The 44,306-nt window shown below is 34.9% G+C and carries 44 protein-coding genes and 1 tRNA gene; 4 read left to right on the top strand and 41 right to left on the bottom strand.

Annotated features, from left to right (window positions below):
• The 7 genes from V4762_RS07105 to V4762_RS07135 form a co-directional block, all read right to left on the bottom strand.
• Window positions 1-950: MCP four helix bundle domain-containing protein (locus V4762_RS07105; protein ID WP_347315091.1), on the bottom strand; the 950-nt coding region annotated here is incomplete at its 3' end.
• 22 nt (window positions 951-972) lie between these two features.
• Window positions 973-1,566 carry an MBL fold metallo-hydrolase gene (locus tag V4762_RS07110; RefSeq protein WP_347315092.1) on the bottom strand — a complete coding sequence of 198 codons (594 nt, stop codon included), beginning with the start codon at window positions 1,564-1,566 and terminating at the stop codon, window positions 973-975.
• Window positions 1,563-2,186 carry a CheR family methyltransferase gene (locus V4762_RS07115; RefSeq protein WP_347315093.1) on the bottom strand — a complete coding sequence of 208 codons (624 nt, stop codon included), beginning with the start codon at window positions 2,184-2,186 and terminating at the stop codon, window positions 1,563-1,565. Before V4762_RS07115 ends, V4762_RS07110 begins: the two co-directional genes overlap by 4 nt.
• Window positions 2,186-2,683, bottom strand: coding sequence for a chemotaxis protein CheW (locus V4762_RS07120; RefSeq protein WP_347315094.1), 498 nt, complete (start codon window positions 2,681-2,683; stop codon window positions 2,186-2,188). The genes V4762_RS07115 and V4762_RS07120 overlap by 1 nt, the downstream gene beginning before the upstream one ends.
• Before the next feature lie 20 nt (window positions 2,684-2,703).
• Complete coding sequence (locus tag V4762_RS07125; RefSeq protein WP_347315095.1) at window positions 2,704-4,770, bottom strand: chemotaxis protein CheA; 2,067 nt, start codon at window positions 4,768-4,770, stop codon at window positions 2,704-2,706.
• A gap of 37 nt (window positions 4,771-4,807) precedes the next feature.
• Window positions 4,808-5,170 (bottom strand): response regulator, encoded by a 363-nt coding sequence (locus V4762_RS07130; protein ID WP_347315134.1) that lies wholly within the window; start codon window positions 5,168-5,170, stop codon window positions 4,808-4,810.
• Window positions 5,171-5,200: 30 nt separating this feature from the next.
• Window positions 5,201-5,782 (bottom strand): TetR/AcrR family transcriptional regulator, encoded by a 582-nt coding sequence (locus V4762_RS07135; RefSeq protein ID WP_347315096.1) that lies wholly within the window; start codon window positions 5,780-5,782, stop codon window positions 5,201-5,203.
• Between the two features lie 262 nt (window positions 5,783-6,044).
• On the opposite strand from V4762_RS07135, the gene V4762_RS07140 reads away from it, so the two are divergent.
• Entirely contained in the window at window positions 6,045-6,956 is a 912-nt protein-coding gene (locus V4762_RS07140) for an ATP-binding protein (RefSeq protein ID WP_347315097.1), read from the top strand.
• Window positions 6,946-7,713 carry a tRNA (adenine-N1)-methyltransferase gene (locus V4762_RS07145; protein ID WP_347315098.1) on the top strand — a complete coding sequence of 256 codons (768 nt, stop codon included), beginning with the start codon at window positions 6,946-6,948 and terminating at the stop codon, window positions 7,711-7,713. Before V4762_RS07140 ends, V4762_RS07145 begins: the two co-directional genes overlap by 11 nt.
• A gap of 2 nt (window positions 7,714-7,715) precedes the next feature.
• On the opposite strand, the gene V4762_RS07150 is transcribed toward V4762_RS07145, so the two are convergent.
• From V4762_RS07150 to V4762_RS07165, 4 genes are read right to left on the bottom strand one after another with little or no spacing between them, the layout of a single operon-like run.
• Window positions 7,716-8,339 (bottom strand): coenzyme F420-0:L-glutamate ligase, encoded by a 624-nt coding sequence (locus tag V4762_RS07150; RefSeq protein WP_347315099.1) that lies wholly within the window; start codon window positions 8,337-8,339, stop codon window positions 7,716-7,718.
• Window positions 8,317-8,799 (bottom strand): hypothetical protein, encoded by a 483-nt coding sequence (locus V4762_RS07155; RefSeq protein WP_347315100.1) that lies wholly within the window; start codon window positions 8,797-8,799, stop codon window positions 8,317-8,319. The genes V4762_RS07150 and V4762_RS07155 overlap by 23 nt, the downstream gene beginning before the upstream one ends.
• Complete coding sequence (gene ispD / locus V4762_RS07160) at window positions 8,799-10,007, bottom strand: 2-C-methyl-D-erythritol 4-phosphate cytidylyltransferase (protein ID WP_347315101.1); 1,209 nt, start codon at window positions 10,005-10,007, stop codon at window positions 8,799-8,801. The genes V4762_RS07155 and ispD overlap by 1 nt, the downstream gene beginning before the upstream one ends.
• The gene (locus V4762_RS07165; protein WP_347315102.1) at window positions 10,004-11,125 is read right to left on the bottom strand and encodes a PIN/TRAM domain-containing protein; all 1,122 of its coding nucleotides are present in this window, start codon (window positions 11,123-11,125) and stop codon (window positions 10,004-10,006) included. The genes ispD and V4762_RS07165 overlap by 4 nt, the downstream gene beginning before the upstream one ends.
• Between V4762_RS07165 and lnt the strand changes: the two genes are divergently transcribed.
• The gene (gene lnt, locus V4762_RS07170) at window positions 11,085-12,584 is read left to right on the top strand and encodes an apolipoprotein N-acyltransferase (RefSeq protein WP_347315103.1); all 1,500 of its coding nucleotides are present in this window, start codon (window positions 11,085-11,087) and stop codon (window positions 12,582-12,584) included. The two genes, V4762_RS07165 and lnt, sit on opposite strands and share 41 nt — an antisense overlap.
• On the opposite strand, the gene V4762_RS07175 is transcribed toward lnt, so the two are convergent.
• From V4762_RS07175 to prmC, 9 genes are all read right to left on the bottom strand, one after another.
• Window positions 12,549-13,196, bottom strand: a complete 648-nt coding sequence (locus V4762_RS07175) for a phosphoribosyltransferase (protein WP_347315104.1) — start codon at window positions 13,194-13,196, stop codon at window positions 12,549-12,551. The genes lnt and V4762_RS07175 overlap by 36 nt on opposite strands.
• Complete coding sequence (amrS, locus tag V4762_RS07180; RefSeq protein WP_347315105.1) at window positions 13,189-14,205, bottom strand: AmmeMemoRadiSam system radical SAM enzyme; 1,017 nt, start codon at window positions 14,203-14,205, stop codon at window positions 13,189-13,191. The genes V4762_RS07175 and amrS overlap by 8 nt, the downstream gene beginning before the upstream one ends.
• 20 nt (window positions 14,206-14,225) lie before the next feature.
• A complete protein-coding gene (locus tag V4762_RS07185; RefSeq protein ID WP_347315106.1) occupies window positions 14,226-14,603 on the bottom strand; it encodes a hypothetical protein in 378 nt (125 codons plus the stop codon).
• Between the two features lie 108 nt (window positions 14,604-14,711).
• Complete coding sequence (locus V4762_RS07190; protein ID WP_347315107.1) at window positions 14,712-15,707, bottom strand: virulence protein RhuM/Fic/DOC family protein; 996 nt, start codon at window positions 15,705-15,707, stop codon at window positions 14,712-14,714.
• A gap of 81 nt (window positions 15,708-15,788) precedes the next feature.
• On the bottom strand, window positions 15,789-17,468 hold the full coding sequence (locus V4762_RS07195) for a DUF262 domain-containing protein (RefSeq protein ID WP_347315108.1): 1,680 nt from the start codon (window positions 17,466-17,468) through the stop codon (window positions 15,789-15,791).
• A 257-nt stretch (window positions 17,469-17,725) separates the two neighbouring features.
• A tRNA-Pro gene (locus tag V4762_RS07200) sits at window positions 17,726-17,800 on the bottom strand.
• A gap of 73 nt (window positions 17,801-17,873) precedes the next feature.
• Window positions 17,874-18,824, bottom strand: coding sequence for a Tim44 domain-containing protein (locus V4762_RS07205; protein ID WP_347315109.1), 951 nt, complete (start codon window positions 18,822-18,824; stop codon window positions 17,874-17,876).
• A gap of 248 nt (window positions 18,825-19,072) precedes the next feature.
• Entirely contained in the window at window positions 19,073-22,735 is a 3,663-nt protein-coding gene (purL, locus tag V4762_RS07210) for a phosphoribosylformylglycinamidine synthase subunit PurL (protein WP_347315110.1), read from the bottom strand.
• A 65-nt stretch (window positions 22,736-22,800) separates the two neighbouring features.
• Window positions 22,801-23,676, bottom strand: a complete 876-nt coding sequence (gene prmC / locus V4762_RS07215) for a peptide chain release factor N(5)-glutamine methyltransferase (protein WP_347315111.1) — start codon at window positions 23,674-23,676, stop codon at window positions 22,801-22,803.
• Window positions 23,677-23,726: 50 nt separating this feature from the next.
• Here prmC and V4762_RS07220 point away from each other — a divergent pair, with 50 nt between their 5' ends.
• Window positions 23,727-24,395 carry a GntR family transcriptional regulator gene (locus V4762_RS07220; RefSeq protein WP_347315112.1) on the top strand — a complete coding sequence of 223 codons (669 nt, stop codon included), beginning with the start codon at window positions 23,727-23,729 and terminating at the stop codon, window positions 24,393-24,395.
• Here the strand turns inward: V4762_RS07220 and V4762_RS07225 are convergent.
• The 21 genes from V4762_RS07225 to acs form a co-directional block, all read right to left on the bottom strand.
• Complete coding sequence (locus V4762_RS07225; protein ID WP_347315113.1) at window positions 24,392-24,814, bottom strand: NUDIX hydrolase; 423 nt, start codon at window positions 24,812-24,814, stop codon at window positions 24,392-24,394. The genes V4762_RS07220 and V4762_RS07225 overlap by 4 nt on opposite strands.
• Window positions 24,815-24,816: 2 nt before the next feature.
• Window positions 24,817-25,524 (bottom strand): twin-arginine translocase subunit TatC, encoded by a 708-nt coding sequence (gene tatC / locus V4762_RS07230; protein WP_347315114.1) that lies wholly within the window; start codon window positions 25,522-25,524, stop codon window positions 24,817-24,819.
• Window positions 25,521-26,066, bottom strand: coding sequence for an RNA 2',3'-cyclic phosphodiesterase (thpR, locus tag V4762_RS07235; protein ID WP_347315115.1), 546 nt, complete (start codon window positions 26,064-26,066; stop codon window positions 25,521-25,523). Before thpR ends, tatC begins: the two co-directional genes overlap by 4 nt.
• Window positions 26,063-27,196 (bottom strand): nicotinamide-nucleotide amidohydrolase family protein, encoded by a 1,134-nt coding sequence (locus V4762_RS07240; protein WP_347315116.1) that lies wholly within the window; start codon window positions 27,194-27,196, stop codon window positions 26,063-26,065. The genes thpR and V4762_RS07240 overlap by 4 nt, the downstream gene beginning before the upstream one ends.
• Window positions 27,193-28,506 (bottom strand): 30S ribosomal protein S12 methylthiotransferase RimO, encoded by a 1,314-nt coding sequence (gene rimO / locus V4762_RS07245; RefSeq protein ID WP_347315117.1) that lies wholly within the window; start codon window positions 28,504-28,506, stop codon window positions 27,193-27,195. Before rimO ends, V4762_RS07240 begins: the two co-directional genes overlap by 4 nt.
• Window positions 28,503-29,219, bottom strand: coding sequence for a helix-turn-helix domain-containing protein (locus tag V4762_RS07250; RefSeq protein WP_347315118.1), 717 nt, complete (start codon window positions 29,217-29,219; stop codon window positions 28,503-28,505). Before V4762_RS07250 ends, rimO begins: the two co-directional genes overlap by 4 nt.
• Before the next feature lie 2 nt (window positions 29,220-29,221).
• Window positions 29,222-29,725, bottom strand: coding sequence for an SMC-Scp complex subunit ScpB (gene scpB / locus V4762_RS07255; protein ID WP_347315119.1), 504 nt, complete (start codon window positions 29,723-29,725; stop codon window positions 29,222-29,224).
• On the bottom strand, window positions 29,712-30,272 hold the full coding sequence (locus V4762_RS07260) for a hypothetical protein (protein WP_347315120.1): 561 nt from the start codon (window positions 30,270-30,272) through the stop codon (window positions 29,712-29,714). Before V4762_RS07260 ends, scpB begins: the two co-directional genes overlap by 14 nt.
• 3 nt (window positions 30,273-30,275) lie before the next feature.
• The gene (trpS, locus tag V4762_RS07265; RefSeq protein ID WP_347315121.1) at window positions 30,276-31,265 is read right to left on the bottom strand and encodes a tryptophan--tRNA ligase; all 990 of its coding nucleotides are present in this window, start codon (window positions 31,263-31,265) and stop codon (window positions 30,276-30,278) included.
• Between the two features lie 16 nt (window positions 31,266-31,281).
• Complete coding sequence (locus V4762_RS07270; RefSeq protein WP_347315122.1) at window positions 31,282-31,641, bottom strand: HDIG domain-containing metalloprotein; 360 nt, start codon at window positions 31,639-31,641, stop codon at window positions 31,282-31,284.
• A 92-nt stretch (window positions 31,642-31,733) separates the two neighbouring features.
• Window positions 31,734-32,333, bottom strand: a complete 600-nt coding sequence (locus V4762_RS07275; protein WP_347315123.1) for a site-2 protease family protein — start codon at window positions 32,331-32,333, stop codon at window positions 31,734-31,736.
• Between the two features lie 8 nt (window positions 32,334-32,341).
• Window positions 32,342-34,945 (bottom strand): CBS domain-containing protein, encoded by a 2,604-nt coding sequence (locus tag V4762_RS07280; protein WP_347315124.1) that lies wholly within the window; start codon window positions 34,943-34,945, stop codon window positions 32,342-32,344.
• On the bottom strand, window positions 34,942-36,222 hold the full coding sequence (locus V4762_RS07285) for a thymidine phosphorylase (RefSeq protein ID WP_347315125.1): 1,281 nt from the start codon (window positions 36,220-36,222) through the stop codon (window positions 34,942-34,944). Before V4762_RS07285 ends, V4762_RS07280 begins: the two co-directional genes overlap by 4 nt.
• A complete protein-coding gene (locus V4762_RS07290) occupies window positions 36,209-37,189 on the bottom strand; it encodes a hypothetical protein (protein ID WP_347315126.1) in 981 nt (326 codons plus the stop codon). The genes V4762_RS07285 and V4762_RS07290 overlap by 14 nt, the downstream gene beginning before the upstream one ends.
• Window positions 37,134-37,943 carry a GTP-sensing pleiotropic transcriptional regulator CodY gene (gene codY / locus V4762_RS07295; protein ID WP_347315127.1) on the bottom strand — a complete coding sequence of 270 codons (810 nt, stop codon included), beginning with the start codon at window positions 37,941-37,943 and terminating at the stop codon, window positions 37,134-37,136. The genes V4762_RS07290 and codY overlap by 56 nt, the downstream gene beginning before the upstream one ends.
• Before the next feature lie 89 nt (window positions 37,944-38,032).
• Entirely contained in the window at window positions 38,033-38,827 is a 795-nt protein-coding gene (gene surE, locus V4762_RS07300) for a 5'/3'-nucleotidase SurE (RefSeq protein ID WP_347315128.1), read from the bottom strand.
• On the bottom strand, window positions 38,782-39,645 hold the full coding sequence (gene era / locus V4762_RS07305) for a GTPase Era (RefSeq protein ID WP_347315129.1): 864 nt from the start codon (window positions 39,643-39,645) through the stop codon (window positions 38,782-38,784). The genes surE and era overlap by 46 nt, the downstream gene beginning before the upstream one ends.
• Window positions 39,646-41,010: a PFL family protein gene (locus V4762_RS07310; protein ID WP_347315130.1), complete on the bottom strand. Its 1,365-nt coding sequence runs from the start codon at window positions 41,008-41,010 to the stop codon at window positions 39,646-39,648.
• Window positions 41,011-41,013: 3 nt separating this feature from the next.
• Entirely contained in the window at window positions 41,014-41,292 is a 279-nt protein-coding gene (locus V4762_RS07315) for an ACT domain-containing protein (protein WP_347315131.1), read from the bottom strand.
• Window positions 41,292-42,230: a spermine/spermidine synthase domain-containing protein gene (locus V4762_RS07320; RefSeq protein WP_347315132.1), complete on the bottom strand. Its 939-nt coding sequence runs from the start codon at window positions 42,228-42,230 to the stop codon at window positions 41,292-41,294. Before V4762_RS07320 ends, V4762_RS07315 begins: the two co-directional genes overlap by 1 nt.
• Window positions 42,231-42,336: 106 nt before the next feature.
• Window positions 42,337-44,223: an acetate--CoA ligase gene (gene acs, locus V4762_RS07325; RefSeq protein WP_347315133.1), complete on the bottom strand. Its 1,887-nt coding sequence runs from the start codon at window positions 44,221-44,223 to the stop codon at window positions 42,337-42,339.
• Window positions 44,224-44,306: the final 83 nt, after the last annotated feature.

Consider the following 44,306-nt stretch of genomic DNA (forward strand, 5'->3'; position numbering starts at 1 on the left):
TTTGTTGCCTGTATAAGATTGTTGGTTTCTAAGAGAAGTGCATTAATATTTTCAACTGTCTTTTTTATAGCAGGAGTAATCTCATCTTTATCATCTTTTTGTAAAATTTGTAAGCTTAAATCGCCCTCAGCAATCTTATTTAGAGCGCCTATAAAAACTTTTTGCATTTCATCAGAAAAAGCGTCCAAAGCCCTTGCCATCTGACCAATTTCATCGTTGGCAGTAAGCCTCAGCCTATTGCTAAAATGTCCCTTTGACATTTCATTTATAAGCTCTTGAGTTTTTTTCAAAGGATTGCTGATAATCTTTGAAATAACAATACCCAATAAAATTGCTAGGAATAAAGTTATAAGCATAAGAATTACCATTAAGATGCTGCTATTGTTAGCAGTAGCATTATTAATATCTGCCATATCTTTTGCATGAGTCAGCTTCATATCTTTCATTTTAGTAAGAAGATTGTCAGTTGACACGCCGGCCTTGCCCAAATCTCCGTTTTGACTCAGCAAAGCTGTAGCCTCAGCGTTTCTGTTCGCCTGGACTAGGGCTATTTCTTTATCTAACTGATTTTTATAATTAGACCAGGAAGCCTGAAATTCTTGAAAAAGATTTCTCATTTGATCTGAATTGGTCATAGTAGAAAATTCTTTGCTAAGTGAGTCTATATTAGCGCTGTCTTGTTTAATTTTCGCAATACGATCCTGAATTTCGTTAGGGCTCTGTGCATTAACCATTTCAGAAGAATTCAACTTAACTCTGTCAAATGCAACCGAAATTCTTAATAGCCTCTCCAAGGGTACTGTCATATTCCCGTACATATTATTGCTATTTTGAGAAACGTTCTTCAAAGCAATGACGCCAAAAATTCCCATTATGCCTGAAATAATTGCAATCAATATAAAGCTTAACAACAATTTTTTTCCAATCTTCAAATTGCTAAACCATTCCATTGTCTTCCTCCTTTTTAGTATCTTATTTTTTTAGCATTGAAAGGGATTTCTTTAAAACAGCCTCCACACCCCTATCCAGAGGACCTCCATGCCCAAAATATATAATTCTTATTTTCAGAGAACAAACCCTCTCAAAAACTCTTATAAACTCATCTTCATATGAGTTTCCAGTAGATTTAATAATTAGAGGACTGTCTCCAGCAAATAAAATTTGGTTTTTCTTGTCGTAGAGCAAGATAGAATCATTGCTATGACCAGGCATGTAAATAACTTCAAGGCTTGCATCTCCAGCTTTTATAACCTCCCCATCCCTCAATATCACATCTATACCATCGATTAAATTTGAAAATGCCATTACTATAGGATTAAACTCTTTTTTTATCTCGCCAAGCATGCCCACATGGTCATAATGACTATGTGTCAAGATAAGTTGCTCAACTCTTTTTTTACCCACTCCTGTAGAGGCATTTTTAATCTTGCTAATTATGCTTGGGTCTCTGCCAGCATCTATAAGGGTATTTACATCTGGTATGCTATTAAAATCTCCAGTAATAAGATATACGTTAGATGTATAGACATGAGATTTATACCCTTCGACCAAATTTAAGACCTTCATCTTTTAGCAGCCTGTGTTTCAGATTTTTTAAATAGCTGGGCATTTGATACTATTGGCACAAAAAGATTTTCTATCTCGTTAGGAATCTTTTGAGTCTGTTCCACTGCCAAAAAACCGCCAACGTTAAGTGAATTATAAAACATAGTTAATACTTTTATCCTTTCTTCATAGCTGAAATGAAGCAGTACATTTTTACACAAAATCAGATCAAAGTTTTCCTCAATTGGCTTTAATGTTAAAAGGTCATGACGTCTAAAACTAACAGATTTTCTTATTTCCTCTATAATCTGAAAATATTTTCCACCATCTACATCAACAAAATACTTAGAGAGTATCTCTTTCGGAATCCTTTCTACCTGCTCTCGTGGATAAATACCATCCAAGATAATCTTGTCAAACTGTTGACTCTGATCTATGTCGGTAGCTATTATCTTGATATTTCGAAAATACATATACCCTACATTTTCTCTAAATATGATAGAGAGAGAATATGGCTCTGGGCCCATAGCACACCCTGCATCCCAAATCTTGATTCTCTGTCTTGATGCTAAAGATTTTAGACAGTTATCCCTGATAAGCTCCAGAGTTTGCATATCTCGAAAAAAGTATGTAAATGCCATCAGATTGCACTCTCGATGGCTTCGAAGTCATCTTCGGTCAGCAATTTATCACAATCAAGCAAGAGCTTTACTTCATCCCCCACTTTTCCAATACCTTTCACAAATCGACTCCCCTCTTTTTTAAGCTTCGGTGGCTCGACAATATTTTCATCTAATATCGATATTACTTCTGAAACGACGTCCACTATAAGACCAATAGACACATCGTTAACTTCTATTACAATTATGCAAGTTCTATCGTTGTACTCTATAAATTCCTTACCGAATCGAAGTCTCACATCCATAACAGGAATTATTTTCCCTCTCAGATTTATAATACCCTTCACATAATTCGGTAGATCGGGCACCTTAGTAATAGGTTGATATCCTATAATCTCAACAACATATCTTATTTCTATGCCATAGAATTCATTTCCCAAAGAAAAAGTCAGAAATTTCCCCTTCTGTGTGTCCTCATCATCATTAACATCAAGTTCTTGATTCGTATCTTGACTCATATTAAACACCTCCTTGCTTTTTAACTTGCCACTAACCCGTTCACATCCAATATAAGGCTTATGCTCCCGTCACCAAGTAATGTGCACCCAGCCAACTCGGAAATGTGCTTTAAATTTTTTATATACTTTGGAAGACTTTTTACGACAACCTGTTGCTGTCCAATAAGCTCATCAGCAAACAAACATATACTCTTTCCATCCTGTTCGAGCATAACAATTATCCCCTCAGATAAGCTGGTAATATCAGTTTCAATTTTGAAATGTGAATGCATTCTCAATATGGGATAACACTGACCCCTAACCATCAACATCTCTACGTTGTTTGGATCTTTAATCAGATCAGAGTCTTTTGGCCTGAACGATTCTTTTATAGTGTTAATGGGCAGAGTAAACCTTGTATCGCCTACTTTTAAGTTCATTCCATCTATAATCGCAAGAGTAAGAGGTATTTTTAAAACTATAGTAGTGCCAGAACCCGCAAGGCTGTCTACTTCAATGGTTCCTCCAACCTTATCTATATTGTTTCTAACCACATCCATGCCCACGCCTCTTCCTGAAAATTCAGTAATCTCCTCATTTGTAGAAAATCCTGGCAACATTATTAAGTTATATATTTCTCTTTCAGTTAAGGACTCTGGGTTTTTGTTTAAAATCCCATTTTTTTGCGCCTTTGCTAAAATTTTTTCTCTGTCTAAGCCGTTTCCGTCATCACTAATTATTATCAGCACATCACTACCCGAATTTTTTGCTTCAAGGGTTACCGTGCCAGCACGTGGTTTTCCAACTGATTCTCTATAACCAGGCATCTCAATGCCATGATCTATTGAATTTCTAATCAAGTGCATAAGCGGATCTGAAATGTGCTCTATAATATTTTTATCAACTTCAGTCTCTTCACCAACCAATTTCAGCTTCACTTCTTTTCCCAGCTTTTTACACATATCCCTTACCGTTCTATTCATCTTCTGGAAAGTTCCTGTTAAAGGCACCATTCTAACAGCCATTACTATGTCTTGTAATTCAGTAGTAATCTTGTTTAGCTGCCTTGCTGATTTATAGAAATTCTGTAAATCAAGATCTTTCAAGTCAGGATTCTGGACAACCATAGCCTCAGCTATTACCATCTCTCCTACCAAATCCATAAGCTTATCAAGCTTGGAGACGCTAACATTGATAATATTTTGATGTTCTAAGCTGACATGTTCTTTCTCAGCTTTTTCAACATCCACCTGACAAGATGGTGAAGGAATTTTTACAGGATTATTTTCAGGAATATTAATCGTTTCAACATTCTTTTTATCTTCATACTCTTCATTTTGTATCTCAGAAAGATCGATTTTTTCTACAAAAATTGCATTGTTTAGGATATTTTGTACCTCATCAAAATTCTTACTCGTATTGATATAAATCTTAAAACCATCAGTTTTAATAATTTCTACGCTTCTATCGTCATCAATATTCTTAGGCTCATAAAGATAGTCATCGCCTACTTCATCAAGCAACTTCAATACAGAAAATGCCCTCAAATTTTCCATACCACAATCTTTTTCAAAATAGATTTTAGCTAAAAAAGTTTTTTTAACGTCCTCGCTTTGAGGTCTTGCACTGCTAATATAATATTGTTGAACGACTTCTTGGACATCATTTTTATCTGCAATAACTTTATCCACGGATTCTTGTCCACTAATGCTCGATAAAAGAATTTTCAAATCCCCAATCAGCTTAGATGGATCGCCATCTACCTCATCACCATTTTTTATTTTGACTAGCTCAACCTTTATGAAGTCAAGACAAGAAAAGACCATATCGTTTACCTTTGAAAAGTCCAATCCTTGAGGTTTTTGATCTCGGATAAAGAAGAACAGGTCTTCTACAGAGTGTGCAAGCTCTGCAACTTTGTCAAAGAGCATCATAGCTGAAGAGCCCTTGATCGTATGCATTATACGAAATATCTCATTAATTACATCTGTAGAATACCCTCCCTCATCCTCAGAGGTAATCAATAATTGTTCTAACTGCTCTATCATCTGAGAAGTCTCAAAGATATATACCTCTAACATAGGATCGTTTTTATAATCATCTGTCAAATTTATCACCTCCTTCTTCTAAAAAATTAGTAATAAATTAAGAACCTAATAGCTTGTTTAGAGTCTGGATAATGCGCTCTTCCTGAAAAGGTTTTACAATAAATGTTTTTGCGCCTAAAATAATAGCTTCTTTAACCATGGTTTCTTGACCCAATGCAGAAATCATCACTACTTTTGCTTTCGGATCAAAGCTGATTATATTTTTCAACGCATCAATACCGCTCATCTCAGGCATTGTAATATCCATTGTTACAATATCAGGCTTAAGTTTTTTGTATAGTTCTACTGCTTCAAGACCATTTTTAGCCTCTCCAACAATGTTAAAATCATATTTTTCAAGCATTTTTCTAATAGACAACCTCATAAACATAGTGTCATCTACTATCATCACATTTTTCAGACAAACCACCTCCTTATAATATTAGAGCCATTAAAAAGCTTTTAAAATAAATTTCAATATTGCCATAAAGTAGCTTCTAAGCGAAAACTGGTAATCAAGTAGTCTCCATTTGTAAATAACCCCCCTTAAGGTTCCATATATGATATCTGTAAGTTGCTCACTCTCAATATCCAAAGAAATTCTATTTTTCTTTATTGCATCCTTTATCAAGCTATTTAGAAAGTTGTTTCTCTCAAAAAAGATCTCTTTTATTTTTTGTTTGAAATCATCATTTGAAACCAGGCTTTCATAAGAGTTAAATATTACAGTTATCTCTGGATAATTTTCATAATAAGAGATAAAAGAATCAATAAACATGTAGATTGAGTCCACAGGATCTAACTTATTATTTTCAATCGATCTCATAATTGCTTTATCATATTGAGAAAAATAATCTAAAATAGCCATTATAAGGTCATTTTTCGATTTAAAGTGCTTAAATATTGCAGATTCAGACACGCCCTCTCTTTTTGCAAGCTCTCTGGTAGAGAGTCCACCAAATTCCTTTTCATTGATAATTTCTATTGCAGTCAATATCAATGTTTCTCTACGATGTAGCAAACTTGATAACATTTTATGCCCCCAATCCCTATCATTATTAGTAAGTAATCACTTACTTACCTTACAAATATAATACGAAAATTTTTTTTGTCAATAGGGAAATTTTATGTCTATAAAAATAAATATTTTAATTAATTCCTTATAAAAAGTTTTCAAATTAAGCTCGGTTCATAACCCTCACCCATCCTACTAAAATGCCCTAAATTGCTGTTAAAATGATGTATTATTAATAAAGCTTACATAGGGAGGCAATATTATAAAAGAACAAAATCATATGAAGTGCACGGTCTGCAAAGAGGATGCGGTAGTAAAGATACCAAGGCACAACCTTAAGCTCTGCGAAGAGCACTTTAAAGAACACATTGTCTATCAGACACAAAGGGTCATAAAGCATTTTGGTATGCTCGCTAAAGATGACAATATACTTCTTGCTGTTTCAGGAGGCAAGGACAGTCTGGGGCTCTGGCTTATCTTAAAAGAACTTGGATTCAATGTGAAGGCTCTTCACATAATAATGCCTTTTGGTGAATATTCAGAAAAGTCTTTAGAAATGGTCAAAAGTTGTGCGAAGAAATTAGACGAAAACCCAATATATATTGAAGCAAACAATTATTTAGGCATAGATTTTTTCAAAGCCTTAAAAATATATAAAAAGCCGATTTGTTCCTTTTGCGGCAAGATAAAGAGATATATACTTTCAACCTATGCGACTAAAAATTCTTACTCCACGATAGCTACCGGTCACAACCTGGATGATGAGACGGCATTCTTACTTGGCAATGTATTGCACTGGCATGTTGAATATTTAAATAAACAGGGCCCCGTGTTAGAAAGCAATCAATTTATGCCAAAAAAGGTTAAACCCTTAGTTCGAATAACAGATGAAGAAATGAGTTTTTTTGCAAAAATCTCAAAAATTGAATATATTGAAGAAAAATGCCCTTACTCAAGAGACGCGAAATCAATATTTTTTAAAAATATACTAAATGAAATTGACGAAAAGATGCCAGGAACAAAGTCTTTCTTTTATCTACAATATATCAAAAATATAAAAAGGACATTCTTTAAAGAATCAGACGAAAAATTAAAAGGGTGCAAAATCTGTCATTATCAGACTTATAATGACGATACTTGCTTTTTGTGCAATATAAAATCAAAGATGAAAAGGACAGAAAATGGACATTAATGACAACGAATTAATTGAAGCAATAAATCAAAAGGGTTGGAAAAAGATATTTCAATTTGATAGCAAACAGAAAATACAGCTGCAAGGCGGATATATCAGTCCTGAAGATATATTAAATTCAACTGAAGGAGAGGTTCTTACTGCATCAGACGGCTTGAAATATCATATCTTCAAACCCAGCATACACGACTATATAATGTATGGAATAAAAAGACATACCCAAATAGTATATCCAAAAGAATCTGGATACATTGTCCTAAAACTCGATATTAGAAGCGGCAAGGTTGTAGGCGAGGCAGGTACAGGTTCGGGTTCCCTAACACTGATCCTCTCTGAGTTGGTTTCAGAAAAAGGAAAGGTAGTCACATTTGAAATAAGCAAAGATTTTATGAACAATGCCAAAAGAAATATAGAAAGGTTTAGCAAACTTCAAAATATAACCTTTATAAATGATGATTTTGGCAACTCAGATTATACAGATTTTTTTGATTCGTTTTTTATGGATCTAAAAGAGCCCTGGTTTTACTTCGAAAAGGTAAACAGGGCACTGAAAAGCGGAGGAAATTTCGCCTTAATAGTCCCAACTACAAACCAGATAACTCAATCAATAAATGAGCTTGAATCGGGCAACTTTTTAGTGGATGAAATAATAGAAATATCTCACAGAAAGTATAAGATAAATCCAAACAGACTAAGGCCAGAAGATATTATGACAGGTCACACAGGATATCTAATCTTCGCAAGGAAGATAAGGTAATCCTACTTTATCAACACTATTGGGGTTTGTTCATCAGCATTGCCTGCAGGATTATCTTTCATTGTGCTCTCGATTTCCTTAGGATCAATGCCTTTTGAACACCCTACAGCCCATGCTACCCCAAGATCGTTTGCGTCCACTATAGCCACTCCAACTCCGCCAAGCGCTTGGCTTATTTCTTCGGCAGTATTATCAGGATCCTTTGGACCCATTACGATTACCTTGTCGTATGGCTGAATAGTGCCAGCCGTATCATCTATTAGAGCAGACTGTTTGCCGCACAATTTATAAAACACGCCCTTTTGGCCAAATACCTTAAGCGCCGAACCTATCACGAAAGATGCTAAAACTCTGAAAAGGCCTACTTCATTTATTAGAAGCTGCATTGCAAAAGGAGACGCCAGGCTGCCTATCTGTGGGAAAAATAGGCACAGTCTCTTGGCAAAATAGCCTATATTAATATAATCGGGATAATAAAATCGGCCTTGAGTAATAGCCAGAGGGCTTTCTGCAATTACTACGATTGTATTTTTATCTATCTTATCCTTAGCATACTTTTTTATTACATCTACAATGTCGTCCTCAGGCCCAAGAATATGAGTTTTAATTGGTATACGGTTTTTCATAAACGACTGCTCCTTTTAAAACGTTATCAGAAAAGCTGTAATGAAATTTTGATAATTGCATAGACATATCTCTTCTACCAGAATATTTTATTTGAAACTGCAATTTTCCCTTTTCAAAATATTTTTTTGGAAGCAAAACCAATATAGGTATACCGTTTTTTGGATGAGCCAAAGAGGTCTTAAAATAATTCTCTTGAGGGTAGCCAACCGAAACGATATCCAATATCCTTGTACCTGGCTCCACCAAAACACAGCTTACATCGTGAACAATGGCTACGATATCAGACACATTATCAATCGAAAAAGGTAGGTAATAATACAAATCATCGCTAAATATATCTTTTTTAGTCGGATCATAGTTCAACTTAATAGATGTTTCAGGAAGTTTTCTATATTTAACCTCCAAAACCGCAAAAAAACAGCAAACCAAGATTACCAATAAATAGACAATTATTATCATCAGTCATTCTCCTCTTTTATCAAAAGAACTACAGCCTTAGCCCAAATGCCTTCTTCTCTCCCGACAAATCCCAAACCCTCAGAAGTCTTTCCCTTAAGGTTTACTATTCTTTTGTCGACATTTAAAGTGTTTGAAATAGTAGAAATTATCTCATCTTTATAAGGCCTAATTTTTGGACTCTCAGCAAAAATTATCATATCAATATTTTGTATTTTGAACCCTTTGTTTAGAATAAGGGCAGACACGTTGTGCAACAATGTCAAGCTTGAAATGCCCTGATATTTAGGATCTGTGTCTGGAAACAGAGTGCCAATGTCATCCATACCAGATGCCCCTAAAAGAGCATCTATTAAGGCATGAAGCAATACGTCAGCATCAGAATGTCCCCTCAACCCTTTATCAAATGGTATAAGAACTCCCCCTAAATACAGCGGCCTTTCCTTATCAAATGAATGAATATCTTCTCCTATCCCTACAAAATAATTTAGTTCTTTTTTAAATATTTTTTCCTCAATTGCATCTTCTTGATCGCATAAGGGTTCAAAATTATCTACAGCCTTTTCCGCCAAAAGAAGGTCTTCTGGGTAAGTTACCTTTATATTTGACGTATCTCCCAATATCATAAAAGGATTTGTGCCCTGAAATTCCATTAATGAAGATTCATCTGTAAAAATATGCCTCTTTGCCACAGCGTTCTCAAAAGCATCCAAAAGGTCTTTTCTCTTAAAAATCTGAGGGGTTTGGGCTAAAAATATAGACTTTCTATCCAGTGTCTCTTTTATGAAACCATTTTCCACCCTCTTTACGGTGTCATTCACACCAATACATACCACACAAGAGCCCTTCTCAAGCGCTGCGTCTATAGATCTGACTATTATATCGCTGCTCACAAAAGGTCTTGCAGCGTCATGAACCATTATAAACTCTACCTCTTCAGGAACTTTTAATATGCCCTTTCTCACGCTATCCTGTCTCAGTGTGCCGCCAGGAACTACATATTTTACCAGATCGTATTTTTTTAACAATTCCCTAACAGTTTGGATATAATTAGATAGACAGACAACTACTATTCCCTCAATTTTATTATTCTTTGAAATAGTCTCGACAGAATATTCGAGCATATATTTGTCTTCAATTTTTAACAAGGGCTTATAAGAGCCAAACCTCTCACCCTTTCCAGCAGCTACTATTACCGACCAGACACTCAAGACAATATTCTCCCAAAGACAATTCTTCCAGATGACGTTTGCAAAACGCTTGTAATAGCGATATTTACTTGCGAACTTATATGATTTTTGCCATCTTCAATTACCACCATTGTGCCGTCTTCAAGATACCCCACTCCTTGGCCTGGAGTCTTGCCCTCTCTAACTATCTGGATAGAGATTTCCTCTCCAGGAAGGACTACCGCCTTCACAGCGTTAGCCAGATCGTTTATGTTTAAAACTCTTACGTTCAATAACGATGCAACTTGATTTAAATTATAATCATTTGTAATAATGCTTGAATTAGGGATACCCTGAGCATATTTTATCAGTTTCTCATCAACCCCATTTAAGCCCTTATAGTCAATCTCGTCTATTACAATAGATTCCTTCGCCTCTTCTTTAAATGAATTAAGAATCTCCAGACCCCTCTTGCCTCTTGCTCTCTTCATAGGATCGGTAGAATCAGAAAGCTGCTGCACTTCTTTTATTACAAAAGACGGTATAAAAATCTTTCCATCCAGGAAACCAGTTCTCCATATATCTTGAATTCTGCCATCTATTATTACGCTTGTGTCGATAATCTTTGAATAATTATTCACCTGCACAATATTTTTTACGTGTTGTCTGTCGCTAATACTAAGAATCAAGGAGGATGCTTTCTGATAGAATTTCGAAAATAATTTGAAAGCGCTTTCAATATCTCTTTTTTTCTTTAGAGCCAGATAAACTCCCAAGAATCCAAGAACAAGATTAAACAAAAGCGGTATTAGCTTTAGCATTCCCATCAGAGGCAGAAATGAAAGAGGCCAGGTTATTAGCAAAGAGATGATCAGCCCTAAAAATAAGCCTAATAATGGCAGAAAAATATCAAAAAGCGAAAAGGAAGTAATTTTGTTTAAAAAAAACTTCAAGCTATTGTATAGCCATCTCCACGAGAAAAAAGCAATTAAAAAACTAATTACAGCAAAAGAAATAGGAATAAGGTAAAAAGACAAAGTTCCTATAGATTTTTCTTGCCATGGAAAAAGAAAATCGAAAAGTGACATTTTCACAATAGAATATCCTATAATAAAAAATATGAGAGAACAAAAAGCTGACCAAAGTAACCTTAAATTCATAAGGCTCACCTCCTCTTTAATTGATGTGACAAAAAAAAATAACTACTTATGGGTTTTATCTTTCTTCACAATAACTTTTACTGTACTTAGCCAAAAATATCTTGGAAGCAACATTTCAATTTTCTTTTTTTTATCACCTCTTTTTTATATCATAAAAAATTTAAAACCAAATAAGAAAAATTTATTTCTTTTATATTTTAATATCTTTTTGTATTTTTTCATAAATATTATTTGGTTATCAATATTTGGATTGCATATTGTTATTCTAATGTCTGTATATCTATCTCTTTTTTGGTTCCTACCAATTGTAATCTGGCAAAAAATTGAAAAAAATATACCTAAGAAATTATACACTATTTCATTGCCTCTTTTTTTGACACTTTCAGAAATATTAAGAAATTCTGGAACTTATGCCTTTGGACTGGAAAGCCCTGGGTATTCCCTTATAGACACACCTTTTATGTATATAGCCAGCCTCATTGGCGTTATAGGGTTGACTTTTTTAGTGTTTTACATAAACATGCTTTTTTCAGATAAAAAAAATATTCTAAAAGCGCTTTACTTTCTATGCTTTCTCGTCTTGATGGGTACGCTTATAAATTCTATACCTGTAAATGAAAACAATGGCTACAGACAAAAATTTACTGTTTTGCAAGGAAATTTCAGGCCGATTTTCTTATACGATGAAAATTACGAGAGCCTTATAGATAAACAATATTTAGACTTATTTGATTTAGGGAAAAAACATCCAGATAGCCTGATAGTAACTCCAGAGGTTATATTTAGAACGTGCCTAAACGAAAATAAGGTGATAACTCCAGATCAACCCTCCTTTGTAGGCTCGATTTACTGTAAAAATAATCTATATTACAATTCCATATACTATCTAAATGGCAAAGAAAGCAAAGTGATATACAGAAAAGAACACCTTGTTCCATTTGGGGAGTTTAACCCAATACCGAAAAATCTTAGTTTTCTAAATAAATTTTTGCCACAGTTGGGAGATTTTGAAGGAGGCAAAGGTTCAAAACCGTTCCAATACAAAAACCTTCACATAGGATTTCTAATTTGCTTCGAGGACACTCTGCCAATGCTGATATACAGAAAATTAATGGATAACCATATAAATCTCTTAATAGTAGCATCCAATGATGGCTGGTTTGAAAATACCTATGAACCCATAGAGCATCTAAACGTATCCAGATTTAGAGCTATTGAGTTTGGAGTGCCAATAATCAGGGCAGGAAACACTGGCCCATCTGCCTTTATTAGTTCAAATGGGGATATTATGAAAATACTTCCAGCAGACAGAACAGGAGTTTTATTTGATAACTTTTATATTAAAAATTACGAAACTCTTTATTCAAAAATTGCATCAAAAGAAGACGAATTTATAATAATACTCTCATTAATTATCCTGGCGTTAACTATCTTTAATATCTTTAGAAAATTCCTTTAGAATTCTTATTACCTCATCGTCCTTCACTTCTCCAAAATCTGCATAAAACTGCCCTACAGCCCAAAATTCTTTCGGAGCCGCCAGATAGATAAGAACATCAGCTTCTTTTTTAATCAAGTCTATAGTTTCAAAAGGCAATACGGGCACAGCCACCACAATTGATTTTGGTTCAAAAGTTCTTAGCCCTCTTATGCTTGCGATAACAGTAGATCCTGTAGCTATTCCATCGTCAACTATAATAAGATTCTTGCCTTTATAATCAAATCTCTTTGTCCTATAAAGGCTATTTCTTCTTTCAATTTCTTTTTTCTCTCTTTCAATAACCTTATCAAGATAATCCTTGTCAATCCCCAAAAGCTTATATGCTCTGTCGTTTATCACCAGACCGCCGTGTTCTCCAATAGCTCCCACAGCAAGCTCGGGATTTCCAGGTGCACCAAGTTTTCTGGGTATAGTAATATCCAGATCCCATCCAAAAAACCTGGCAACTTCAGCACCGACGATGATGCCACCCCTTGGTATAGCCAAGACTATAGCATCGTTTATATTTCTCAAATTTTCTTTTATCTTCTCAGAGAGCAGCTTTGCAGCCTCAAGTCTATCTTTAAACATAATTTATACCTTTTATATTAATATTTTTTCCACATTTAGGGCATTTATCGCTTTTTAGTTGATTTCTCAAAATTTCATATCCATTCCTTTCTATTAGGAGTTCAGCGCAAAAAGGGCAATAAGTATTTTCTTCTCCATCAGTTAGATTGCCCATGTAAACATAATTGAGACCAATCCCTTTTGCAATTTTATACGCCTCTTTTAATTTTTCTACAGAAGTCGGCATTAAGTCTGAAAGTTCATATTGGGGGAAAAATCTTGTAATATGCCAGGGCGTATCTTCGCCCAATTCATTTTTGATCCAGCTAGCAGTTTCAGATATTTCATCTGAAGAGTCGTTGTATCCTGGAACTACATTTGTGACAATCTCTATATGACAATTATATTTATCCTTAGCAGTTTTTATGGCCAACAAAATAGGCTTGATATCTTCTACGCTTGCAGCTTCACGATAATATTTGCCCCTTATGCCTTTTAGATCTACTCTGTAAGCATCAATATACGGTGCAATAACGTCAAGAGCCTTTAAAGTGATGTATCCATTCGTAACCATCACAGTATATAAGCCACTTTTTTTGATTATCTTTGCAGAGTCCAATACGTACTCTATCCAGATAGTTGGCTCATTGTATGTCCAGGCTACCCCTCTGCACGAATATCTCTTAGCCAACTCTAAAAGATAGTCTGGAGATATATCCTCGCCTGCGGTAGGCTGAGAGCAAGCTATCTGCCAATTTTGGCACCCTAAACACCTGAAGTTACACCCGAATGACCCTACTGAAAAAACTCTGCTCCCTGGGAAGAAGTGAAAAAGTGGCTTTTTTTCTATTGGATCTACAGCAGCAGATGAAACCAAAGAATAGATTAGAGTTTTTAGCTCTCCAGAGATATTTTTTCTTACACCGCAATAACCCGTTTCTCCCTCAGACAGAGTGCACAACCTCGGGCAAACAAGGCACCTGACTTTATTTTCTATATGGGTATATAAAATAGCGTCATGTATGTTCATTTTACAAAATAAATATAAACTTATTCATTATTTTCTTTTCCATTTGCTTTAAGCTCATTAGTATATTCTTTGTTTATATCCTTTTTCTCTTGCTTTAATTGATCGATCTGATTTTGTTCATTTGTAGTCTCTTCTTCTGAGCCGCCATTATTCTTAATTTCGTTTTTCTCTTGGATTTCGTTTTTAAATTCGTTCTGTATCTCTTGTTTTTCTTGATTTTTTTGAATATTTATGTCTTTAATTTGTTGGCCGTGATTGTTGTCATTTACAAAGTCTCCAAAGTTTTCAGCTTTATTTTGATTTGAAATAGCTCCAGGTCCCTTTGAATAAGAAACTCCAGAAAAAACTAAAGCACTCATCATCAAAAAAACTATAAAAGATAAACATATGTTTTTCACAACAACCCCACCTTTCTAATTTCAATATATTAATTTATTTTAACACAAAGCAATATAGCTCTAATATTTTTTATATTCTACATCAAAAATTTCGTCAACTAAGAGCGTCTATAAATTCAACAAATTTGTAGTGATTTTTATTAATTTATCTTTTTCATCTGGATTGCTGATTGCTATTAAAAGTGTCAGTGCTGTCATGGCATTGTCGTTAATTTTCTTTTCGCCTGTTTTGCGATAGAGAAAATCATTGCGCTCTAAGAAATAAATAAATAAAAACGAGCCAATTCTCTTATTCCCATCTACAAAGGGGTGATCTTTAATGACAAAATACAAAAGATGGGCTGCCTTTTCTTCAAGAGAAGGATACAGCTCTTTTTTATCAAAGGTTTGATAAATATTACCTAAAATACCTTTAAACTTTTCCCCGTTCTCCTGTCCGAATAAATCACTTGCTTCCTTTTTGGCAGCAAGATCTTTCTTTATTTTGCTGATAACATTTATAGTATCTTCATATTTCAGGATAAACTTACTCTTGGTTTTTTTAATCAGTGGAAGTTCTTCTTTGTCGTATTGTTCAAGGAGTGAGAGTGTTTTTGAATAATTGACAAGTAGATTAAAAATTTCTTGTTCTTGTCCAGAAAGCAATTTGTGCTTCGATTTTTCTTGCAAAAACGAAATTGTATCTTGCAATTCTTTCAATTGAGAGCGTACTTGTAAGAGTCGCTTTTCGTTTATGGTATAGCCTTTTACCAGATGCTCTTTGAGAATTTTGGTTGCCCAGATACGAAATTGGGTCGCTTTTTTTGAATTAACACGATAACCAACTGAAATTATCATATCAAGATTATAAAAATTCATTTTTCTGACTTTACCATCGGCTGCAACCTGTTCCAAAATGGAACAGGTTGAGCTTTTATCCAACTCACCTGTCTTATATATATTATTTACATGCTTAACAATTGCAGGACGATTGACATTAAAAAGCCGCGCTATAAAATGAGCGTCTAGCCAAACAGTATCTTGCTCTAATTTAACTTCAATCTCAGGTCCTTCTTTGGACTTATAGATTGCTATTTCACCTTTTTTAATTTCATCTTGATTCATAAATTTGTTTGTCATCCCAACCTAAAAGTCTTTATTAGTTTATAATTTCAATCTTTGATAACTTATCAATTATTTTATCTCTTAATAGGTAAATCTCCAAATAGAGGTGGCTGTTTTTGCCAGATTTATTTGTCTATTTCTAATTTCGTCCACACCCCATTCGGCACTTTCTAAGATTTCTTTGGTAATTTCATATTGTGATTTTTTATAAATTTCTATCTTTTCTTTAAATGGTTTATTGCCACATTCTCTATTTAAACTTGCTTCAAGTAATGTTAGATTACCCAATCTATAAATCAACAAATCGTCTATATTTTCTTCTGCATCCATATGGTTTTCTGGGAATATATGTTCGATAGTTACATTAGTATCAAATAGATGATAGTCTTTATTAAATTTTTGATTTTCAACTGCCAATAAAATATAGCGAATTAATTTTTTATCTTTTGTATTCCTGGTATCAAAGGTCCTTATGCTAAAAAAATTTTTAAATGATTCGTCATCAACATATACACTTTTTAATTCTTTCTGAACAGCTTGCGGAGTGGAAATCTCTCCTTTATAAACTTGAATGGCGACACTATTATATGCTCTTTCTAATTCGTTTGGGTTTAGTTTCCCTATTACGTTATATCTAAAAGTCAATGCCCTAATAATTCTCAAGACATCTTCAAAATATTGATTCATTTTAAAATATACTGAAAGGAGCAAAGATTTATGCTGTTGAACATTAAAAAGAATTAGTTCGTTTATCATTTTTCTAATATTAACGTTATTCTGCCATAGTTCATTATCAGGCTCATCTAAAGCCACGTAAATATCGGCATACTGTTCTAATTCATCTATTAATTTAATAACATTATCCTTACTTGATATTTTACTTTTGACTGCCTTGAATAATCTTTCAGACCTTACAATTTGTTGTTGAGAGTTAATAAAATATCTTAGGAAAACTGGAAATTTTCTATAAGAAACAATATTAACAATTTTATCCCATCTTGGTTGTAAGTTGTTAATGTCTATCTTAATATCCAGCAATGAGAATAGATAATTTTTCAGTAGATCAGTAGTTGTTAGCTCAACACCTCTTGCATTAAGAGTTTCGAAAACCGTGTATGCTGATAAAGCATCGTCAACCACTACTTCTATGAAAAAAAGTTTACTTGAAACTACTGACTCAATAAAATCCACAATTGCATCACTATTATCTTTTAATTCAATACTCTTTAAACTGTCGATAAAGTAATTGAAAGCTTTAACCATCAATTGATTAGAATTTGGAAGCCTGGACAGATTTGATGGAGTTTTCAATTGAACTAAATAAGAACTATATAAATCTTTATCTATATCATTTAGTGTGAGTTTTGATTGATATGTGAGCGCTTTAGGATCTTTAAATCCTATATATTGATTGATAAATATTTCTTTTCTCTCTTTGTTTTTTTCGGGTTCTATACCATTGTTGATTAGGTCGTCAAGTAATTTTAAACATGCAAGAACAAGAATACTTAGGGTAACCATTCTTTGTTGACCGTCTATAACAGTGAAAGTTTTATTATCTTCTGTTTGTAGAACAATGGTACCAAGATAATGTACTAATTCTTCATCGTTTTTAAGTGCCAAAATATCCAGCCATAAATCTTCCCAATTTGAAATATCCCAAGAGTAACTTCGTTGATATCTTGGGACCTTATAAATTTTTGAGTTTCCTAATAATTCTGAGAAATTTAATGTTTTAGTATCAAATAATGGTTTTGGCATAATTTACCCCTTTTTTCACTCCCAACATATTATCAGTTTTATTAATTTATAATTTCAATCTTTAGCTTTTATTAAGTTTTACACTCAATCTCTACTAACGCAACTTTAACTTTATAACCTATTTACCAATAAAATTTAAATAATGCCTCTACAATATCAATATTATCATATGATGTGATATATAAGAATACAAACTAAGCAGATTGATACAGAATAAACTATCATGAATAATTATTTCACATAATAAAACAATCACATGGTCGGGGCGAGTGGACTTGAACCACCGGCCTCTCCCACCCCAAAGGAGTGCGCTACCCCTGCGCTACGCCCCGACGAAGTAATATTATAAATTAAATTAAATACAGATGCAATAAAAATCTTTAATCTAACGAAATAAAGATAATATTATATCTGATTTATTGCCGAAAGCTCCCATTTAACTGAATCTCTGGATACAAAGCTCCAAAGCTCCTGAAAATCAACCGCCCTATCTTTATCGCCTCTGACTATACTTCCATTGCTGTCAACATCGTAATCTGACATAGTTGCCTCAATTTTGTAGGTCGCGTATATAGATTCTCTCTCCATCCAGGCATCCACCAATTCCATTCTTTTTACTGAAATATTCTCTACAATATTGGTTGTGCCATTACTGTTTAGCTCTTCAATTTGCTTTTGGAAATTTAAAAGCATTTCATCGGTAATAAGATTTTTCAACCCACCAATGTTTTTCCCTGACCATGCTTTTTGAATATTTAAAAACATATCCTTAATTTTAGGCCTTAACTCTTCTTCTGAAAAAGAAGGAAACAATTTTTCAATTTCTTTTAGACCATTGTCAACGTCCATCTTTGCTTGTACTGATCCCAGAGCTACCCCTTGAGTAGAATCAGTATTTGAATAATTCGAGGCTCTATAGCCTTCTCCAGTTGCTTCTCTATTATATATATTTTCTTGAGAGGTCCTTCTTTTTGAAAAAAAATTAATCAAGTAAACTACCAAAATTCCAAGAATTATTATAAGAAACAGCCCTGCCACCGAACTATTTGGTCCGCTAAATCCGAACAAACTGCCAAACATCGAGAATAACGCAATACCAGCCAAAGAGCCAACTAACCCACCAAAGAAGTTCCTCAAAAAAGAAGGTTGATTTTGATTAATGCCTGGATTGGTTGGAGATGTAGATTTAGGAGTATTTAAGTTTGGAGCTACGTATTTGTTTCCCCCAGAATAGCTATGTGTTCCAGCAGAGCCAAAACTTTTACCGCCTCCTGCTTTCGAAAATGCACAATCCACATTAAAAGTTAAAGAAACACACATCATCAGCAAGAGCAATATAAAGATTTTTTTAATCAATTCTAACCTCCATCAAATTTTTATTGTATAATCTATGATATGAAAAGAATGAGAAGACAGAAAGTTACGAAAGCTCATATAACTTATTATTTAGTGCTTTTTATTATCTCCACGATAATATTATGGCCTGTATATTGGATATGGGCTATCCCTCCATTTTTGCCAGCTATTTTAATTGTAATTTTTGGCCCATCATATGAAGAGTTTTCCAGCTTCTTTGGAAAACTCTTCAAAAAAGAAAAGAAAATTTAAATTTCACTTGCTACTTTTACAACCTTATTGAACAAAAGTGAGCCATAATTTCTCTCGATTTTATAGGGGTGGTGAGTAATTAAAAAATTCCTTTCAGGATGAGGCATTAACCCCAATATCCTGCCCGATCTGTCTGTAATACCAGCGATAGCTTCTTTCGAGTCATTTGGGTTGTACTTATCATAGGCAAATACTACTTGTTTATTGGCAAACATCTTCTCTAAAACGTCTGTCTTTGCATAAAATCTTCCTTCTGCATGAGCTATTGGAAGCTCTATTTCTGAGAACTCATTTGGAACGAATAGACATCTATTTTCCAAAACCTTCATATTTACCCATTCGCACTGAAAAGCCCCTGAAGTGTTATAGGTAAGGGTGACGCTTTGCTTAAAGTTATTCTCTTCCAATCCTGGCAAAATTCCTGTCTTCACCAAAACCTGAAAACCATTACAAATTCCAATGATTAGCAAATTCTCATAATTATTTATATCTTTAAATATCTTTGCAAATTCCACTGCCATAATTTTTCCAGCTGATATGTAGTCTCCGTAGGTAAATCCTCCAGGAAGAATCAATATTCTATACTCATCAAATTTTATTTCGTTATTGATAAGTCTGTTAATGTGAAATGATTCAACCTTAGCACCACTGTTTTCAAGTGCGCGTATAGTCTCGCCGTCACAGTTTGCGCCAGAAGCCCTTAACACCATAGCCTTAGGCTTCTTGTCCAGGATTATATTTGGGATCGAAAAAGGTTTTTTGCCAAAAGAATGAGGAGTTTTCTTTTTCAAATAATCGGGCAAAAGAGGGCTTCTCCATGACTCTTTCAAAGCATATATATTTTCTTTAAGTATTGTTTCTTCACTTAACCCTTTTACAGTAAGATATGGCTCCTCGCAAGTCTTCCCTATTACAGAAAAAGCTGAATCTTCTAATAGCTTTTCAAATTCCTCCTGGTTTTCAGGTTTAACCTCTACCAGAAATCGGCCGTTTGATTCAGAAAACAAAACAACTTCGTCCTTGTCTATTGGCTCTGCGCATACCACATCTTTTAGATGAATTCTTGCACCGAAATTGCCCGAAAAGCTCATCTCGGAAACACATACAGCCAAGCCTCCATCAGATAGATCGTGACAAGAGCTTACCAATCCAAGCTCAATAGCCCTTGAAAGCCTTTTCATCAAAGGGAAGGAATCTTTTGCATATACTTTTGGTACATTGCCCTCAGAAGAATTGAACATCGCTTGTAAGAACTGTGAACCGCCTATTTCGTTATAGGTTTTGCCCAAAAGATAGAGAATATTCCCTGGAGCTTTAATATCAGATGTAATAGCCTTTTCGACATCTTTAACTATAGCAATAGCAGATATTAACAAGGTAGGCGGGACAGATATTACCTTATCCTGATAAGTAAACTCATTGTACAAGCTGTCTTTACCTGATATAAATGGTACCTCAAATTCTAAAGAAAAATCGTGACAGGCCTTCACGGATTGATACAAGTTCCATATATTTTCTGGCTTTTTAGGAGAACCCCAGGCAAAGTTATCCAATATAGCAGCCTGGGTTATATCAGCACCCACGCATACGAGCTGTCTAAGAGCCTCCTCTATTACCGATGCACTCATCCAATATGAGTCCATAATTCCATAAAGCGAGTTAATTCCATTCGAAATTGCGAAGCCTTTAGCTTTATCCCAAAAAGGCCTTAAGACGGCAGCGTCAGAAGGTCCATCCCTATACAGACCCACCAAGGGCTTGACTACGCTCATGCCCTGAACCTCAAAGTCATAGCCAGAAATGAATTTTTCTTTTGAACATACGTTGTATGAAGATAGAACTTTGTGAAAGGCTTCAGAAAAATCTGTTATCTTTTTATTATAGCTATTATCATGTACATCAAAATTAGGCTTTTTAGATATTATTTTTTCACTTGCACCCTTCCAACCATTGAACAAAAATTCATTTGAAAGGCTTGATACTTCAAAATCCTCATAATAGAGCCTTAACTTCTTATCATTAGTGAATTTTCCAATAACAGTTGCTTCCACATCCTCAGATTGAAAAATCTTTAATACTTCATCTTTGTCCTCTTTAGCTATTGCCAGAACCATTCTTTCTTGTGACTCAGAGATCCATATCTCAAAATAATTCAGTCCTTGATATTTCAATGGAACCTTGTCAAGATAGACCTCGACTCCAGTTTCTTCTCCCATTTCTCCTACAGCGCTTGAAAGTCCACCTCCACCACAGTCGGTAATTCTCTTTATATATCCTTTATCTCTTACTTTCAATATTGTATCTATAAGTTTTTTCTCAGTAAAAGGGTCTCCGATTTGCACAGCGCCAGATGAAACTACCTCAGATTCTTCTGATAATTCAAGAGAAGCAAAGTTAACACCATGTATCCCATCTCTCCCTGTCTTTCCACCGACCAATAAGACAAGATCGCCTGGATCTTGCTCTCCCTTTAATGAAAATTTCTTAGGCATAATTCCCACAGATCCGCAAAAAACCAAAGGATTACCTACGTAGTCATCATGAAACAATACAGCTCCGTTTACAGTAGGAACACCAATCCTGTTCCCATAATCTCTAACGCCTCTGAATACCCCTTCTAAAACTCTCTTTGGATGTAAAGAGCCCTTCGGCAACTCGTCTTGCGAAACGTCAATATTGCCAAAACAAAACACATCTGTGTTTGCAATGGGTTTTGCGGAAAGACCCGTACCCATAATGTCTCTAACCACACCGCCAATTCCCGTGGCAGCCCCTCCATAAGGTTCTAAAGCTGAAGGATGATTGTGCGTTTCCACCTTGAAACAAAGAGCCCAATCTTCATCAAAGCTTATAACTCCAGAATTATCATCAAAAACTGAAATCAAATATGGTTTCTTTGGTTTTAAAGTATCGGTAGCATCTTTAATCAGGGTAAACATTGGGGGAAGAATTTCTCCATCTACCTCAACCTCAGATTTAAATGTCTTGTGTACACAGTGCTCAGACCAACTTTGAGCAATAGTTTCCAGCTCTACGTCTGTCGGATCTCTATCTTCATTTGCAAAATAATTTTTTATAATTTTCATTTCACTCAGATCAAGGCTCAAGGCCCTCTTAACAGATAATTGCTTCAACTCTTGATCTGTCAAATTTCTTATAGGTATTATAATTTTCTTAAATTTAAATGACGGCAAATCGAGTAAAATTTTTTCTTTGCCCTTTACAACGTGTTGTATCAATTTATTCATCAAGACTTTTTCGCAAATCTTCGAAATATCTTTTTTAGATATAGACTCACCTGTGAAGATATATCTCTTTGAGGTCTTGCAGGCTTTCACGCTGTCGTATCCCAGAGCTTTTATGCCTCTTTTTACAGGATCCTCAGCGCTGTCCATTACTCCAGGATTAAAAATTATTTCTACATCTTCTCCCTTTTTCTCCTGCCTGCCCAAAACAAAAGTTTCGACAACTGGATCAATCAACAAATTATTTGCAATATCTTCTATATCGCTTTGAAGAAAATCCCCCTCGATATTATAAACTCTCGCAATTCTAACATCATGTACGCTTGCCACGCCTATTGAAACAATTTGCCTGAGCACTCCTTCTGCTTCAGCGTCAAAAACTCCATCTTTAAACCAAACTTCAACTCTATTCAAGGATTAACCCCCTAAATTTTAATAAACTATAAAATTTGTATTCTATTTTATACGAATTCATATTATCATTTTATCATCTCAAGAGTACATACGACAAAACGCTCAACATTAAAGATGTCTGTAAGAGCAAAGCACCTAAAACCATTGGCATTTCCAATTTCAATAACTTCTCTTGATTGATTAAAGCCAACTTCAAATATACAGCTACCATTGAATTTTAGATAGTCCTTTGCTTTTGATAAGATTTTTTCATAAAAATACAAACCTTTGTTTTCTGCAAAAAGAGCTATCTTTGGTTCAAAATAAATCTCTTCACTAATTAAAGACAGTTTTATGTTGTTTAGATCAATATATGGAGGATTAGAGATTATAACGTCAAACTTCGCATCTTCCGAAGGAAATAAATCATTAATCTCAAAGTGAACCCTATTCTCCAGATCGTTCTCCCTGGCATTTGTCTTAGCAACCCTTAGCGCTTCTTTGGAAATATCAGTAGCATATACTACAGAATTTTCAATTTCCTTTGCTATAGAAAGGGCTATTGCCCCAGAGCCAGTTCCAATATCTAAAAAGTATTTTGCTTTTGGAAATAGTTTTTTTACCATGTCAATTATTTCTTCGGTTTCATTTCTGGGTATAAGCACATTTTCATCGACTCTTAATTTTAAAAATCTAAAAAATTTATATCCAACTATATATTCAAGTGGTTTATTTTTTAACCGTGAATTGACTGCCTGATAGATTAAATCTATCTTACCAGAATCAACTTCTATATTATCAAATAAATACATATCTACCATACTGATATCAAAAAAGTGTGATAAAATAATTCTTGATTCTAACCAAGAATTATTAACATTGTTTTTTAATAAGTTTGAGATTTCATTTGTAAATTGTCTTAAGTTTAGTGAAATTTTTTTCTTTTTAAATTTTTTAATCATGTTATAATCATTTTAAACTAAAAATAGAATCCTGTGGAGGACCAGTTAGTATGCCAAAGACTTATAAAAGAAGAAAGCATCTCCTTTCTGACGAAGCTTACGAAAAATTAAAAAAACATATATTCCTTGGAAAGATAAAAGTTGGCGAGTTAGAGACAGAAAGAGGACTTGCTGAAAGATTTAATATGAGTAGAACTCCTATTAGAGAGGCCATTTTAAAGTTAGAAAAAGAAGGGCTTGTTACTGTCATACCAAGAGAGGGCATATTGATTGGCAGCTTAAACAGATTCGATCTGAAAGAGATATTTGAGATAAGAAGAATACTTGAGGGTTTTTCAGCAGAAAAGCTTGCCAGGACAAAAGCAAACATAGACCTTGCAAAGCTTGAAAAAATCATTTTAAATTCGGAAAAAAGGATAGCAAAGAAAAATTATGTAGGATTCGTAGATCTTGACAGAGAATTTCATAGCACCATTGCAGAATTAACGAAAAATAGATATATTGTAAGATTTTTAGATGATACCAGAGACGTTATGAACCTGTCTGGCATAAAGGCATTGACAAAATCATGGGATTACGAACAGGTAATAAGAGAGCACATTGAAGTATTAGATGCCATAAAGAAAAAAGATCCACAATTAGCAAGGACTGCAATGGACAAACACTTGATAAATACCTTTAAGGCCATGATTAGAATCTTGCCAAAAATAGAAGACTAAATCTTCTCAAAAGCATCGTCTAAAACTTCAATCAATCCATCAGTCAAATTTAACCCCATAATTTCATCTCTTGAGAAAAAAGAAGCGTCTTTGGCATCATCGTTTGCCTTCAGAGAACCATTTATATATTCCAACAAGTACAATAAAATTACATAGTGATACCCTACTTTATCTTCTTGAACTTCAATCTTTTCATAAACCGTTAATAGTTTTACGACCTCAACGCTCAGCGATGTCTCTTCGAAAAACTCCCTCTTTACAGCATCTTTTAAACTCTCACCCTTTTCTACCACTCCTCCTGGCAGTGACCAGCGGCCAATTGAGGGAGGGCTCTTTCTCTTAACCAAAAGAATTTTGCCATCTTCTATTAACAGACCACTAGCAGCAAGAATGGGAAAGGGATATTTTCTTCTATCCATATCTAAAACTTCATAGGCTTTAATCTGGATGATATAAACATGCCAATTTCAAAAAGTATCATCAATGGGACAAACATAATCCCCTGTGAAAACAAATCTGGTGGACTGATAAAGCCTATAAACAAGAAGATTAAAATATAGAAAAATTTTCTTAACTTTTTTAATGTGGGATAAGAAACTATGTTTAACAATATCAATAGTGACAAGACCAATGGCAGCTGAAACATAAGTCCAAAAAATATTATAGTTAAAAAATAAAATGATATGAAATTCGTAATTGCAAGTTTTGGAATAGCAAAGCTGGTGGTGTGAAACACAAAGAAATTTAATACAAATGGCAAAATTATCTTTGCCGAAAAAATTGCACCGATAAAGAATAGTATAACCATTATTGGCATCCATCTCTTCACAAATTTTTGCTCATTTTCATAAAGGCCAGGAGCCAAAAACCACCATATACAGTAAAATATAACAGGTGACATAATTATAAATCCCAAGACCACTGACAGCTTTAAATCGGTAGTAAACATCTCAAGAGGAGAGAAATAAACAAGTGTGCCCTTTGGCATGCTTGAGGTAATAAAATCTAAGACCTTGTCCTTAAAAAACCATGAAATCACAACCCCCACAAACCAAGATCCAAAACCAATTATAAGTGTTTTCCTTAGGTCGTTAAGATGATCTACAAGGCTCATTTCTTTTTCGTTCATAGCTTAACTGAAAACACCTCCTTGTAAATGGGGCCCTCAGGGCGAAGAATGCTTTGAAATAATGAAACTTTATCTAAGATAACCTCTGTTTTGGATTGTTTATCAATATAAGTTGGAAGTATAGCATGATTAATCTTAGCTTCTCTGAACCTAACCAAAGTCAAGTGTGGCATAAATTTCATCCTGCCCAATTCAAAACCCAAACTGCCCATACCATTATCAATATTTTTAAATAGACCATTAAATTTATCGTCTTCCTCATATATCTTTAGATAAGCAAGTTTAGGCTTGTGTGACGAAGGCATATAACCAATTTCGTTCGACAAATAAAAATGAAAACTTGAAACCCCACAAAGTGATTCTGCAAGCTTGTCAGAAATTATCTGAGCGCTTAAATTTATATCTCCCAAAAATTTGAATGTAATGTGGTAATTATTGTAATCAACAATCTTGTGACCCTTAAAAGCTTCAAAATTGACTATATTAAGATATATATCTTTAGCGGTATTGATATGAATCTTATAAGCAATAAACAATCTCACTTTTTTGTAATTACTCCTAAAAAGTTAGCCAGTGCAAATGACGCAGCCCTTTTCTGTATGAAGACCCTATCCCCCTTAAATAGCTTTTCAAAAGAATAAGACGCATCTCCAACAATTGATATATACGATTGACCGACAGTCTCTCCCTCTGGACCAGCATAACACACTACTCCAATAGCCCAATCGCTTCCAAATATCTTTCTTGACGCATTTGCAAGAGAAAGCGCTGCCTCAGGTGAGACACTATCTCCAGAAAAATCACACAATTTCTTTTTTGAATCATTGCTATAGGTAACGATAGAGCCCAAATAAATGCTGCTAACTCCAGGTAAAGCTGCAAACCTCGACGAAACCAATCCACCAGTACATGATTCTGCAATACTTATCGTTTGATTTCTTTTTTTAAGAACCTTGTAAGCTTCAGTCTCAAAATTAGAACGCGAATTTCCAGAATAGTAAAGGGTATCTTTAAAAATCTTTTTTAATCTTCTGTCCCAATAGGCAGCCTTTTTACTTGAGTCGGTTTTTAAAATAAGCAAGACTTCACTATCCAAACCTAATATAGTCATCGAGATCTCAAAATCTTCCAAAAGGTCTTTTGGCAGATCACTTTCAACCGACCTCTCAAATTTAAGCAACAAATGATAATAATATATGTATAGATTATTCTTAATCTCTAAAAATAATTTATCTAAAATAAGATCCAAAAGGTAATCAAATTCAGCAGGCACTCCAGGAAGAAGTATTATTTTTTTTCCAATAAAATGAACTACTAAGCCAGGAGCCAGGCCAACCTTGTTTAAAAATACTTCCGAGCCTGCAATGGTATAAGCCATCTTTTCGGGCAAATCAAGGTTTTTCTTAAGGGGCAATTTTGTAAAATTAGACACTGCCTCTCTGGTAATGTCATCAAAGGTATTCCCCAATCCTCCAGAGATAAAAACAAAGTCATAATATTCACAAAGATACTGAATTTGAGCTGATATTACAGCCAGATCGTCGGGAACGACAATTATTGTTTCTATTTCGTGACCATATTTCTCAAGTTTTGAAGACAAGATATTAGAATTTGTTTCTGATATTGCACCAACAGTTAATTCAGATCCCACACACAAAAGAGCAACTTTCATTGTATCAATTCACCTTCTAACTTAAAACCTTTATTTTTTGTAATTAATATTTTAACAAAATCTCCGACTTCAATTTTATCAGACCCTTTAAAACTGATAAATGAGTCAATATCTGGAGCCTCCATATAGCTTCTTCCAATATTATTCCTGCCAAGATCGTCTTCTATCAATACTGTAAAACTCTTCCCTATTAGAGATTCTCGCCATCTTAATGTAATATCTTGTTGAATCATCTGTGCAGTTTTTAGCCTCTTCTTTTTTTCAGCATAAGCAACCTGATCTTTCAAAGAGTAAGAAAAGGTATCTTCTTCACGCGAATACGGAAAAAAACCAGCCCAATTTAGTTTAGCTTTTTCTAAAAATTTAATTAATTTTTCAAATTCTTGTTCATCCTCACCAGGATGTCCCACAATAAAAGTAGACCTTATTATCGAATCTGGGATAATATCTCTAATTCTATCTATAAGTCTCAAAAACTTATCGCTATCGGGATTTCTCCTCATAAGCCTTAAAACCTTTTCCCCTGCATGCTGCAATGGAATATCAAAATAAGGCAATATCTTTTCTGATCTGGAGATACATCTTATTATATCTTCACTTAAAAGATCGGGATAAAGATAAAGCAGCCTAATCCATTTAATTTCTTTAATACTTTCAAGATCCTCTAACAACTTCAGTAAAGAGTCCCCACTATCCAGACCATAGTAAGTAACGTCCTGTGCGACTAAAACAATCTCTTTTTTACCGTTCAAAGCCAGATTTCTGGCCTGGTTTATCAGAAATTTTCTATCATAGCTAATATAGGGTCCTCTAATCTTTGGAATCAGACAATAAGAACACTTCCTAGAACAGCCATCTGCAATTTTAAGATATTCAAAGGGTCTTTCTTTAAAAAATATTCTTTTATTGTCATCCAAACACGCTTCATTATCAAAATTTGAATACAGTTTGTTGTTATCAAGGTATTTAAAAATATCTTCATTGAACGATCTACCGGGTTCCAGAAATGCATCTGCCTCAGGAAAAAGCTCTATTAGTGAGTCTTTATATAGCGACACAATACAGCCGCCTACAATAACCTTGTATTTTAATTCATTTTTATTTAAAACAAAATCCAATATTGTAGATATTGCTTCTTGTTTGGCCTTTTTAATAAAAGAACAAGTATTGATAAAAACATAGTCAGCGACATTTAGGTCAAAAGTGACAGCACAGCCCAATTCCTCAAACTTCGCCAAGGTATATTGCAAGTCTACTTCATTTTTTGGACATCCAAGAGAAACTGGAAAAATATATCTTGCTTTATTCATTCGTTAAGTTCTACGACTTCACCAACATTGCCAGCCTTAACCCAGCTAATGCCATCCTTTGAAATCTCTACACCCCCTGCATTGCCCAACTTTATATCAAGAGTATCATTGGTTTGAAAAGTCTTCTCTTCCCCTGGATTTATAACTCCCTCAAATAGCACCTTGTCCTTATCTTTAACAAGAACCCAGGACTTTCCTATAAATTTCAAATAAATAGTTTTCTGGCTATTAGCTTGAGGCACTACATTAGTGGGTTTTTCTTGCGTGACAACTCCAGCAGGCGCTTTGTTCACAACTACATTTTTTTGAACAATCTTGTGATAGATAAAGAAAACAGAAAGAGATACTATAATCAGAACAATTAGAGTAGCTATGACATATTTAATAGACTTGATATTTCTTTCTTTTAAAATTTTCTCCCTTTTTTCATTAGATACGACAATCTTTTCGACAGGAGGGTGATCCTTTTTCTCAAGAAAAAAGTCGTCAAAGGCCTTCAAAAGTAAGGTCGGTTCGGTATCCAGCTCCCTTGCGATAGCTTTTATATAGCCCTTACATATAGAATAAGGTGGGAAGCTTTCCTTTTTGCCCTCTTCAAAAATCTTCAAATAATAAGAAAATATTTTAGATTGTTCAGCCAAATCATCAATCGATAGGCCTTTTTCACTTCTTAAGCTTTTAAGTAATTCTGGAAATTGAGAGTGGTTATCCATCTTTATCTCCTCAAATTTAAATCTTCAATAGGCGGCAACTCGTCCAAAGAGTGCAACCCAAAAAAATCAAAAAATTTTGTCCCTACTCCAAAAAGGGGCTGTTTAATAGGAGCGCTATTAAAAGATAAAATTTTAATAAAGCCACTTTCGAAAAGCTTCATTACCTGCTTTTCGCTTCTAAGACCCCTTATTTTAGACACACCGCTTACAGTTATCGGTTGGTTATATGCAATTATAGCCAAAACCTCCATCATAGAACCTGATATCTTTTCGCTATCCCTACTAGTTGAAACAAGGTCTTTAAAATCTGGTTTGATCCCAAAAAAATAACCTCTTGAATTATTGTATATCTTAAAACTTCTGTCATCATATTCATCATTTAGCAGATCGATTGCTTCTTTAATTTTATCAGAATCTATTCCTAAAGTTTTTGATATATTTTCTATCTTTACGGGTTTTACATTCAAGAAAATAATAGCTTCAATGATCTTTTTATAATCTTTCATTTTTAAATATAATAAAATTATTTTTTTGTTTCAGATCAATTATATTACTTTTATAAAGCTCAAGAATAGCTAATAAATATCCTACCCTATCCTCAAATTTTAACAGGAAAATATCAAATTGGCTAAACCCCTTAGCGATAAATGACTTCAAAGAATCAATATAATGAGTCAGAGGAAAGTATTCTTTAATCGTAAGCTTCTTTTCTTTTACTATAAATCTTGACATAGCCTTTTTTAAGATATCGGGTTTATAGCAGATCTTACTAAAATTATCTTTCCTTGGCATCGGGCAAGAAGATCTTAACGACAAAAACCAGTCAGCAACCCATTTCCAGTCGCTCTCGTTTTTGTCATTAGACTCCAAAACCCTATCTTCGAATATATCCTTTTCAAAATCTATGTTGTCCAGGCCGTCAAATATAGATCTTATCTCGCTTATTACTTCATATGGATTTTCAAATGTTCTATCTTCTACAATATGCCTTATCCTCTCAGCCTGGACCAAAAGATCGTCTAAATATGAGACTTTAATGCTGTCGATATACATGGATTATATCGGATAGTTTAACTTCATTGCATCGAAAACTTCATTCATAGTATGTTTGCAGTAATTAGATGCATTACTGGAACCTGTTTTCAGTATATCCCAGAGAATATCTTTGTTAGAAAGGTAGAAATTCCTCTGACTCCTGATAGGCTCCAAAATATCGTTTATTTTCTTTGCAAGTTGTTTTTTGCACTCTACACAACCAATTTGTGCCTTTTCGCACCTCTCTCTTACTGATGCAAGCTCTGGTTTAAACAGAACGCCATAATAAGAAAACACGTTACAAACGTCAGGATGACCTAAATCAGATTTTTTAATCCTTTCAGGATCGGTAATCATAGATGCAACCTTTTCGTTTATGCTCTTTTCATCGTCTTTCAAATATATCGCGTTATTATAAGATTTGCTCATCTTTCTGCCATCTACGCCCAAGAGTTTTGGAAATTCAGCTAAAAGCGCCTCTGGCTCTGGGAATATCTCTTTATAGTGAAAGTTAAATCTTCTTGCAATTTCCCTTGTCATCTCAAGGTGCGGCACCTGATCGATACCAACTGGCACCTTCTTTGACTTGTATATCAATATATCGGCCGCCATTAAAACTGGATATCCCAGATGACCATAGGTAAGCTGGTCTTCAATGCCCAGCTCCCTTGCTTGTTCCTTTACCGTAGGATTTCTCTCAAGCCATGAGACAGGAGTCAACATTGAGAGCACCATATGAAGATAGACGTGTTCAGGAACCGAAGATTGCAAAATAATAGTAGATTTTTTTGGATCTATTCCACAAGATAGCCACTCTGCCAACATTTCTTCAATATAAGCCTTTAAATCAGCCGAATCTTGCCATTTTGTAGTCAAGGCATGCCAGTCTACAATACCGAAAAAACAGTTATAGTTTTCTTGCAAAGTTTTCCAATTTTCCAAAACGCCTAAATAATGACCCACATGCAAGCTACCCGTAGGTCTCATACCGCTAAAGATTGCTTCCCTCAAAATAAAACCTCCTCTTTTATCCTTCCAACTTTTTTAAAAACATTACATCAGCAGATTGAGTATGATGTCTTCTTACTATATCAACTACTTCATCAGCAAACCCAACTGATTTTAATACATTGGAACCAATTGCAGCGTGTTTAAAATACGAATCATCTTTTTTAAAAATACTAAAGCTCAGAGACCTCAAAATTCTCTTAATAAGCGATGGTCTTTCAAACTTTTTACCAATATCATGAAAAATTATAACTCTTTTCTGTATATAAACTAAATTCTCGTCACTAACTTCTGGCCTATATTCTTTCAGCAAGAGAAAGGAGTGAATTCTGTCTTCCTTTGGCATAGAATAAAATAAGGCTTTTTCTTTCGAATTCAATTCTTCTAAAACAAGATTATAAGAAGGTTCTTTTAAAAGATAAAATAATGTATAAAGAAATCGTTTGACATCAAGGCAAAACTTGTTCAAATTTAAACAAAAACCATCAAATTAAATATAAACTGCACTATTGGCATTAAAATTCTTGCACCTCCGAGCAAAAGAAATATAATAAGCACAAATTGACCATAATATTCATACATTTCAATTGTACGCCTCAACTCGTATGGGAAAAATTTCCTGAAAACAGTATATCCATCAAGAGGCGGTATAGGTATCAGATTAAAAACTCCCAAACTTATATTTAAGAAAATAAGCGTTTGGAAAAAGGCTACTAGTGGATCATAGGCTAAGATAATCTGATAAAAGGTTGTAAAAATACGAGCAGCGACCAAGGCCACACCAAAATTAGCTAAAGATCCAGCTAAAGCCGTCATCTCCATTCCGCCCTTTTTTCTTGATAAAATGTTGTAATTAACTGGTACAGGTTTAGCCCAACCAAACCTTATAAGTAAAAGTGCGATAAAGCCTAATGGATCTATATGAGCCATAGGATTTAGTGTCAGCCTTCCATTTGCCTTTGGCGTATAATCACCATATCTGTATGCTACGTATGCATGAGCAAATTCATGGACTGTTAGAGCTATTATTACAGCAGGTATAGCTAAAATTAAACCAACAATATCAAACATAAATCACCTCAACCTTTTTCGTGAATAAATTTTTTTATAAATTCTATCTCATTTTCATATGAACTAATATTACCCAAAAATCTTTCTTTTTTTAAGCCTCTAAGTATTTCACCAATCATAGCAGGCTCTATATCAGTTCTATTTGAAAGCTCTTCTCCTGTAATCATAGGCCTAAATTTCTTCCTATTTTCATCAAACCACCTGATATAATCGTTCAAAGGCTTTTCTTCTATTACTTTTAAAAAGCATATAATTTCAGAGAACACACCTTCCAAAATTTCAAATAGGTCAAAATCTTTATAAATATTTGCATTCCTCTTCCTTGAAAATTTATACAGGAATTTTTTTATTTTCTCAATATATAAAAGCTCTTTCTTCGTAAACCTCCATTTTCTTTTAAAGAACCTGTCTTCAGATTTAAGTATATTATATATTATTGGTAAGATGCATAAAAACCACCATTCTTTCAAATCGCTTCCAAAACCATCCGATCTAAGACAAGAAAAATACTCTGTTAGTTTTTCCTCTCTAAGGTCAAATGAAATTTTCGGATGTATCAATTTAAAAACGCTTAACTCCTTCATTCGTAAAATGATTAATTCAGGAGGAAAACCCTGCGAAAATAAAATTTTCAACTCTTCTTTTAAAACATCAAATGAAATTACATTAAAAAGCTTCAATTCCATAGCATTTTTTATAAGTTCTTCGTCTGCCTTATCTATCTTGAAGCCAAGCTGAAATTCAAATCTAATAGCCCTTATAATCCTGGTAGGATCTTCTACGTAGCTTAGCGGATGCAAAACCCTAATTCTTTTCAGTTTGATGTCCTCATATCCATCAAAAAAATCAATCATTTTGCCATAGGAGTCTCTATTCAAAGAAATTGCAAGGGTATTGATAGAGAAATCTCTTCTATACATATCGTTGTGTAAATCTGAGTATTCAACTAAAGGTTTTGCAGCAGGAAAATTGTAAAATTCCGTTCTTGCGGAAGCAAAATCAAATTTTATATCCTTATCCTTTATAGTTGCAGTTCTAAATTTTTCATAAGAGAAAAATTTTCCATTAATATATTTGTTAACTTCTTCTGCCAATTTGATAGCATCTCCCTCAACGACTACATCCATGTCGTTAGAAGAAATATTAAGCAGCAAGTCCCTAACGCATCCGCCCACAACAAATGACTTTAAAGAAAGTTTTTCTGAAACATTGGATACTATTTCTAAATGGTCATTAATTTTTTGATCCAATCTTATATTTAAATCTAAAATTACTCTTTTAGTAGAGTATTCTTTTGTTTTTTTCACGTTTAAACCATGCCAAACTCTTAAGATATCAGTTCTTGTTATGAGGCCCACCAATTTCTTTCTGTCATTAATTACAGGTAGTCTACCGATTTCTTTTTCGATCAAAAGCTTTTGAGCCTCATCAAGAGATGCGTCTTGAGAAATCGTGATAACGTTTCTTGACATTATTTTCTGCACTTCTATCTGATCCAATTTGTGTTGGGTCGCCTTATCAATATCTTTTCGTGATAGGACACCGACTATCTCATCGCCGCCTATTATCGGCACGCCAGAATGCCCATACCTTAACATTATCTTTCTCGCTTCTTCAACAGAGGTCTCAGGAGTTAAAACCCTAACAGGAGAGGTCATGACGTCTTGAACTTTTACCTTTGGCTTGCATTCTTTTTGAATAGCCTTGCGAAGCCTATCTAAAAATTCGGCAAATGGCTCTTTCAGCCTAAAAGTAGCTGCAGCTGCTTCATTGTGTCCGCCACCACCAAAATTTTCTAACACCTTTCTAACGTTTAAGTAGTCTCCCAAACCCCTCGCAATTATATGTATAGTATCTTTTACTTTGAGAACTGCAAAAACATTTTCACATTCGATCAGATCTCTTAGCTTGTGAACTACTAAAGCGGCATCTTCAACTTCAGTATCTAATTCTGCATAAGTCAGAATATATTCTACCCCGTTGTAAAAATCCTTTGAGCTATTATCCAAAAAGAATTCAAGCAACTGCCTTTGATAGGGGTTCATCCCTGATTCCAAAAACCGAGCCACCACCATCAAACTTGCACCGTTTTGTATTAAATCCGCCACCACATTTGCATCTCTGTATGTGGTAGAAGAGTACAGCAACCTGCCAGTATCTTCATACACGCCAAGGAGCATTAAAGTAGACTCTATTTCAGAATATTTCACGCCTCTATTTTTAAGCTCTTCCCAGACCAAAGTTACCGCAGAACCAACGCTTGTATCAGGATATCTCATTACTTTATAGTTTGGAGGAAAGTATCCCAGACTATGGTGATCGAAAATATATACTTCTATTTCTTTGTCTTTTGGCAAAGAGCCAAAAAAAGATCCAATTCTTTGGGGACTCGAAATATCAGCGAAAACTAAAAAGTCTATTTCGTCGAAAGAAATATCTTCATATTTTACAAAGGGAAATATATATTCATACAAATGCAGAAAAGCTTCCACCTGAAATTCCAGTCTTTCAGGCATTACCACCTTTGCGTTAAATAATTTTTGCAGCATAAAAGCTGAAGAAATGCCGTCAAAGTCTGAATTGTTATGGGTAAATATAAGCCCTTTTTTCATAAAACCTTTGATTCCAGGATTAATTCTCTTTTTTCACAACTAAAGTCTTTGATGCCTATATAACTGATAAGTTTATCATTGCCTTTCAGTTGATCGACTTTTCTCCCATATATATAAGCGAGAGCGTCTCCCTTATCAACCCTGTCTCCTATAGACACCTGAAAATCGATCCCTCCATCAAAGTTATCTGATAAACAGTGTCCTAACCAACCAATCTTTTTTACATCCATATTGTGAACATAACCAGGTTTCGTTGCTAAAATCTCAATTTTTTCAAGACCATCTAGCAGACAATCAGGTTTTTCTACATACTTAGGATCGCCGCCCTGGTTTTTTACCCACTCAACAGCCTTTGAAACTGTTTTGGCTCCATTAAATAGATTGGCATAAATGTTTGAAATTTCATCTTCGTCATAAGAGTCGTGGTAAGCTTTGTAAGAATTGGAAAATATATTATAAATAAGCCTATCAAGAGAGGATGGCTTTCTGTTACGTAAAAAATTTAGAGCCTCCCACAACTCCAGCCTGTTTCCCACACACCTACCCAATGGTTGATTCATATCTGAAATTATATAAGACACCTTTTTATCAAATTTTCTCATCACGTTGCAAATATTATCTGCGAATTCCTTAGAAGTGTTGTAATCTGGAAACAACGAACCAGCGCCAGACTTTATGTCAAAAATAATAAAATTAGAGCCAACAGCTAACTTTTTGCTTGCTATACTGCTCAAGATTAGCTGACCTGACTCTACTGTAGAGGTATGGTTTCTAATTTTGTAAAAAATACCCTCCACTGGAGCTATTTCTTCAGTTTGGGAGATAAGTCCTATTCCAATTTTTTCAACCTGTTTGACAAAATCTGACATTGACAATTTTGTATTATAGCCAGGAATTAGCTCAATTTTTTCTATTGTGCCGCCCGTATAGCTAAGCCTTCTGCCAGCCATCTTTGGAACAACAAATCCGTATGTCGAGAGTACTGGCAAAAGTGCAATAGTAGTTTTGTCCCCTACTCCCCCCGTGCTATGCTTATCCACGCTCATAAAATCTTTCCAGGACAGCATACTCCCTGAATTCGCAAGCTCTTGAGTCAAACAAAGAGTTTCTTCATCGTTTAAACCATTTATAAAACAAGCCATAAGAAGGGCAGATATCTGTGAATCATCAGCTACGCCATCTTTGACCGACTTAACAAAAAGGGCAATATCGTCTTTTGTTAGAGTAAATTTATCCCTTTTTGTAGATATAATTCTTAAAATATCATTGATTGGCATTTACGCTATTGCCGTTATTAGGCAAGAAACCCCATATATGAGAATCATCCTTTAGGCTTGCATAAAACAAGGTATTTTTTTGAATTTCTACATCCCTGCCTGGGACAAAAAACCCAGTAATTAAGCCTATAGGTCCAAGTATAATCAGCCCTGCAGCAGATACTCCCACAGTCAGCGGCAAACTTTTATTTTTTTCAACGGCTTCTTTTGAAAGAACCAAAGACCTATTTATCCCATCTGAGCAAGTAACAAATCGAAATTCAACTTGAAGTTTTCCATCTCCACCCAGATAGTGCTTTGCTCTGTCCGCTTGGACTACCCTTAGCTCAGCATAAGACCCTTTTGGTATTATTATGGCACCGTTCTCGGTAACGTTCTCATCTACAGCCAGAGGCACTATGTCTCCCGCTACACTGTCTTTGCTGCTTATTGTCCTTAGAATTCTAAATCTTACAAGCTTGCCTGCATCCACAGAGACGTTGACCTGATTTACCTTACCACCCAATAGCGTGTTATTCAATTTGCTTAATCTATCCATAAGACTGTAAGATTGGTAGGCAGAACCGTAGATTTTCTTCTCCAGATTAGAAATTCTATCAAGTATAGAGCCTGAAGTTACTTCCTTTGAATAAGAGTATTCAAGCGCATTCACATCAAGAGCTATACCAGGACCTTGATCGCTTGACTCAAAAACAGCGTTGTAAATCTTGCTTAGTCTAGTATCTAAGGAATCAGAATAATCGGTTTGTCCCCAAATAATATTCTCTAAATTAGATACCCTGTCAGTGATAGAACCGCTGGAAATAGAGCCACTTAAAGCCATCTCCACCTGAGTTACCCTATCTGGCATATTTGCGCTTTGTGCGAATGCAAAATTTACGTTAAAAATGAGCAAAAAAAATGAAAATAAACTAAGATAGCAAACTTTTTTTAAGTATTTCTCTAATGTGAGTATGCTTAATCCCACTGTTCAACTCCTCTCTAAGATAATTATTTACTACTTTAATATAGGTACCTCTCATACCAAGCGAATGAACGTCTATAACACCTGCACTCTCAATCTTTTTCAGTGCGTTGACTATCACAGACCTTGTAATTCCTGAGTTTTGTGCTATTTTGCTTGTTACCAGAACGCCTTCATTATTAGCCTTCAGCTCGGACATAACTGATTCTATGGCCTCCCTTTCAGACAAAGAAAGTGACGCAAGGGCGACTTGAACTGTCGTTTTTTTCCTAACCTCCTCTTCCCTTTCCTTGCTCGAAAGTCTTATCTTTTCCATGCCAATTACAGCAGATGCATGTTCAAGAATAATAATGTCTTCAGTAGAAAACTCTTTTGCAAATCTTGAAGCAAGCAAAGTTCCCAATCTTTCGGTATGAGATACCACGGGTATCCAAGTAAAAAACTTGTTACAGTACATACATGATACCCCATTTAAGAAGATACATTCGCTTCCCTTTTGTGGTTGATTTATTACTGGCTCGGAAGAAAGGAGCATCTTAGAATTTAAATACTCAGGCATTCTATTGGCTTTAATAATAAGTTCATCTCTTGCCTGACATTCAAAACCAGGCAATATTGCATATCCGGACAAGCCCCCAGTTTTGCTAATTATATAGATAGAGCCTTCAAGCATATCAGATAAGAAAGCTGCAATAGTAAAAAAATCAATAGATGTTGAAGTATTTAAAAAATATCCAAATTTCCTAATCTTAAACAAAAGTTCTTCCAGGATATTCACCCCCTTATGTTTTATTTTTCAAACTATTCTTAATATTTTAGATAAATTGTATAACAATTTCAAATATTTTAAAAGATGCATAATTTTTTTATCTTTTCGAGCGAAAGTGTATCAGTAAGATCCCAATGCAAAGGCGTTACTGAAACAAAATCTCTCTTTACAGCACTAATATCAGAGTCAACATTTGAATTTGATTCATCAGGCACACCATAAAGCCAATAATACTTTTCACCTTTTGGATCTAACCTGGTCTCTATTAAATTCTTGTAATTTCTCAACTGCAGCGGAACAAGCTTAAATCCTTTTATTTCGTCCTCTAAACAGTCAGGAATATTCACATTAAAAATTGCCCCAGGTTTAAGGGTTTTTTCAATCAAATCTATTAGCTTTAAAATCAAATTTGCAGAAAAAGTATAATCTTTCTTCCTGTCAAAGCTTACATTTGAAACTGCAATAGACGGTATCCCTAAAAAAGCCCCTTCCATGGCACCAGCTACAGTCCCAGAATAAAGTACATCGGTGCCAAGGTTTGCACCTCTATTAATCCCGGATATCAGCAGATCGGGTTTTTTAGGCAAAAGCGTATAGACTGCTAACTTTACACAATCGCTTGGAGTTCCGCTAGTCTCCCATGCGCCCTTCGATCCGTATACTTCCACTTCTTTTGCTCTCAAGGGTTTATGAAGAGTAAGAGAATGACTTACAGCAGATCTCTCCCTGTCAGGCGCCACTATATAAATTTCATGTTTTTTGGCCAGAACTTTTGAAAGATCTCTAATTCCATTCGAACGAATGCCGTCATCATTGGTTATTAGTATTACCATAGTCCAAATCTTCTCAATGAAGAGTCTGAATTCCTCCAATTTTCCTCTACGCTAACAAAAAGTTTCAATATACATTTTTTATTAAAAATCTTTTCAATCTCCAATCTCGAATCAATACCGATATTTTTAATCATACTCCCCTTGTTTCCAATTAAAATCGGCTTATGGGTTTCTTTTTCAACGACAATATTTGCTTCAATAAAAAGATTATTTTTATTGTCAACAAATTTTTCTACGAGCACAAAGACACCGTGAGGCACTTCTTTTTTTACTAAGTGCAATATTTTTTCTCTTATTATCTCAGATACCACCATCTCTTTTGGCATATCGGTCTTCATATCTTTTGGATACCACATGGGGCCATCATGAAGTTCATTAATAATGGCCATTTTAAGAGCATCAATGCCAATAGAATTTTTAGCAGACGTGTAAAAAACCTTATCATAAAAACTTAAGATTGATTTATCGATATCTAAAATTTCAAGGTCCTTCAAATCGACTTTATTTACAACTAAATATCGAGGTCTATTATTGGATATCTTTTTCTGAATATCCAGATCAAACTCATCAAAAGCTGCCTTAGGATTTACCACATGCACTATTATCTCAAAAGATTCCAGCGAATCAAAAATTTTTTTATTCAATCTTTCGTGAAGTAAATTTTTAGAATTATGCACACCAGGAGAGTCCACATAAACTATTTGATAATCCTCAGAGCTCTCTACATAAGAAGTTCTAATTCTTGTAGTTTGAGGTTTATCCGAAACAATTCCAATTTTTTCACCTATTAGTGAGTTTATCAGCGATGTTTTGCCAACGTTTGCCCTACCGAAAAATACTACGAATCCACTTTTCATCTAATTCCTCAACGACGTAATTGGCGCTGGAATCATGCCACCACGTTCAATAAGTTTTGATTTTTTGACATTTTTTACTGGCAATATTGGAGAGTAACCCAATAAACCTCCGAAGTAAGCCATATCTCCTTCTTTCTTGCCTGGAACAGGAATAATCCTGACTCCGGTAGTCTTATTTGTAAAAACTCCAATAGAAAGCTCATCCAATATTATGGAGGATAACGTATCCACACTGGTTGTTCCAGGAACGGCAATCATGTCAAGACCCACAGAACAAACAGCAGTCATAGCCTCCAGTTTTTCTATACACAATGACCCATTTTTTACAGCTTCAATCATCCCCAAGTCTTCGCTCACTGGTATAAATGCACCGCTTAGACCTCCCACTCTTGAAGATGCCATAGACCCGCCTTTTTTAACTGCATCTGTTAAAAGGGCAAGAGCACCTGTAGTGCCAGGAAATCCAACACAAGGCACACCGATAGCCTCCAAAACCCCTGCTACACTATCGTTTTCCCTGGGAGTAGGCGCCAGAGATAGATCTACTGAACCAAACCTGATATCTAAAATTTTTGCTGCCTTTCTCCCCACCAATTCCCCAAGCCTTGTTATTTTAAAAGATGCTCTCTTTATATGATCGGCTAACTCCAGAAGATCACAATCTTCGTTTCTTTCAACAACCTTTTTAATTACGCCAGGGCCAGAAATTCCAACATTTATAGAGTGATCAATTTCTCCAATACCATGGAAAGCGCCAGCCATAAATGGGTTGTCGTTTACAGCATTTGCAAAAACTACAAATTTTGCGCAGCCTACCCCATCCAGCTCACGCGTTGCTACTGAGGTTTCTTTTAACATAACAGCAACTTCTTTGATTGAAGATACGTTGATTCCAGATTTGCTATTCCCAGCCTCGCATGAGGCGCATATTCTCTCGGTAGATGACAAAATTTCTGGAAGAGAGGTAAAAAGAGCTCTGTCCTGAGGCGACATCCCCTTGGTTATAAAGGCAGAAAAACCACCCAGAAAGTCAATATTTATTTCTTTCAAAGTTTGATCTAATTTTTTTGCAAACTCAATGTAAAATTTTGGTTCGCTTCTTGGAAAGGCAACGGTAATTGGAGTGATGCTGATTCTCTTGTTAACAATGCTCACGCCTAATTCTTCTTCTATTTCTTTTGCGGCGTCAATAAATCTCTTTCCCAAATCGGATAAAAAATTACACAGTTGGTCGGTAGACTTTGAGTTTAACTCTGGGTTTAACAAACTTATGCCCATAGTCAATGTTCTAATATCGAGCATCTGATCGTAGAGCATATTAGATGTTTCTAAAATTTCATCTATGCTTAAATTAGAATTTAACATTATCTATACCCTGTGCATCGAATAAAACAAATCTTCATGGTGCAAGTCTATCCTAACGTTGATCTCTTTTGAAACCGCTTCAAATTCTTTTCTTAAATCAGATATAGAAATCTTTGATTTAGACATATCCACCAACATTATCATAGTAAAAATCATTGTATCAAGAACCTTTTGAGTTACGTCTTCAATATTTATATTGTTTTCAAACAAAATTTTTGAAATATTATAAACAATACCAACCTTATCTTCACCAATTACTAAAATTACTACTCTTTTTTTCATTAAATTTTGCTCCTTATTATTTTTTCGGGCAATGGAGATGAATCGCTTAGAATAATAATTTGCTCTTTTAAATGAGACCTTAAATATTTTGGAAGAGAAAAAGAATGCATATGAGTCTGACTATCATAAAATCTTGTTTCAATATTTCTCCTGGCTAAAACTTCATCTATCTTCTCAATTCCTTCAAGCGGGTTGAAATAGTCAGATGCCCAAACAAAACCCCATGTTTCGTCAAATGATTGAACGTGGGCGCAATAAGAATTTACAATTTTAAAAACTTCCTTAGCCGTATGGTTTACAGCTATATGAGCATTATCAAAATATGGAGTAATTGAGGCAGCCTGATATATCAAAATGCCTCTTTCTGAGAGCCTGCTCTTCAAGAGACTCATAAACTCTTTTGTGAAAAGAAATTTTGCAGGACTATCGTCCAATGGATCGGTCAAATCAACTATTATAACGTCGTAGCGCATATGGCTGTCTAACTCAAACATAAATTTTTTTGCATCTTGAATAACAAGATTCGTCCTGGGATCCTCAAAAGAATCGCTGCACCATTCTTGTAAATACTTTTTGCTAATTTCTACTACTAGGTCGTCGAGTTCTATCATATCGACCCTTGTAACACAAGGATGTCTTAAAACCTCTCTTAAGGTAGCCCCTTCACCGCCACCGAGAATAGCCACCTTTTTTGGTTCAGGATGAGCGATCATCGCAGGCTGAACTAAAGCCTCATGATAAATAAATTCATCAATCTGAGCGCTCTGAATCTTGTCATCAAGGATCAAAATTTTACCAAAAACAGAATTTTTTACTATAAAAACCTTTTGAAATTTAGATCTACCAGTGAAAATCACATCTTCAACGCACAAATTATGACAATCATTTTGTACAATTTTGTTTATAACAGAAAGTGTACAATTTTCGCTATTATTCAAAAACCACCTCGCAGAATTTTCCTTGATTATAATATAATTCTATTTAAAAATCAAAAAAGAAAGCTTTATGCTTTCTTTTTTGATATGATATTTACAAAAATAACTTTTAGTCTTCTAAAGTAGACAGGTCTCCAACTGGCTGCCCCAATTCTTGAGCACGCAAGACTCTTCTCATAATCTTCCCTGATCTTGTTTTCGGCAATGACTCTACAAACTGAATATCTGCAGGCTTTGCAATAGGACCCAATTCATGGCCTACGTGACTTTTCAGTTCCTGAGCCAACTTTTCAGAGGGTTCGTAACCAAATTTTAATATTACAAAAGTTTTGATAATATTGCCTTTCAATGGATCTGGCTTACCTATAGCAGCAGCCTCAGCTACAGCAGGATGAGATACAAGTGCGCTTTCTATCTCAGCAGTACCCAACCTGTATCCTGCAACCTTTATAACATCGTCTACCCTACCAATAATCCATATATAGCCATCTTTGTCCTTCTTAGCAGAATCTCCAGCGAAATAAACGCCTGGGAACCTACTCCAATACTGTTGCTTATATCTTTCTGGATCTTTGAAAACTGTTTGTAGCATTGCAGGCCATGGTGTCTTGATAATGAGAAAACCTTCTTCACCAGGCTTCACGCTTTCGCCCTCTTCATCCACTACGTCAACCACAATGCCAGGGAATGGTTTGGATGCAGAGCCAGGTTTCAGTGGAGTACAAGGAAGGGGCGTTATGACATGCATGCCTGTCTCTGTCTGCCACCACGTATCCATTATCGGACATCTTTCTTGCCCTATTATTTTATGAAACCAAAGCCACGCCTCAGGGTTTATCGGCTCTCCCACGCTGCCCAGAATCCTTAAGGTAGACAAATCTCTTCTGTTCACCCAAGAAGAACCATATCTCATAAGACTTCTAATAGCAGTTGGAGCAGTATAAAAAATAGTTACATTATGCCTCTCTACTATAGACCACCACCTATCAGGCAGCGGATAAGTTGGTGCACCTTCATACATTATAGTAGTCGCACCGTTAAGAAGAGGACCATATACTACATAACTGTGCCCTGTAACCCACCCCGAGTCAGCAGTGCACCAGTGTGTATCCTCTTCCTTCATATCGAAAACCCACTTGGTAGTTATATATGTGCCTACCATATATCCACCGTGTGAGTGCACTACTCCTTTTGGCTTTCCCGTAGTTCCAGATGTATACAATATAAATAAAGGATCAGTTGCATCCATAACCTCAGCTTCACACTTTGGAGAAGCTATAGGAAGAGCCATTAATTCGTGATACCACAAATCTCTTCCAGGAGTCATGTCCACATCTGCGCCAGATCTCTTCACAACAATTACAGAAATAATACTTGGACACTTAGAAACTGCTTCATCAACAATATTTTTTAGCGGTACAACTTTCCCGTTATAAAATCCGCCATCAGCGGTAACAACTATTTTTGATTCTGCGTCATTGATTCTATCCCTCAAAGCCTCAACGCTAAACCCTGCATATACCAATGTATGAACAGCTCCAATTTTTGCAGCGGCAAGCATTGCAATCATCTGCTCTGGAATTCTTGGCAAATATATGCTTACCCTATCTCCTTTTTGGACTCCCATGGCCTTCAATACATTGGCAAACCTATTTACTTCTCTTTGTAATTGAAGATAGGTATAAGTCCTTACTTCTGCGTTTTCACCTTCCCATATAAGGGCAAGCTTATTTCTTCTCCAGGTATTCACATGTCTATCCAGCGCATTATAGGCGATATTGGTTTTGCCACCTACAAACCACCTTGCAAAAGGATATTCCCATTCCAAAACCTTGTCCCATGGCTTAAACCAACTTAATTCTGAGGCAATTACAGACCAAAATGATTCAGGATGCTCTGCTGCATACTGGTAAATCTCATCATAGTTTTTGACATGTAATTTGGATTTTAATTCCTCAGAAGGATAAAAAAACTCCCCATTTTGATTTGTGGACATCTTTTTCCTCCTTTTAAATTGTTAGAATTGTTTGAATATTGTAACAATATTATTTTTGATTGTCAAACTTTGAAATTTATTTT

Origin of the sequence: Thermodesulfobium sp. 4217-1 (genome assembly GCF_039822205.1) — a bacterium.
Classification (GTDB): Bacteria; Thermodesulfobiota; Thermodesulfobiia; order Thermodesulfobiales; family Thermodesulfobiaceae; genus Thermodesulfobium.

Excerpts from the sequence above, each read along its gene's own strand:
- V4762_RS07190 (WP_347315107.1), bottom strand. The coding sequence starts at position 15,707 with ATGAATCAAGATGAAATTAAAAAAGGTGAAATAGCAATCTATAAGTCC.
- V4762_RS07115 (WP_347315093.1), bottom strand. The coding sequence starts at position 2,186 with ATGGCATTTACATACTTTTTTCGAGATATGCAAACTCTGGAGCTTATC.
- V4762_RS07225 (WP_347315113.1), bottom strand. The coding sequence starts at position 24,814 with ATGGATAGAAGAAAATATCCCTTTCCCATTCTTGCTGCTAGTGGTCTG.
- V4762_RS07310 (WP_347315130.1), bottom strand. The coding sequence starts at position 41,010 with ATGTTAAATTCTAATTTAAGCATAGATGAAATTTTAGAAACATCTAAT.
- amrS (WP_347315105.1), bottom strand. The coding sequence starts at position 14,205 with ATGAACATACATGACGCTATTTTATATACCCATATAGAAAATAAAGTC.
- scpB (WP_347315119.1), bottom strand. The coding sequence starts at position 29,725 with ATGAAAGATTATAAAAAGATCATTGAAGCTATTATTTTCTTGAATGTA.
- era (WP_347315129.1), bottom strand. The coding sequence starts at position 39,645 with ATGAAAAGTGGATTCGTAGTATTTTTCGGTAGGGCAAACGTTGGCAAA.
- V4762_RS07195 (WP_347315108.1), bottom strand. The coding sequence starts at position 17,468 with ATGCCAAAACCATTATTTGATACTAAAACATTAAATTTCTCAGAATTA.
- V4762_RS07150 (WP_347315099.1), bottom strand. The coding sequence starts at position 8,339 with ATGAAAAACCGTATACCAATTAAAACTCATATTCTTGGGCCTGAGGAC.
- V4762_RS07285 (WP_347315125.1), bottom strand. The coding sequence starts at position 36,222 with ATGCCAATCAATGATATTTTAAGAATTATATCTACAAAAAGGGATAAA.
- lnt (WP_347315103.1), top strand. The coding sequence starts at position 11,085 with ATGAGAGAACAAAAAGCTGACCAAAGTAACCTTAAATTCATAAGGCTC.
- V4762_RS07175 (WP_347315104.1), bottom strand. The coding sequence starts at position 13,196 with ATGTTTAAAGATAGACTTGAGGCTGCAAAGCTGCTCTCTGAGAAGATA.
- rimO (WP_347315117.1), bottom strand. The coding sequence starts at position 28,506 with ATGAATAAAGCAAGATATATTTTTCCAGTTTCTCTTGGATGTCCAAAA.
- V4762_RS07165 (WP_347315102.1), bottom strand. The coding sequence starts at position 11,125 with ATGAATTTAAGGTTACTTTGGTCAGCTTTTTGTTCTCTCATATTTTTT.
- V4762_RS07260 (WP_347315120.1), bottom strand. The coding sequence starts at position 30,272 with ATGTATATCGACAGCATTAAAGTCTCATATTTAGACGATCTTTTGGTC.
- prmC (WP_347315111.1), bottom strand. The coding sequence starts at position 23,676 with ATGATTAAAAAATTTAAAAAGAAAAAAATTTCACTAAACTTAAGACAA.
- acs (WP_347315133.1), bottom strand. The coding sequence starts at position 44,223 with ATGTCCACAAATCAAAATGGGGAGTTTTTTTATCCTTCTGAGGAATTA.
- V4762_RS07155 (WP_347315100.1), bottom strand. The coding sequence starts at position 8,799 with ATGATAATAATTGTCTATTTATTGGTAATCTTGGTTTGCTGTTTTTTT.
- V4762_RS07275 (WP_347315123.1), bottom strand. The coding sequence starts at position 32,333 with ATGTTTGATATTGTTGGTTTAATTTTAGCTATACCTGCTGTAATAATA.
- V4762_RS07145 (WP_347315098.1), top strand. The coding sequence starts at position 6,946 with ATGGACATTAATGACAACGAATTAATTGAAGCAATAAATCAAAAGGGT.
- V4762_RS07135 (WP_347315096.1), bottom strand. The coding sequence starts at position 5,782 with ATGTTATCAAGTTTGCTACATCGTAGAGAAACATTGATATTGACTGCA.
- V4762_RS07240 (WP_347315116.1), bottom strand. The coding sequence starts at position 27,196 with ATGAAAGTTGCTCTTTTGTGTGTGGGATCTGAATTAACTGTTGGTGCA.
- V4762_RS07120 (WP_347315094.1), bottom strand. The coding sequence starts at position 2,683 with ATGAGTCAAGATACGAATCAAGAACTTGATGTTAATGATGATGAGGAC.
- V4762_RS07140 (WP_347315097.1), top strand. The coding sequence starts at position 6,045 with ATGAAGTGCACGGTCTGCAAAGAGGATGCGGTAGTAAAGATACCAAGG.
- V4762_RS07280 (WP_347315124.1), bottom strand. The coding sequence starts at position 34,945 with ATGAAAAAAGGGCTTATATTTACCCATAACAATTCAGACTTTGACGGC.
- V4762_RS07220 (WP_347315112.1), top strand. The coding sequence starts at position 23,727 with ATGCCAAAGACTTATAAAAGAAGAAAGCATCTCCTTTCTGACGAAGCT.
- V4762_RS07110 (WP_347315092.1), bottom strand. The coding sequence starts at position 1,566 with ATGAAGGTCTTAAATTTGGTCGAAGGGTATAAATCTCATGTCTATACA.
- tatC (WP_347315114.1), bottom strand. The coding sequence starts at position 25,524 with ATGAACGAAAAAGAAATGAGCCTTGTAGATCATCTTAACGACCTAAGG.
- V4762_RS07250 (WP_347315118.1), bottom strand. The coding sequence starts at position 29,219 with ATGGATAACCACTCTCAATTTCCAGAATTACTTAAAAGCTTAAGAAGT.
- V4762_RS07315 (WP_347315131.1), bottom strand. The coding sequence starts at position 41,292 with ATGAAAAAAAGAGTAGTAATTTTAGTAATTGGTGAAGATAAGGTTGGT.